Raw genomic sequence first — 56,702 nt, forward strand, 5'->3', positions numbered from 1 at the left:
ATGTGGGCCTGAACGGCGCCATCGTGGGCATGACCAGCTTCGGCGAGTCGGCCCCGGCAGACCAGCTGTTCAAAGAGTTCGGTTTCACCGTGGACAACGTGGTGGCCAGGGCGCAGGCGCTGCTGAAGTAAGTCACGGCAGGGGCGCGGCACGCTGCGCCCTGAACCTGATGACGCCAGGCCCGGCAAATTTGCCGGGCTTTTTATTGCCTAAAAATCGCCCAGCCTCACAAAACGCGAAGATAAAAAATCAACGGCGTTGCTTAAGAACCAGGATTAACTATATGTTAATTTTTAGTTTCTTAAATGTAGCAAGGGGTTGATCATGTGGACAAGAATTGGTGCGTCTGTGGTTGTGATCGCGGTACTGGGGGCTGCGCCTGCTTATGCCGACTTCCCGGCAGGTTATCCGGCTGATTATCAGAAAATAGTCGATGGCGCGAAGAAAGAAGGCAAGGTAGTCATCTATTCCACCACCGATATTAAAGCTGCCGGCCCGCTGATTCAGGGATTCGAAGCGCTGTATCCGGGCGTTAAAGTCGAATACAACGACATGAACAGCACCGAATTATACAACCGTTATATCAGTGAACAGGCGGCGGGCGGCACCAGCGGCGACGTGGTTTGGAGCTCGTCGATGGACACCGCGCTGAAACTGGCGACCGACTACGCGCAGGAGTACGCCTCGCCGGAACAGGGCCAACTGCCTAAATGGGCGGTCTGGAAAGAGAAGGCCTACGGCACTACCTACGAGCCGGTGGTCTTCATCTATAACAAACGGCTGATCCCGCAGGGTGACGTACCGGACTCACACGCCGCGCTGGCAAAACTGATCGCCGGCCAGACCGACAAGTTCAAAAAGAAAGTCACCACCTATGATATTGAAAAGTCAGGGCTGGGTTTCATGTTGTCGGTACAGGATTCCAAGGCCGATCCGCACTATTTCGCTACCCTGGCTGACGTCGCCAAAGGTGGCCTGGCGGTACAATCTTCTACCGGAACCATGATGGAAAGGGTGTCATCCGGTGAAAACCTGATCGGTTTCAACATTCTGGGTTCTTATGCCGAGGCCCGCGCCAAAACCGACCCTTCGCTCGGTATTTCTTATCCGAAGGATTACACGCTGGTGCTGTCGCGCGTCTCCTTTATCAGCAAAGAGGCTGCCAACGCTAACGCAGCGAAACTGTGGCTTAACTACGTGCTGTCGGAAAAAGGCCAGAGCATACTTGCCAATCAGGCGGACATTCCGTCCATCCGTAATGACATTGAAGGCAAGAACGACATTGAAGGCATGACCAAAATGCTCGGCAATGCGCTGAAACCTATCCCGGTGGATGAGAGCCTGTTGGAGTATCTGCAGCCGGTCAAACGCCTGGATTACATTAAGCAGTGGCGCACCGCCGCCGCAAAATAATAACCGGATCCGGACGCGCGCCTGCTGCTGCGGCGTGCGCCCTTTGGTCGTCGTCGTTTACAACCATTGGGATATTTTTATGGAAGCATGGCGCAGAAAGTGGCAAAGCCTGCCGCGCGGTCTGGTGGTGTTGGTAACCGCATTGGTTATTTATGTACCGCTGTCGTTTATCGTGATTCAAAGTTTCCTCTCCGCCCCCTTTTTCTCCCCGTCCAAGGTGTTCAGCCTTGAGGCGTTTCAGTTCATTTTTACCGACCCCGACTTTTACAAGGCGCTGAAAAGCGGCTTTATTCTGGCTTTCGGGTTGGTGGTGATCGCCATTCCGTTGGGGGGTATTCTGGCCTTTTTGATGGTCAGAACCGATTTGCCCGGCCGCCGCTTCATTGAGCCGCTGATCCTGGTGCCGATCTTTGTCTCCCCGATGGTGCTGGGGTTTGGCTACGTGGTGGCCGCCGGACCGGTGGGGTTTTTCTCTCTGTGGGCGGAGGCGCTGCTGGGCTTCGTGCCGTGGAATATCTACTCGATGTCCAGCATCGTGGTCATCGCCGGGCTGACGCACGTTCCTCACGCCTATTTGTACATTTCTTCGGCGCTGCGCAGCGTGGGTTCCGACGTGGAAGAGGCGGCGCGCACGGCGGGGGCCTCGCCTTTGCAGGTGATGACCGCAGTCAGTTTGCCGATGGTGCGACCATCCATTCTCTATGCCGGGGTGCTGCTGTTCTTCCTTGGGCTGGAGGTGTTCGGCCTGATGCTGGTGCTGGGCGATCCGGAAGGCAACCTGGTGCTGGCAACCTACCTGTATCAACTGACCAATAAGCTGGGTACGCCGTCTTACCATCTGATGGCGGCGGTGGCGGTGGTGCTGATCTGCATCACCATTCCGTTGGTGATGCTGCAGCGCCGTCTGATGCGCACCGCCAACCGTTTCGTTACCGTCAAAGGCAAGGCTTCGCAGGCCCGTGCGCTGCCGCTGGGTAAATGGCGCTGGGTCGCCGGTGCCGTGGTGGTGTTCTGGCTGACGGTCACCATCGGCGTACCGCTGGTAGGCGTGGTATTGCGCGCCTTTATCTCCAACTGGGGCGTGGGCGTTTCCATCTGGGACGAGCTGTCGCTCAATACCTTCCGCACCATCTGGCAGCAGCCCAACCTGCTGCGGGCGATTGTCAACTCGATGGCGATTGGGGTGTTCGGCGGCGCGCTGGCGGTAGTTTGCTATCTGTTTATCGGTATCGCCATGCACCGCAAGCCCGACGGCGCGACCCGTTTCCTCGATTACAGCGTGCTGGTGCCGCGAGCGGTGCCGGGCCTGCTGGCCGGTCTGGCTTTCCTGTGGGTGTTCCTGTTCCTGCCGATGTGGCTGGATAAGTCGCTGAAAGAGGGCTGGTTGTCGGCGTTGCCGGTGGCCGAGTGGCTGCGGGAGAACCTGATCGTCTGGCTGCGCTCCTTGCGCAGCACCATCTTCAGCGTTTGGCTGGCCTATACCGTGGTGTGGATGGCTTATGGGCTGCGGCTGATTTCCTCTACGCTGCTGCAGGTCGGTCCTGAACTGGAGGAGGCCGCGCGCAGCGCCGGTGCGACCCGTGGCCAGATCACCCGACACGTCACCATTCCGCTGTCGCGCTACGGCCTGATTGGCTCGTGGCTGTTGATGTTCCTGATTTTTGAACGCGAGTATTCCACCGGGGTGTATCTGCTTTCTCCGGGCACGGAAACCATAGGATCGATGCTGGTTTCGCTGTGGGCGGCGGGTGCCATTGATATCGTTGCGGCGCTCTCCTTTATCAACATCCTGCTGGTGGTGTTAGGTCTGGGTATCGCCCTGCGCTTTGGAGTGAAATTACATGATTGAACTTTCGGTAGAGAACCTGCATTTGACCTACGGCGATAACCCGGTGCTGAAAGGCGTTTCGATGCAGTTGAAGCGGGGCGAAGTGGTTTCGCTGCTGGGCCCGTCGGGCAGTGGGAAAACCACGTTGCTGCGTGCGGTTGCCGGGCTGGAAAAGCCAACGCAGGGTCGTATTATCATCGGCAGCAACAGGGTATACGATGGTGCTGCTCGCAGTGAGATCCCGGCTGAAGAGCGCAACCTCGGGCTGGTGTTCCAGTCTTACGCTTTATGGCCGCATAAAACCGTGTTCGAGAACGTTGCCTACCCGTTGAAATTACGTAAAGTCGCCTCGGCGGAAATCACCCAGCGGGTGCAGGGCGTGCTCGATCAGCTTGGGCTGGGGGCGTTGGGCAAACGCCATCCGCACCAGCTTTCCGGTGGCCAGCAACAGCGCGTGGCGATTGGCCGGGCGCTGGTGTACAACCCGCCGGTGATCCTGCTCGATGAACCCTTGTCTAACCTGGATGCCAAGCTGCGCGAAGAAGCGCGGGTGTTTTTGCGCGAGTTGATTATCAAGCTTGGCCTGTCGGCGCTGATGGTGACCCACGATCAGAATGAGGCGATGGCGATTTCCGACCGTATTTTGCTGCTCAACAACGGGAAAATCGAACAGCAGGGCACGCCGCAGGAAATGTACGGTTCACCTTCAACGTTGTTTACCGCCGAGTTTATGGGCAGCAATAATCGCCTGTACGGCAAGGTCACGGAGGTGAGTGACGGCAAAGCGCGTATCGAAGGTAAAGACTGGGCGCTGTGGGGCATGGCGGGTGCGGGGGTAAAAGCCGGCGAAGAGGGGACGGCGGTGATCCGTGTCGAGCGCGTGCGCCTGGGGGACGATCCTCAGGGGAATCAACTTGAGCTGCCGCTGCTGACCAGTATGTATCTTGGCGATCGCTGGGAATATCTGTTCCGCACGGTGGCCGAGGATTTTGTGGTGCGTGCCTATGGCAGCGAGGTGCGCGGGCAGGCGTTGTGCCGTCTATCCTTGCCGGCAGAGCATCTGTGGATTTTCCCCAAAGAATAATATCGGCAAGGCCGTACCCTGTTACGGGGGCGGCCGCATGGCTATAAATTCAGCATCCCGCCCTGTGTCTTTGGCGCGGCCTTAAGTCAAAAGTGTGCGCTAGATCATCTTATTCTCGCAAAACCTTCTCGCGTTGCCCACCGGCTTGCTGCACCTGTTCCTTTTGGCAAAACTTTGGTTTATGCTCGGCTGAAGCGTTTCAGTTGTGGCGGTATCTCGCAGAAATGCCCGAGTGACGCCGGTGAATTATCGCCGGCAGGCAGGAATAATGTTACGCGACGATTCACAGCAGGCGGTGCGATACACTACTCTATGCAGGTTAGTCAGATAACCAGCCCGTGCCCTCTCAATGCCGGTGAACGCGCCCGGCGGAAGAAGGCCCTTTTTCAGGAGCAGCATGACCATCCGCATAGCGATAAACGGTTTTGGCCGCATCGGCCGCAGCGTTTTACGCGCACTGTATGAATCGGGACGTAGAGCGGAAATTTCCGTGGTGGCGATCAACGAACTGGCGAACGCCGAAGGTATGGCCCACCTGCTGAAATACGACTCCAGCCATGGCCGCTTTGCCTGGGATGTCCGCCAGGAATGCGACATGCTGACCGTTGGGGATGACACTATCCGTTTGCTGCATCAGCCGGCGGTAGAACGGCTTCCCTGGGGCGAGCTGGGCGTCGACGTAGTGCTGGATTGCAGCGGCGTGTTCGGCAGCCGGGCGGATGGCGAGGCCCATCTGGCGGCGGGGGCGAAGAAGGTCCTGTTCGCTCATCCGGGCGGCAACGATCTGGACGCCACCATCGTGTTTGGCGTCAATCATCAGACGCTGCTGGCGGAACACCGTATCGTGTCCAACGCGTCATGCACCACCAACTGCATTATTCCGGTGATCAAGCTGCTGGACGATGCCTTCAGCATCGAATCCGGCACCGTGACCACCATTCACTCGTCGATGAACGATCAGCCGGTGATAGATGCCTATCACCAGGATTTGCGGCGTACCCGCGCGGCGAGCCAGTCGATTATTCCGGTCGACACCAAGCTGGCCGCCGGCATTACCCGCATTTTTCCGCAGTTTTGCGATCGTTTCGAAGCGATTTCCGTGCGCGTGCCGACCATCAACGTGACGGCTATCGATCTCAGCGTCAGCGTCAGTTCGGCGGTGAAAGTGACAGAGGTCAACCAGCTGTTGCAAAAGGCCGCACAGGGATCTTTTCGTGGTATAGTCGATTACACGGAACTACCATTAGTCTCGATTGATTTTAACCATGACCCGCATAGCGCTATCGTCGACGGTACGCAGACCCGGGTCAGCGGGCAGCACCTGATCAAGACCTTGGTTTGGTGCGATAATGAATGGGGCTTTGCCAATCGGATGTTGGATACAACACGGGCAATGGCCGCAAGCGGTTTCTAGTACGGCGGCATCGGCAGCCTGCCGGTGCGTCGCTTAGGCAACTTTAAAGAGAGTTAACCAAGAGGGTTCACCATGTCTGTAATTAACATGTCCGATCTGGATCTGGCAGGTAAACGCGTTCTGATCCGCTCCGATCTGAACGTACCAGTGAAAGACGGTAAAGTGACTTCCGATGCACGTATCCGTGCTTCCCTGCCGACGATTGAAGCTGCGCTGAAACAAGGTGCTCGCGTGATGGTAACGTCCCACCTGGGCCGTCCTGTCGAAGGCGAATACAACGAAGAATTCTCCCTGCTGCCCGTTGTAAACTATCTGAAAGAACACCTGAAAAACCCGGTACGTCTGGCTAAAGACTACCTGGAAGGCGTTGACGTTGCAGAAGGTGAGCTGGTAGTGCTGGAAAACGTCCGTTTCAACAAGGGCGAGAAGAAAGACGATGAAAGCCTGTCCAGGAAGTACGCGGCGCTGTGCGACGTATACGTGATGGACGCTTTCGGCACCGCGCACCGCGCGCAGGCTTCGACTCACGGCGTGGGCAAGTTTGCCCCGGTAGCCTGTGCAGGCCCGCTGTTGTCAGCAGAACTGGAAGCTCTGGGCAAGGCGCTGAAAAGCCCGGCTCGTCCGATGGTTGCCGTGGTTGGCGGCTCTAAAGTTTCGACTAAATTCGATGTGCTGAACTCGCTGGTGAAAATCGCCGATACGGTGATCGTGGGCGGCGGCATCGCCAACACCTTCGTGGCTATCGATAATAACGTCGGTAAATCTCTGTACGAACCTGACTTCGTCGAGGCAGCGAAAAAACTGCGTGACGAGTTTAAAATTCCGGTTCCTACCGATTCTCGCGTAGGTACGGAGTTCTCTGAAACTGCACCTGCTACCTTGAAAAAAGTCAGTGAAGTCAACGATGATGAAGAGATCATGGACTTCGGTGACGAAACCGCGCTGGCTATGGCCAAGTTGCTCAAAGAAGCCAAAACCATTCTGTGGAATGGCCCGGTTGGCGTATTCGAGTTCCCTAACTTCCGTAAGGGCACCGAAATTGTCGCGCGCGCTATCGCAGACAGCGAGGCATTCTCTATCGCTGGTGGCGGTGATACGCTGGCGGCTATCGATCTGTTCGGTATTGAAGATAAAATCTCTTATATCTCTACCGGCGGTGGTGCCTTCCTGGAGTTTGTGGAAGGTAAAGCGTTACCGGCAGTAGTGATGCTGGAAGAGCGCGCCAAGCAGTAATTCAGACAACGGGAGGCGAAAGTCGCCCGTTTGTTTTATACCGCGCGGCCAAGGCGGCGCGGCATGAAAAAATCGATTTACATCCATCTACGGCCGACGAAACAGGACAAAGTAACATGTCTAAAATTTTTGATTTCGTAAAACCGGGTGTCATCACTGGTGATGACGTTCAGAAAGTATTCGCAGTAGCTAAAGAGAACAACTTTGCGCTGCCAGCAGTGAACTGCGTGGGTACCGACTCCATCAACGCCGTGCTGGAAACAGCCGCGAAGGTACGTGCTCCGGTTATCGTTCAGTTCTCCAACGGCGGTGCCGCGTTTATCGCCGGCAAAGGCGTGAAGACTGACGTTCCGCAGGGCGCAGCGATTCTGGGCGCGATTTCTGGTGCACATCATGTTCACCAGTTGGCTGAGCATTACGGCGTGCCGGTCATTCTGCACACCGACCACTGTGCGAAGAAACTGCTGCCATGGCTGGACGGCCTGTTGGACGCGGGCGAGAAGCACTTCGCCGCTACCGGCAAACCACTGTTCTCTTCCCACATGATCGACCTGTCTGAAGAGTCTCTGGAAGAAAATATCGAGATTTGCAGCAAATACCTGACTCGCATGGCGAAGCTGGGTATGACTCTGGAAATCGAACTGGGCTGCACCGGCGGTGAAGAAGATGGCGTGGACAACAGCCATATGGACGCATCCGCTCTGTACACCCAACCGGAAGACGTGGCTTACGCGTACGAAAAACTGAACGCCATCAGCCCACGCTTCACCATCGCGGCGTCCTTCGGTAACGTGCACGGCGTATACAAGCCAGGCAACGTTAAACTGACTCCGACCATCCTGCGTGATTCTCAGGACTACGTGTCCAAGAAATTCGATCTGCCGCACAACAGCCTGAACTTCGTGTTCCACGGCGGTTCCGGTTCTACCGACGCAGAGATCAAAGAGTCCGTAGGTTACGGCGTGATCAAAATGAACATCGATACCGACACCCAATGGGCAACCTGGGACGGTATCCTGCAGTACTACAAGGCGAACGAAGGTTACCTGCAGGGCCAGTTGGGCAACCCGAAAGGCGCTGACCAGCCGAACAAGAAATACTACGATCCACGCGTATGGCTGCGCGCAGCCCAGACATCCATGATTACTCGTCTGGAACAGGCTTTCAAAGATCTGAACGCAGTAGACGTTCTGTAATCTCGGTTAGCTGTTTTGCCATAAAGGCTCCCCTCGGGGAGCCTTTTTCGTTTTAGCTCAACAGACCGGCACCGACGTTAATCGACAGCCCCAGGATCACCATATTGAACACGAAAGAGATGATCGATTGCAGCAGGGTGATTTTGCGCACCTCCGCCGCGCCGACCGCCACATCGGCGGTTTGCGACGCCACGGCGATGGTGAAGGAGAAGTAGGCGAAGTCCAGATAGGTCGGTTCGGCAAGATTGCCGGGGAACACCAGCGGCAGCGGGTCCTGCTGCGCGCCCTTGCGGTAAAACTGATGGGCGTAGTGCATGGTGAAGGCGGTTGGCAGCAGCAGCCAGGACACCACCAGCGTGGTACCGGTCAGCGTCAGATGCAGCGTTTTCAGCGAGTTACTGACCTGCCTGGTGGTGCCCAGCTCAAACATAATCGACAGAATGCTCACCAGACAGCCGATGCTGACCAGCGCCAACACCATGCTGGCGCTTTCATCCTGCGAACGGGCAATCTGGCGGATGTGCTGCGGCGTGCTCACCAGCATCAAACGCCAGAGAAACAGCAGATAGAGCCAGGCCAGCACGTTCCAGCCAATCATCAGGCGTTGCAGTTCAGAGAGCTGAGCCGGCAGCAACAGGTAGCACAGGATGCCGGCCCCCACCGAAAGCAGCAGTCTCGGCCGGACTTGCCAGTAGTGTTTAATCGACGACGGAATGTACATGAGGGGCTGGATTCCTTGGTAGCATGATGGGGTAGCGCTTTGTTTAGCATAGAGGCAATAGCCTTAAACAGGTTGCTGTTTCGGCTTTTTTAGTGCCTGCGGTTGGATGCCGGGCGAATGTTGGTTAACCTAAGGCAGTGGTTTCCAACTGACGATTGATGTCAGTGTATTTTTGCGAGTTTATCCCTTTAGGGGCAGAGTTAGGACAACACGAATGAAAGATTTGAATGTAGTAGACGGTATCAACGGCGCCGGTAACTGGCTGGTGAAGAACCAGGATCTGCTGATCCAGTACGCGGTGAACATCGTTGCCGCTATCGTTATCCTGATTATCGGTTCGATCATTGCCCGCCTGATAGGCAACGCATTAAACCGCGTGATGAAGCTGCGCGGCATTGACGCCACGGTAGCGGATTTCCTGGCGGCGATCGTGCGTTACGGCGTGCTGGCGTTTACCTTTATTGCGGTGCTGGGGCGCATTGGCGTGCAGACCACTTCGGTGATCGCCGTACTGGGTGCCGCCGGTTTGGCCGTTGGTTTGGCGCTGCAAGGCTCGCTGTCCAACTTTGCCGCCGGCGTGCTGCTGGTGATCTTCCGTCCGCTGCGCGTGGGCGAGTATGTCGATTTGGGCGGTGTGGCCGGTACTGTCGATCAGGTGCAAATTTTCTCTACCACTCTGCGTACCGCAGACAACAAAACCATCGTGGTGCCGAACGGCAAAATCATTGCCGGCAACATCATCAACTACTCCCGCGAGCCGAATCGCCGCGTGGATATCGTGGTGGGCGTGGCCTATAACGCCGACATCGACGTGGTGAAAAAGGTGCTGGGCGATGTGATCGCGGCTGATAAGCGCATCATGCACGCCAAGGGTGTGACCGTGCGTCTGAACGAAATGGCGCCGTCTTCGCTGAACTTCGTGACCCGTTCCTGGACCACTAACGCGGAGTACTGGAATGTGTACTTCGATCTGATGGAAAACTTCAAGCGCGCGCTGGATGCCAACAACATCGGTATTCCATTCCCGCAGATGGACGTTCATCTCTATCGTACCGAACAAGCCGCCGCCAAAGCGGAATAAGCAAATCGGGGCCTTTTGGCCCCGTTTTTTTATTGCCCGTAATAGGCGTTCTTGCCGTGTTTGCGCAGGTAATGCTTATCCAGCAGCTCCTGCTGCATGCTGCCGATGCCCGGCGTCAGCTGGCGTGAAAAAATCCCCATATAGGCAATTTCTTCCAACACCACCGCATTGTGCACCGCGTTGTGCGGGTCCTTGCCCCAGGCGAACGGGCCATGTGCATTCACCAGCACCGCCGGAATGGCGTTGGGGCTGATGCCGCGCCGGCGAAAGGTGTCGATAATCACCTTGCCGGTTTCCAGCTCATAGTCATGTTCAATCTCCTGCTCGGTCATCAATCGGGTGCAGGGGATGGCACCGTAGAAGTAGTCGGCGTGGGTGGTGCCCCAGGCGGGAATGTCCAGCCCGGCCTGCGCCCAGATGGTGGCATGGCGCGAATGGGTGTGTACGATACCGCCGATATCGGCGAATTCACGGTACAGCGCCAGGTGGGTGGCGGTATCTGAAGACGGCTTCTTGGTTCCCTCGAAGGTCCGGCCGCTGGCGAGATCCACCACCACCATATCTTCGGCCGCCATGTGCTCGTATTCCACGCCGGATGGCTTGATCACCACCAGCCCACGTTCGCGGTCCACCGCGCTGACGTTGCCCCAGGTGAAGGTCACCAGATTATGGCGGGGCAGGTCGAGGTTGGCCTCCAGTACCTGTTGTTTAAGCTGCGGCAGCGTTAGCATGTCATTCCCCCTTGTTGCATTTTCTGTTCGATCCAGCGGCGCGCCTGAACAATCTCGGCCACCGGCTCTTCGGCTTTTTCGGTCCACATTTCGATCAGGAAAGCGCCGCGGTAGTTAAGCTGTTTCAGCGTGCGGAACACGGCGACAAAATCCACGCAGCCTTCGCCAAAGGGCACGTCGCGGAACTGCCCCGGCGAACTTTCGGTTACCGGATAAGTGTCTTTCAGGTGGATGGCGGCAATGCGGTCGATGCCCAGCGCCAGCTCCTGCGCCACATCGTTGCCCCAGGCGCTGAGGTTGCCGACGTCCGGATAGACCGTGAACCACGGCGAGGCCAGGCAAGCGTCCCAGGCCTTCCATTTGCTGATGGAATTCATAAAGGCGGTATCCATGATTTCCACCGCCAGCATCACCTGGGCGGCGGCGGCACGCTCCACCGCCCACTGCATGCCCTCGGTAAAGCGCGCCAGAGTGCTGTCGTCCTGCCGTTCGTAATAGACGTCATACCCGGCGAGCTGAATGGTACGGATACCTACGTCCTTCGCCAACTGAATGGCCTGTTCCATCACTTCGAAGGCGCGTTGGCGCAGTGCATCATCATGGCTGCCGAACGGGAAGCGGCGATGGCCGGACAGGCACATGGACGGGATACTGATGCCGGTTTCCAGCATGGCGCTGACCAGCGACAGCCGCTGTTCCTTGCTCCAGCTCAGGCGTGCCAGCCGCTCGTCGCTTTCGTCCACCGACATCTCGACAAAATCGAAACCGCAGGCCTTGGCCAGCGCCAGCCGTTCGGGCCAGGTCAGGTGTTTCGGCAAGGCTTTTTCATAAATTCCCAACGGGTGCTGGCGCATATCAACTTCTCCAGATGTCATCAATGGCGGAACGGAACCGACCGGCGGCAGCCAGCGGATCGGCGGCCTCGGCCAGTGCCCGGCCGACGATAAAGGCGGTGACGGCGATGTCTTTAAACAGCGGCAGATCGGCCGGGGTGATGCCGCCGGTGACCGACAGCTCGATGCCCAGATCCGACAGCGCTTTCATCAGATCCAGATCTTGCTGTCCCCAACTTTGCCCGCTGGCCTGTGCGTCGCGGCCACGGTGGTAGATCGCCTGGCGGATGCCGAGCCCGCGCCACTGTCTGGCGTCGTCCAGCGTCCAGCGGCCGAACAGCTCAATCTGAATATCCCCCTGATGCTGCTGCGCCACTTCTCGCGCACCAGCCATGGTGGCCAGCGGTGCGGCGCAGATCACCGTCATCCAGTCGGCACCGTGGCCGAAGGCCTGCTGCGCCAGAGTGCTGCCGGCGTCGGCTACTTTCAGGTCAGCTACCAGCGTATGCTGGGGGCAGCGTTCACGCAGTGCGCTCACGGCCTGGATACCGGCGCTGATGCATAAAATGGTTCCGGCCTCGATGATGTCGACGTGCGATTGCAGGTGTTCTGCCGTCTGCAGGGCTACCTCCAGCCGGGTATGGTCGAGCGCCAGTTGCAGGCGCGGTTTATTGCTCATAGAACCTCCTGGTGGCCGGATTGCAGCCCTTGCAACGCCGCAATCAGCGCCTGATAACGTTGATGTTTTTTACCGTAGTTTTCACCGGCGGCGGTGTCCGGCAGCACCCGTTCAATGTGTGGCGCCAGCGCCAACTGGGCGGCGGTGAAGTCACGGAATGCGCCGCTGCCGACCATGGCCGCCATCGCGGCGCCCAGACAGCCGGTTTCTTCCACCTGCGGCAGTTCCACCGGCAGGCCGCTGACGTCGGCGAACATCTGCATCCAGGGCGCCGATTTGGCCGGGCCGCCGGTGACGCGCAACGCTTTTGCCGCCGGGAAGCGTTGTCGCATGCGGTTTAGATGGGTCATATGGCAGAACACCACGCCTTCGTAGATCGCCTGCACCAGATGTTCACGCTGGTGGAATGCCTGCAGGCCGTGGAAGCTGGCGCTCAACCCCAGACCGGCGTTGGAGCCATACAGGAAAGGGGCAAACAGTAGGCTACTGCCGGCCTTGGGCAACGCAGCGACCCAGTCATTGAGTTGCGCGTAGTCGCTTATCCCCCATTGGCGGCAGAACCACTCCAGGTTGGCGGCTGAGGTCGGGCTGGCTTCGTGCACGATGTATTTCCCCGCCTCGGCGTGGCGGCCATAGACAAAAGGATGGTCGAAACCTTCGGTGATACTGTCGGTGATGCCGCTGGTGACCGACCAGGTGCCCATCACCGCATTTAGCCGCGTCTCATCCTGCAACCCGGCACACAGCGCGGTGGAGACCACGTCAAACAGGCCACCGACCACCGGCGTACCCGACAATAACCCGGTTGCCTCTGCTGCTGCTGCGTTCACCCGACCGGCGATCTCGGCGGAGCCAACGATCGGCGGCAGGACGGGCATGATGTCGCCGATGCCTAACAGCTGCGCCAACGCCGGGTCATAGCGCTCGTCGTTCATCTGGTAGAGGTTGGATTCGGAGATATTGGTTTCTTCACAGGCCAGTTCGCCAGTCAGGCAGTAGCGCAGATAATCGTGCGCCATCAGCACGCTGCCAATCCGGCGGTAGCGTTCCGGCTGGTGCTGCCTGACCCAGCGCAGTAACGAGACCGGGTGTCCGGTCCACAGGGTTTGTCGGGTCTGCGGGTATAACGTCTGTGGCACCCCCTGTTTTTGCCACTCTTGCACCTGCGCCAATGCGCGCTGGTCGGAAGACAGCATGGCGTTGCCCAGCGGCTGCCCTTGCGGGTCCAGCAGAAACGCGCCTTTACCCTGCGCCGAGATGCCGATGGCCTGAATACCAGCGGCTGCAATGTCGTAGCGGGCCAGCAATTCGCGGATCACCTCGGCGGCGGTATGCCACAGCGCGGGCATATCACGCTCCGCCCAGCCGGGTTGCGGCGCGATAATGTCCAGCGTACGGCGGGCTATACCCAGTTCAGTGCCATGCCGGTCATACAGACCGGCTTTGATAAAGGTGCCGCCGCAGTCCAGCCCCAGCCAATAGTCCATTATTCGGCCCCCGCTTTTTGGTCGCATTTGTTCGGCAGCATCAGCGCCAGTACCGAGGCGATGGCTAGCGACACTGCCAGGCTGTAAACGCCGACGTCTTTGCTGAACAGGGTGATCAACACGCCGACCATATAGGGGCCGCAGAAACCGCCGAGGTTGCCGAGCGCGTTGATCACGCCGCGCGCGCCGCCGGCCACCTCGGCGTTAAATAGCTTGGGTGGGATGGTCCAGAACACCCCGGCGGCGGCCTGGATAAAGACGCCGCAGCCCACCAGCGCCGCGTACGACCACCAGATGTGATCCTTCAACAGCACCGACAGCGCCATGCAGATGGCGAAACCGGCCAGCGGCAGCGCGACGAACACTTTGCGCTTGCCGGTGCGATCGGAGAGGGTGGAAATGATCAGCATGCCGAAGATGGCGCCGATATAGGGCAGGATAGCAAGCATCCCGACCTGCTCCATATTGCCGTTGGTCAACCCCTTGAGGATGGTCGGCAGCCACAGGGTATAACCGTAAATCCCGGTCTGGTAGAAGAAGTTCACCAGAATCAACTGCCACATGATTCTGTCGCCCAGCACCCGGCGTAGCGAGGCGTTGCGCACCGTTTTGCCTTTGATCAGCAACTGTTCGTCGTGCAGCGTTTTGATCAGATAATCTTTTTCCGCCTGCGAAATCCATTTGGCCTCTTGTGGGCGGTTGCTGATGGTGAGATACCACAGCACCATCACGACCAGCGACAATGCACCTTCTACCAGGAACAGCATGCGCCAGTCCCAGGCGGTGATGATCCAGCCGGAAAGCGGCGCGGTGAGGATGCCGGCGATCGGCACGAACATGATGACGATGGCGTTGGCGCGGCCGCGTTCCTTGTCCGGGAACCAGTTGCTGATCATGGTCAGCACCACCGGCAGCATGCCGCCTTCGGAAACGCCGAGGGCGAAGCGCAGGAACAGCAATTGATACTGGTTAGTGACCAGCCCGGTCAGCACGGAAATCACCGCCCAGGCCAACAGCGACCAGCCGATGAATTTCTTGCCGTTGCCATACACCGCCAGCTTGCCGCCCGGCACTTGCAGAAACAGATAACCGATAAAGAAGATGCCGCCGGCCAACCCGGCCATCGAGGCGGTGATGCCCAGTTCATCGTCCATGCCGCCGGGCATGGCGAAGGCGATGTTTACCCGATCCATATAGGAAATAATGCAGGTAATAAGAATAGGCGGCACTATTCTCAACCAGCGTAATTTGGGGATCGCCTGGCTTTGGGTGACAGAAACAGAGGCTGTATTCATATATACACCTGTAGAGTCAGATTCTATTGTTTTAGTGGTGTTAAGGCGTAGGGGAGCCCACACGGGCCCGCAGACCCGTGTTGTTCATGGTTATAAACTCAGCGTTGCTTATTGGGCGTTAAATAACGCCAGCGGTATTTTTACCACCACTTTGCGAATAGCACCGGGCCGTTGATTAATACAGGCCGGGCGGTGAACGTCCTGTGGAAAAAACACCGCGAAATTGCCGGGGCGCATGGTTAACCAGGATTCATTTGCTACCTCCTGATAAAAAATGATGTCGCGCTGCGCCAGTAATTCCTGGTGGATTGGGTTATCGCCACGATCTGCCGCTACGCCGATAAGTTCGGTGCCGCTGACCAGAAACTGCACGTCTACATTCTTACGGTGTACTTCGGGCCGTAGTTCGTCCGGCGATTGAGTGTGCAGATCCAACACCTGCACCACGTAACCCGTGGCGGGATCTTCATAACGCCCGGCGGGAAGGGCACTGAAATCGGTATTCTGCAAATAGGCGACGGCGTTGGCGACCGGCGCAGGGTACTGTTCGGGTGCCGTATGGGCGATATGGCCGAATATCATGGTGATCCTCCTGTTACAGCGCCTGAATGCGCGCCCAGACGCTCTCATCGACCGGAATGCCGTCGCGCAGGTTTTCCGCCTCGATGCGAGGGAATTTATGGCCCGGCAGGCGAATGGCAACTTCCGGGTTATCGCGTTCGGCGCTGGTGATGTAATCCATGATCCGTCGCAGTTTTTCGTCGCGGGTATTGCCGTCGGTCAGGCGCTCGAGCTCAATGGCGATAAACACCTGGGATATCCCGAACTCCTCGCGGTTGTCTTCGGTCACTTCCGCCACCGAAGATCCGCCGGACAACAGCGTGGCGATCATATCCAGCACGATCGACAGCGCAGATCCTTTCCAATAGCCCATCGGTAAAATTCGGCGGTTCTCTTCAATGATGGCCGGATCGCGCGTCAACTGGCCGTCGTTGTCGAAACCGCCGTCTACCGGCAGCGTTTTTCCGGCCAGCCGGTTCAACTCCAGTGCGCCGTAGGAGAACATCGACATCGACATATCCACCATGGTGATTGGGTTGCCCGGCACTGCGACGATCAACGGATTGGTGCCGATACGGCACTCTTTGGATCCCCAGGGCGGCATCACGGCGATCGAGTTGGTCCAGCAGATGCCGATATAGCCTTTCTCCGCCGCCTGCCAGCCGTAACCGCCGCCGCGCATCCAGTGGTTGGCGTTGCGCAGCGCCACCAGGCCGATACCGTGGCTGTCGGCCAGTTGCATGGCACGATCCATCATCCTGCGAGCGGTGAGATTGCCGATGCCCTGGCGTGCATCCCATTGCTCGATTGCGCCCAGAGACAGCAGTTTGCTGGGTTCAGCGTTCGGCACGATATCGCCGGCATCGAGCTGCTGAATAAAGCGCGGAAACCGATTAACGCCGTGGGAGTAAACGCCGCTGGCCGAGGTGTCGGCGAACATGCCTGCGCAGTCGTCGGCGGTGGCTTCTGCCACGCCCCGCGACAGCAGCACGCGTTTGAATTGCTGTTTCAGATCGGTGTAACTCACTCTCATGCCGGCTCTCCGTTACGGTGCTCTTGTTTGTTTTATGTTCTTTTAATTTCAATATGCGAAATTGCATTTCAAATAAATGCTATACCTGCGACTGAGGGAAGTCAAAGTAAGCACAGAGAAAGTTATTCATATAAAACAAGTAGTTAAATTAATATGGTGATTTTGTGATCGGCTGCACGTTTTGGGCTGTTGACGTGCTTCAGGCGTGACAAAGCAGAGCGGAACAGGCCCGCTCTGCGTTCACTTTCCCTGTGGTTATCCCTGGGTATTCAATACTCTGCGGTATAACGAGGTAGTGGCGGTAATGTACAACTCGTTGCCGTCCGGCCCGCCGAAGGTACAATTGGATACGCGTTCCGGCACGTCGATTTTACCCCGCGGTTTCCCCTGGCTGTCGAAGATCAGCACACCATCGGCGCAACTGCAAAACAGATTGCCGGCCCTGTCGACGCAGAAACCATCCGGAAAGCCCGGGGCTACGGCGGCGAAACGCCGGCCGCAGCTCAACTCGCGCCCATCGACCTGATACATCCGCAATTCGCTGCGGCCAAGGAGCGGGAAATCGACGATCGACATATCCGCCACGTACAGCTGCGATTCATCCGGTGAAAAGGCCAGGCCGTTCGGCCGTTGTAGGTCGCAGGCGGCAATGTTCAACGAGCCGTCGCGCGGATCGAAGCAGTAGAGGTAGCAGCCGATCACCTGGCTTTCCGACTTGTAACCTTCTTCGTCGCCGGTAATGCCGTAGGGAGGATCGGTAAACCAAATCGTGCCGTCGGAGCGCACCGCCACGTCATTGGGCGAGTTGAAACGTTTGCCGTCGACGCGTTCGATCAGCATTTGCACTTCACCGCTGCTTTCAGTGCGGCTGATGCAGCGACGTCCGTGCTCGCAGCTGATCACTCGTCCTTCGGCGTCGCGGGCGTTGCCGTTGGCGTAGTGCGAAGGGGAGCGCCAGAGGCTAAGCTCCCCCTGCCGCGACCAGCGGAACATGCGATTGCCTTTCACATCGCTGAACACCACCGCATCCTGTTGCGGCAGCCACACCGGCCCTTCGGCCCAGATAGCCGGTGAACACAGGCACTCAAGCTGATGGTCCGCCATTAGTCCATTCATACCGACCTCCGCTTACTTCACGCCCCAAATGGCTTTGTAGTGGCCCTGATAATCATTTTGCGGGTCATACAGGTTGTTGCTGCCACCGTCTGCGGCGATGTTGTCGCGCGTCACCAGGTGCGCCGGGGTGACATAGCCGGAAGGCGGTTGCTTGGCGAAGGCGCGGTTGAACTCATCCAGCAGTTGCCAGCCGTGTAGTTTCAGCGGTTCGGGCACGGTGGCTGACTGGCTGTCGCCGGAACGGATACGCTGGTAGGCGGAAATGGAGCCGTCGCCGGCGGAGATGTTATAAGGCGCGTTCTTGCCGCCTTTGCCGGCGGTTTTCAGCGCCGGGGCCATGAAATCAAAGTACAAGTCGTTGATCGCCAGCGCGTACTGGAATTTATCGCCGTATTTCTGCAGCAGGCTGAAGGTCATGGCCGGCATACGATTGGACGTATCCGACAGCGGGGTGTCGATAAATTCCACCACTTTGCAGCCACTGCACTTGCCGATTTCTTCTTTCATCACATTGGCTTTATCCAGTGCGATTTGATACAGCGAATCGGTAAAGATCAACACGCTGGCCTTGCCGCCGGATTGTACCACCGCGTACTGGGCGGCGATGCGCGCCACTTCGTTGGAGTCTGAGGTGACGTTATAGAACACATTGTATTTGGCGATCGGTCCCGGTTCCGGCACCGCGTGCCAGGCGGCCAGCACTATGCCTTGCTGAATGGCCTTTTTCAGCGGGATCTTGGCTACGTTCGGGTTCCAGCCGCCGATCACGATGCCGTCCGGTTTCTGTGCGATAGCCTGGTTGAGCGAAGCAAGCTGGTCTTTAACCGAACCGCCGCCGTCCAACGTTTCCAGCTTCCAGCCGGCGGCTTTCGCCGCTTCGCTCAGCCCTTCTTGCACGCCCTGCACACCGCCGTTTTTCATGTCCGAAGCGATAAAGATGATTTTCTTGTTGGCCTGCAACTGCGGGCCGCTGGTCGGGCCGTCCCACTGGGTGACGCTGGCGGTGGCCCTGGCGACCGCCGCCGTGGCCTGATCGAGATAGGCGTCGGCCCAGGCGGGTGAGGTGGCGCCGGCCAGCAGCAGGGTAGTCGGTAAGATCCAAAGACGTTTCATTGGGTGAGCTCCTGGTTAAGGATTGATCGCTTTTTGGTTGTTTTTATCCGCCGTAACGGTCGGGCTGCGTTGTACTGCTTTTTGATTGAGTAACCGGCGGCGCTGGGCGTAGCCCGCCAGGGTGATCGACAGTAGTAGCGTCGCGCCGTTGAACAGCGGTTCGACCCAGAATTCGCCGCCGAACTGCTGAATGCCGGCGATGCCGATAGCCAGAATGGCGATACCGACCACGGTACCCCAGACGTTAACCCGGCCGGGGCGAATGGTGGTGCTGCCGAGGAAGGCGCCGACCAGCGCCGGAAGCAGGTAGTCCATGCCGACGCTGGCCTGGCCGACGCCCTGCTCGGCGGCGATCAGCACGCCGCTGAAGCCGGTCAACACGCTGGAGGCGATAAAGGCACCGATAGTAAAGCGAGTGACCGAGATGCCGTTCAACCGCGCCGCCGCCGGATTGCCGCCCACCGCGTACATGCAGCGACCCAGCGGAGTGTGTTCGGTGATCAACCACAACACCACGGCGACGATCAACACGTAGAACGCGACGATCGGGATCCCGCCGATCTCGGTGTGGTGCAGGGCGGTAAAGGCGTCCGGCAGATCGCCGACGATCTGGCGCCCGCCTGAGTGCCATAGAGCTATCGCATACAGCACGGTGCCGGAACCCAGGGTGGCAACGAAGCTGTCTATATCCGCCAGTGCCACCAGAATGCCGTTCAGCAGGCCGTACAGCGCGGAGACGGCCAACACAGTCAGCACCGCCATCTGCCACGAGAAGCCGTATTCCACCTGCAGGGTGATGGCCAGGATATGCCACAGTACGATGCCGAAGCCGACGTTGAGGTCAATTTTGCCGACGATCATCGGAATGGTTGCCGCCAGTGCCAGAAGGGCGATCTTGGATTTGCTGGAGAGGATCGCTTGCACCGTCAACATCGAGGCGAATGACGGCGCGATCAGTGAAAACAGGACAACCAATGCAATGCACAGCAGCAGCAGGCCATAGCGGGTGAGAACCTGCATCAGCCACGGACCGATGCCGTCCTGCGAAAGGCTGACTCTTTGCTCAAGTGCCGTTGATTTAACAGATGTTTTAGACATTGCCCACCTCAGATTCTAACGTTGTTGCGAGGGTTTCCCCGGCGCTGGCGGAGGCCAGTTCCAATAAATTGGCGAATGACACCTGTTGGTTTTTCAGCTCGCCGACTACTTTTCCCCGGTTAAACACCAGAGCGCGGTTGCAGATATGGGCGATCTCCTCAAAATCGTTGGAGACAACCAATACCGCCACGCCTTCTGCCAGGGATTTATTTAATAGATGATAGATTTCCGCCCGTGCGCCGACGTCCACGCCGGCGGTGGGATCTTCCAGGATCAACAGCGGTGCGCCCAGGTGCATCCAACGCGCCATCACCACCTTCTGCTGGTTGCCGCCGGACAGGGCGCTGATGTCGATATTGACGTCCTTGGGCCGGACATCGAACAGTTGAACCTTCCACCAACTGGCGCCGATCTCCGCACGGCGGCTATAGCGTGAAAGCAACTTGTGGCCGCTGGCCGTCGGATTGATAAACAGGTTCTCGCGCACGCTCATCGACATCACCAGGCTTTCGCCGGTGCGATCGCCTGCCACCATCGAGACACCGCAGGCCATTGCCTGTTGCGGATTGCCGGCCGTATAGGGTTGGTCACGAAAACGGATCTCGCCGTCGTCCGCCTGGCGCAGACCGAACAACAGCCGGCCTATCTCCTCTTGCCCGGCACCGCGCAGGCCGGCCAGCGCCAGCATTTCACCGGGTTGCAGGCTGAAACTGACCGGGCCGATATCGCCAACCGCCACGTTATTTAGTTGCAACACCGGCCGCCGGTGTTCCGGCAACGGCTCGCGCTGATCGTCGGCCATGGCTTCGCCAACGATCATTTGCACCAGATCGCGCAGTTTGTAGTCTGCGGTATTACCACCGTCCACATAGCGCCCGTCGCGCATTACACACACCCGATCGGCAATCTCGATCACTTCATCCAGCCGGTGGGTGACATAAATCATGCCGACTTTTTTGGCGCGCAGCCGGTTGATTACGGCGAACAGATGGCGCACGTCGTTGGCGGGCAGCGAGGCGGTCGGTTCATCCAGCACCAGCAATTCGGCATTGACCGCTACCGCTCGGGCGATCGCCAGCAATGATTTTTCGGTGCGCGACAGTTCGAACACTCTGGCGTCGGGATCCAGCGCAATACCTACATCCTGCAACGCCTGAACGGCACGGTGGCGGATGGCGCGCCAGTTGATCAAGCCAAAGCGGCGTGGGAAGCCCATTACCAACGCCATATTTTCCGCTACCGTCATCCATTCGATCAGCCCGAGATCCTGATGAATAAAGGCAATAGGTTGGCGGTTGTCACTTTTTATCGCCGCAGCGGAGGCTATGCTGGCACCCTGAAACCTAATGTCGCCGCCGTCGCGTGGGTAAACTCCCGCCAGCACCTTGATCAGCGTCGATTTGCCTGCGCCGTTCTCGCCGAGCAGGGCCAGCACTTCGCCCGGCATCACTTGCAGGCTGACGTCATTGACCGCCACGTTACCGCCAAAACGCTTGACGATATGACTGAGGGTGAGAATGGGTTGTTCCGCATTGTCTGGTGTCATGTGATGCGCCCCTGGTGTTCGGCATGCGCGATCGGCGCAATGCAAATTTGGTGAACTTGTGGTTGTTATATCGCCTTTAAATTTCACTATGCGAAATTCAATTTCAAAAATAATATGCCGATCGCTGATCTAAAGCAAAGCCGGCGACGTTTTAATTGTTGTTTTAAAACAATGTGTTATTTTTGTCTTTGCGGAATTGTGACGAACAACTCACTTCACGGGTTAGCGGGTTGTTGCGCATTTTTAAGCTGCTGCTGACAATGAAACGGCGTTCCGTCTTCACCTGATGCGGGCCTTGGGGTAACATTCCCGGCAAAGGGCCCGTTTGCCACGCCGTGGCGTTGGCCGGCGGCTCGACATTGGAGAAATTGCGCTATGAGCCTGAAAGCTGTCGACGATAAAGATGACAAGAAAGACAAACCCTTGGGCAGCCAAAGCCTGTTCCGCGGTTTGCAACTGATCGAGATCCTGAGTAACTTCCCTAATGGCTGCCCGCTGGCGCACCTGTCCGAGTTGGCAGGCATGAATAAAAGCACCGTCCATCGCCTGCTGCAGGGATTGCATACCAGCGGCTATGTGACCCAGGCGCCGTCGCCTGGCAGCTATCGCCTGACCACCAAATTTATTTCCATCGGCCAGAAGGCGCTTTCTTCGCTGAATATCATCCACGTTGCCGCTCCGCACCTGGAACAGCTGAATCTGGAAGTGGGGGAGACGGTGAATTTCTCCAGCCGGGAAGATGACCACGTCATTCTGATCTACAAGCTGGAGCCGACCACCGGGATGATGCGCACCCGCGCCTACATCGGCCAGCATATGCCGCTGTACTGCTCGGCGATGGGCAAGATTTTTATGGCCTATGGCAACAGCGATTATCCTGACCACTACTGGCAAACCCATCAGCATGAGATCCAGACGTTGACGCGTAATACCATTACCGAGTTGCCGAAGATGTATGAGGAACTGGCCGATATCCGTCAGCGCGGCATGGCGATGGATCGTGAAGAGAATGAGCTGGGCGTTTCCTGCGTGGCGGCACCGGTATTTGATATTCAGCAACGGGTTCCCTATGCGGTGTCGGTGTCGCTGCCGACCGCCAAACTGCAGCAGATTGGCGTCAAGACTTTGATTAAGCCGGTGTTGGCGACCGCACAGCGCATTTCTCAGGAACTGGGGTTTGTGATCCCGGCCTGAGTATTAGTATCCCTGATGGTTGATTAGAAATATCAATTTCATCTAATAATCCCTTCCTCGTATGATGCGCGTGTTGACTGACACGCGCCCCCCGAACGGCGCTTTTTTCTCTGTGAGGAACACTATGCTAGCTGTCTTTATACAGGGCTTCGCCCTGGGCGCCGCGATGATCCTGCCGCTCGGCCCGCAAAACGTTTTTGTGATGAATCAGGGGATCCGCCGTCAGTATCATCTGATGATCGCGTCGTTGTGCGCATTGAGCGATATCGTACTGATCTGTGGCGGCGTTTTCGGCGGCAGCGCCTTGCTGAGCCGTTCGCCGCTGCTGCTGGCGATTGTCACCTGGGGTGGCGTGGCGTTCCTGTTGTGGTACGGCTGGGGCGCATTTCGCACCGCTTTCACCCGGCAGTTGGCCCTGGCGACGGCGGAGGAGCTGAAACAGAGCCGCTGGCGCCTGGTAGTCACCATGCTGGCGGTGACCTGGCTGAACCCGCATGTCTACCTGGATACCTTTGTGGTTCTGGGCAGCCTGGGCGGCCAACTGACGCCAGATGTGCGCTCCTGGTTTGCGATGGGTGCGGTGAGCGCCTCTATCGTCTGGTTCTTCGGGTTGGCGTTGTTGGCTTCCTGGCTGGCGCCGTGGCTGAAAACCCAACTGGCGCAACGCATTATCAATACGCTGGTGGGGCTGGTGATGTGGGGCATCGCAGGGCAACTGGCCTGGCAGGGGGCAAATTTATAAGAATTTGTCACTAATCCGAATTTAAAAGCCCGCGCGATATGCTACGTTTTATGCCAAGGAACCGGCTGTCAGGCCGGTAATCAGTTACAGCCTGTCATCAAGGAGACACTGTGAAGCTTAAAGCATTGGCTATGGCCGCAATGGTTGGATTAGGGACGTTACCTCTGGCGCTGCAGGCGGCGGAGTTGCCGGAAGGGCCGCATGTGGTCACTTCGGGCACCTCGAGCGTGGACGCTACCCCAGATATCGCCACGCTGGCGATCGAAGTCAGCGTTTCTTCCAAAGACGCCGGGCAGGCGAAGAAGCAGGTCGATGAGCGCGTGGCGCAATATTTCGATTTCCTGCAGAAAAACAATATCGAGAAGAAAGACATCAGCGCCGCCAACCTGCGCACCCAGCCGGAATATGATTACCTGAAAACCGGCGAGTCGGTATTGAAAGGCTACCGTGCGGTACGTCAGGTGCAGGTGACTTTGCGCCAACTGGATAAACTGAACGAGCTGCTGGACGGCGCATTGAAATCCGGCCTGAACGAGATCCGTGCCGTTGAACTCGGTGTGGCGAAGCCGGATGTTTACCGTGAGCAGGCGCGCCAGAAAGCCATTGAGAACGCCACCCAGCAGGCCGCTTCATTGGCGAAAGGCTTTAACGCCAAGCTGGGGCCGGTCTTCAGCATCCGTTACCATGTGGCCAACTACCAACCGATGCCGGTAGCGCGCATGTATAAATCGGCGGGTGCGGCGGCGGAAACCGATGCGGCGCAAACCTACGAACAGCAAAGCATTCACTTTGACGATCAGGTGGATGTGGTGTTCGAGTTGCAGCGCAACGCCGCTCAGTAATATCCCCGTCATACTTGAAGCTGCATCTGTGTTGGCTGCACGCAGTCACCCCAGTCACTTACTTGAGTAAGCTCCTGGGGACTCCTGCCCTGGCCGCGTTACTCGGCAATGCCTCGCCCCGTTGGGGCCAGCGCAAGCGCTGTTCAACAAAGCCTCGGCTTTGTTGTGATGCAACTCCAATTATTTAGGGTATAACACGGGTTTTTCAGGCTACTGACAAAGCCGATTATTGGGGAGAGCGTGCCGAAGGGGGAGTAACGGCCTCGGCCCGTAGGGGGGCGCATGGACATGACCCATAATGGCCCTTCGATGCGCCAGGTCGGGTTATCTCGGACCTAAAGACAACTTTGTCAACAACCTCAAAGGTTCGCTACGGCGAACCTTTTCCATTTAATCCTGACGCAAAACCTGGCGGCCATGCTCCAGCAGGGCGTCGGTCACTTTGCGCATCATGCGGCTCTCCGGCGCGAAGCGGTGCCAGAACAGCATGCGGCGCTGGAACAGGCCCGGCGTCAGATCGATCAGCTCGCCCGACTCCAGCTCTTTCTCGATTTGCAGGTGCGGGATCATACAGCAGGTGGTGCCCTGGCGTGCCAGTTGCACGAAGGCTTCCGACGAGTTCACGATGTGGCAGGGCACGCTGCCCGGCGAAAGGTCAAAGTTCTGTTGCAGGAAAGCCTGGTGCATATCGTCGAGATGATCGAACGCCACCGCAGGCGCTTTCAGCAGCGCAGAGCGTGTGACGCCATTCGGGAAATAGCGCTCGGCGAAGCCTTTCGAGGCGACGAACAGATAATCCAGCGCGCCCAGTTGGTCCACCAGACAGCTTGGCAGCGGTTGCGGCTGGATACTCACCGCACCCACCACTTCACCACGGCGCAGCCTTTCCTGGGTGCGTGTTTCGTCTTCCACCTGCAGGTTCAGGCGGATAGGGGAATCGGTCAGTACCGGTTTCAGTGCCGGCAGCAGCCAGGTCGCCAGACTGTCGGCGTTGACCGCCAGCGACAGCAGCAGCGGCGTATCGGCGCCGGCGTCGTTACCCAACCACTCCTCTTCCAACAGTTCCACCTGGTGCAACAGCGCCAGCAATTTCTGGCCCTGCTCGGTCGGGCGCGGCGGCACGGTGCGCACCAGCAGCGGTTGGCCGAACAGGTTTTCCAACTGTTTAATGCGCTGGGATACCGCCGATTGGGTGATGCAAAGTTTCTGTGCGGCGCGCTCGAAGCCGCGCTCACGGATCACCGCGTCCAGCGCTTGCAGCGTTCGATAGTCTGGGCGTTTCATCGGAAAGATATCCCTTAAATTAGATTGATACTGGCACTATGCCACATTTCTGGTGTTTTACAGGTGGAAAAATCACGGTGCTATCTTGCTGCGGCGCGCCTAAAAATGCGGCTTAGGGTGAAGAAGTGTGATCCTGCCGGAGTGAAAAATAGCGATTTACCCTATAATACGCACACGTTTTCGTACAGAGACAATGGACATATCATGACGCAGGATGAACTGAAAAAAGCGGTTGGCTGGGCCGCGCTGGATTACGTTACCCCAGGCACCATCGTTGGGGTAGGCACCGGCTCTACCGCCGCCCACTTTATTGACGCGCTCGGCTCTATCAAGCACCAGATCGAAGGCGCAGTGTCCAGCTCCGACGCCTCTACCGCCAAGCTGAAAAGTCTGGGCATTCACGTGTTCGACAGCAACGAAGTGGATTCGCTGGATATTTACGTCGACGGCGCGGATGAGATCAACCGCCAGATGCAGATGATCAAAGGCGGCGGCGCAGCGCTGACGCGTGAAAAAATCATTGCCGCCATCGCACGCAAGTTTATCTGCATCGTCGACTCTACCAAGCAGGTAGAAGTGCTGGGCAAGTTCCCGTTGCCGGTGGAGGTAATCCCTATGGCGCGTTCTTACGTGGCGCGTGAGCTGGTGAAGCTGGGCGGCCTGCCGGAATACCGCCAGAACGTGCTGACGGACAACGGCAACGTGATCCTGGATGTGCATAACCTGAGCATCGTCGACGCCATTGCGCTGGAAAACAAAATCAATGGCATCGCCGGGGTGGTGACCGTAGGTCTGTTCGCCAACCGTGGCGCGGATGTGGCGCTGGTCGGTACGCCTGACGGCGTGAAGGTGGTTGAATAAATCCGCGGTCTGCGGAGGCGCGTGTAGTGCGTCTTCATCTTGGATGCGGTCTTGGATCCCACCGGACCGCATAATTCACTGGCTAAAATATCTTTTATTAAAAGCGCCAAATTTGGTGACATATGTCACATTGTGAGCCTTAGCTCCACAAAGCTTCTGTCTATTTCTTTCCCTTTGGCATTTTCTGCCAGAAACCACCAGCAACGCTGAGCCTTGTACTGACGGGCAGGCAATCGTTTGTATTGCCGCCCGCGTTATTTTTGTTATGTTGGATAGGTGCTGTTTTATAACAGCCGCTTCTGAAGTCTGAATATAGGGTCGGGTAAATGGCAAAAGTATCATTGGAGAAAGACAGGATTAAATTCCTGTTGGTGGAAGGGGTTCATCAGAGCACGGTAGATAATCTGCTTGCCGCCGGGTATACCAACATTGAATATCATAAAGGTGCGTTAGACACCGAAGCGCTTAAGGCATCCATCCGCGATGCTCACTTCGTCGGCATTCGATCGCGTACGCATCTGTCCGAAGAAGTTTTCGCTGCCGCAGAAAAACTGGTGGCGGTGGGTTGTTTCTGTATCGGCACTAACCAGGTTGATCTGAAAGCGGCGACCAAACGCGGCATTCCGGTGTTTAACGCGCCTTTCTCCAATACCCGATCCGTGGCCGAAATGGTTCTGGGCGAGCTGTTGCTGATGCTGCGCGGCATTCCGTCCGCCAACGCCAAGGCGCACCGTGGCGAGTGGCAGAAACTGGCCGTCGGCTCGTTCGAAGCGCGCGGCAAGAAGCTGGGGATTATCGGCTACGGCCATATCGGCACCCAGTTGGGTATCCTGGCCGAAGGCCTGGGCATGAAAGTGTTTTTCTACGATATCGAGAACAAGCTGCCGTTGGGTAATGCCCAGCAGGTTCGGCATCTGTCCGATTTGCTCAATATGAGCGACGTGGTGACGCTGCACGTACCGGAAACCCTGTCGACCAAGAACATGATGGGCGCAGAACAGCTGGCGCTGATGAAGCCGGGTTCGATTCTGATCAACGCCTCTCGCGGCACCGTGGTGGATATCCCTGCGCTGTGCAACGTGCTGGCCAGCAAACATTTGGCCGGTGCGGCGATCGACGTCTTCCCGGAAGAGCCTGCGACCAACAGCGAGCCGTTCAACTCACCGCTGTGCGAGTTCGACAACGTGATCCTGACTCCGCACATCGGCGGCTCCACTCAGGAAGCGCAGGAGAACATCGGTGACGAAGTGGCGGGCAAGCTGGCGAAATACTCCGACAACGGTTCGACCCTGTCGGCGGTTAACTTCCCGGAAGTGTCGCTGCCGGCGCATGGCCCTAATGCCAGCCGCCTGTTGCATATTCACGAGAATCGCCCTGGCATACTGACGCAGATTAACCAGATCTTCGCTGAAGAAGGGGTGAACATCGCCGCGCAGTACCTGCAAACCGGTCCGGAAATCGGCTACGTGGTTATCGATATCGAAGCGGAAACCGAACGTGCCGATGCCGCACTGCAGCGCATGAAGGCAATTGCCGGCACCATTCGTGCCCGTTTGCTGTTCTGAGTGTTCGTGCGTTAACGAAAAGGCCGGATTTATCCGGCCTTTTGCTATTCCGGTATTTGCCATGCCCAATTTTGCGACGGGGTGACAATCTCCGGTAATGGGATATCCCAATGCTCAGTTGGGATCTTGTCCACCTGCTGACAGTCATGCGCCAACCCTATAGGGTAGGGGCCGGCCCGTTGCCAGTTCTGCAGAGTGCGATCGTAGAAGCCGCCGCCCATCCCCAAACGCTGGCCTGCGCTGTCAAAAGCGACCAATGGCGTCAGCACCACATCGAGTTCACCGACGGGTAATACGTTGCGCACGTCGAGCTGTGGCTCAAGAATATTGAAGCGGTTGCTCACCAATAGCGTATCCGGGGCATAGCGCAGGAACAGCAGATTGCCGGCGCTGAACGGGTGCAGAACCGGCAGGTAAACCCGCAAGCCTTGCCGCCATAGCCGTTCGATCAGCGGAGCGGTATCCAATTCGCCGTCAAACGACAGGAAGACCGCAACGCTTTGCGCCGCCAGAATACGCGGGTGTGCAGCGAGACGCTCAGCCACCTGCAAGGCAAAATCATGTTGTTGTTCTGGTGTTAAGGCGCGACGGCACTGACGAATTTGGTTGCGGATATTTTGCCGCTGTTGGGCATATTGGGATTGAAAAGACATAGTCAGCACACATACCGCTGAGGAAGGGGAATCTCCGAGATGCCGTCGCAGGCTGTAACCCTTGAACCCATGGTTCAAGGTGAACGTGCTGTCGCAATCTTAAGGCTTCTCGGCGGGCCGAGCATGCACACCGATCGCGGATCATCACATTCTGTTGGTACTAAATATCGGCTCAGGGGACTGGCCCGCTGGCGAACATCTCAGAGAAATTTTTTACTCATTGCCGAAACCTTGGATTTCAGCAATTTAAGTTATTCGAATTGTGCATCCTGACGTTCAGAGATGCGACCCTGTTCAAGCAAAGCCTGTTCAATGGTCTGTTGCAGCATACGAATGCGTTGTTCCATATTGGACGCATAATCACGGGTTTTCAACCGTTCTTGAGCAAGTTCGTGACATACGTTCAATGCCGCGATAAAAACCAGTTGCTCAGTATTTGAGACTCTAGTGCGAACTTTAAGATCTTGCAACCGTTGGTTAAGATCGTCCGCCGCCATGTTCAACGCATCTTGTTGTTCTGGCGGGCAATTGACTCTTAACGAGCGGCCAAAAATTTGAATATCTACCGGTTGTGCAGACATGCCACCTTCCTGCCTAAATTTCGCGCCAGCCCCAGTTACCCTTACCGGGCCACCAAAGCGGGCGCCACTATATATACCTCGGTACCAAGATACAACCCCTTTTTCAGTACCTGGTTGTAATCTACCGCGACAGACATTACCAGTCAAAAAAGGGTTTCAAAATGCGTATTTAGCGTCATTTTGCTCCCTGCCGGCACTGTGTGATTTCTGGCGCATCACGATTATAACTAGCCACTGAGGTGTCGCGCTTATCTGGTACAGCGATGGACCTTGGTGGTAGCATAACACGAACTTATCCTGCCAACGATGACGAATGCGCATGTCTATACAGAATACATTTCCAAGTTACCAATCTTTGACCGTTGCTCTCAACCAGCAAGCGGTGGCGTTGACCGCAGCAGAAATGCACGGCCTGATCAGTGGCCTGTTGTGCGGTGGCAGCCGCGACGCCGGCTGGCAAACGCTGGTCTACGATCTGACGAACGAAGGCGTGGCCTTTCCGCAGGCATTGAACCTGCCGCTCCAGCAACTTTATGAAATTACGCGTGAAACGCTGGAAGACGACGACTTCATGTTTCAACTGATGATGCCGGAAGGCGAAACGGTAACCGTCTTCGAACGCGCCGACGCGCTGGCCGGGTGGGTGAACCATTTCCTGCTCGGGCTGGGGATGATGCAGCCGAAACTGGCGCAGGTGAAAGACGAAGTGGGTGAGGCGATCGACGATCTGCGCAATATCGCCCAACTGGGTTACGACGAAGATGAAGACCAGGAAGAGCTGGAACACTCTCTGGAGGAAGTGGTGGAGTATGTGCGGGTGGCGGCTATTTTGTGCCACACCGAATTTACCCGCCGCAAGCCGACGGCGCCGGAGAATGCCAAACCGACCTTGCACTAAACCCCGATACCACGCCCGTAGAGGCCGTGAGCACAGGCAGATTGATTTCAGGAGAAGGTGATGACTCAGCAGGAATTCAACAACCGCCGTCAGGCGCTGTTGGCGAAAATGGCTCCGGCCAGCGCGGCAATTATTTTCTCTGCGCCGGAAGCGACGCGCAGTGCAGATACTGAATATCCCTACCGTCAGAACAGCGATTTCTGGTATTTGACCGGTTTCAACGAGCCGGAAGCGGTGTTGATTCTGGTGAAGAGCAACGAAACGCATAACCACAGCGTGTTGTTCAACCGGGTGCGCGATCTGACGGCGGAAATCTGGTTTGGTCGCCGCCTGGGCCAGGATGCCGCACCGGCGAAGCTGGGGGTGGATCGCGCGCTGCCGTTCGATGAAATCAACGACCAATTGCACCTGCTGCTCAATGGCCTGGATGTGGTTTATCACGCGCAGGGCGAATACGCCTATGCCGATCAGCTCCTGTTCTCGGCGCTGGACAAACTGCGCAAAGGCTTCCGTCAGAACCTGCAAGCGCCGGCGACGCTCATCGACTGGCGCCCTTGGGTGCACGAGATGCGCCTGTTCAAATCCGCTGAAGAGCTGGCAGTGATGCGTCGCGCCGGTGAGATCAGCGCGCTGGCTCATACCCGCGCGATGGAAAAATGTCGCCCCGGGATGTTCGAGTATCAGCTTGAGGCGGAAATCCTGCATGAGTTTACCCGCCTTGGCGCCCGCTATCCGTCTTACAATACCATCGTCGGTGGCGGCGAAAACGCCTGCATCCTGCACTACACAGAAAACGAAAGCGAGTTGCGCGATGGCGATCTGGTGCTGATCGACGCCGGTTGCGAGTATAGAGGCTATGCCGGCGACATCACCCGCACCTTCCCGGTGAACGGTAAATTCAGCAAACCGCAACGTGCCCTGTACGACATCGTGCTGGCGTCGTTGATGCGGGCTCTGGAACTGTTAAAACCGGGTGCCAGCATCCGTGAGGCGAACGACGAGGTCGTGCGTATCATGATTACCGGGCTGGTGGAACTGGGCATCCTGAAAGGCGAAGTGGATCAACTGATTGCAGAACAGGCGCACCGTCAGTTCTACATGCACGGGCTGGGCCACTGGCTGGGGCTGGACGTGCACGACGTCGGCAATTACGTCACGCCGGCTCGCGATCGCGAACTGGAACCGGGCATGGTGTTGACCGTCGAACCGGGCCTGTACATTGCACCGGACGCCGACGTGCCGGAACAATATCGCGGTATCGGCATTCGCATTGAAGACGACATTGTGATCACCGCCGGCGGCAATGAAAACCTGACCGCCGGGGTGGTGAAAGACGCTGATGCCATTGAAGCGCTGATGGCGGCGGCAAGGTAAACGAATGAGCGTAATTATCGTTGGCGGCGGAATGGCTGGGGCGACGTTGGCGTTGGCCATCTCGTCGCTTACCCAGGGAAGGATGGCGGTTGATCTGATCGAAGCTACACGGCCGGACGATCGCAGCCATCCGGGGTTTGACGCCCGCGCCATTGCCTTGGCGCAGGGCACCTGCCAGCAACTGACGCGTATCGGCGTCTGGCCGGTGCTACGCGATTGTGCGACGGCCATTACTCATGTGCACGTCAGCGATCGCGGCCACGCCGGCTTTGTTAACCTGTATGCGCAAGATTATCAGGTCGACGCGCTCGGGCAGGTTATTGAGCTGCATGACGCCGGCCAACGGCTGTTTGCGTTGCTGACCAAAGCACCGGGCGTCACGCTGCACTGCCCGGCCCGGGTGGTCGACGTGCTGCGTACTGCGGATCGCGCCGAAGTGCTGTTGGATAACGGACGGCGCATCAACGGGCAACTATTGGTGGCGGCGGACGGTTCGCGTTCGGCGTTGGCACAGGCCTGCAATGTGCAGTGGCAACAAAGTGAATATCCGCAGTTTGCCACCATCGCCAACGTCACCACCTCAGAAGATCCGCAGGGGCGCGCCTTCGAACGTTTCACCCGCTATGGGCCATTGGCGCTGTTGCCGATGTCTCAGGGCCGCAGTTCGCTGGTGTGGTGCCATGCGCGTGAGGATCGCGCCGAGGTCGATGGCTGGGACGACGCTCGCTTTATCCGTGAGCTGCAACAGGCGTTTGGCTGGCGGTTGGGCCGGATCGTCAAGGCCGGCAAACGGCACAGCTATCCGCTCAGTCTGCTGACCGCCAGCCAGCATGTCAGCCATCGGCTGGCGCTGGTGGGCAATGCCGCGCAGACGCTGCATCCGATAGCCGGTCAGGGGTTCAATCTGGGGCTGCGCGATGTGATGTCACTGGCGGAAACGCTGGCAGAGGCGGAGCAGGTGGGCGAAGATCTCGGCGGCTATGCGCTGCTGAGCCGCTATCAGCAGCGGCGGCAGAAAGATCAGCAGGCGACGGTCGGCGTGACCGACGGTCTGATCCGGTTGTTCGCCAACCGTTATGGTCCTTTAGTGGTCGGCCGTAATTTGGGCCTGATGGCGATGGAACAGCTGCCGGCGGTGCGCGATGCCTTTGCCAAACGCACGTTGGGCTGGGTGGATCGCTAGGCTGGGACATAAGCAGGGGCGCAGCTTGCTGCGCCCGGAACGCCGCGCAATCGCTGCGCAGCGAGTCATTTAAGGAAATTAAGCAGCATGCAATCATTTGACGTGGTTATCGCCGGCGGCGGTATGGTGGGGTTGGCACTGGCCTGTGGCCTGCAAGGCAGCGGTCTGCGCGTGGCGGTGCTTGAGCACCGGCAACCGGAGATGGCGCCGCTGCAGGAACAACCGGCACTGCGCGTATCCGCCATCAATGCCGCCAGCGAGCGCCTGCTGCAGCATATTGGCGTGTGGGACGAAATCCTCGCCCTGCGTGCCAGCGCCTATAACGCGATGGAAGTGTGGGATCGCGACAGCTTCGGCAAAATCGCCTTTCGCGGCGATGAATGCGGCTTCAGTCACCTCGGCCACATCATTGAAAACTCGGTGATCCAACAGGCGCTGTGGAAGCGTGCGGAAAGCCTGAGCGATGTCACGCTGATTACCCCGGCGGCGCTAAAACAGGTGGCCTGGGGCGAGAACGATGCCTTTATCACGCTGGAGGACGGCCGCATGCTGACCGCCCGGCTGGTGGTGGGCGCCGACGGCGCGCATTCCTGGCTGCGTCAGCACGCCGATATCCCGCTGACCTTTTGGGATTATCGCCATCATGCGCTGGTGGCCACCATCCGCACCGAAGAACCGCATCTGGCGACGGCGCGGCAGGTATTTTATGGCGATGGCATTCTGGCGTTTCTGCCGTTCAGCGATCCGCATCTGTGCTCGATCGTTTGGTCGGTCGCGCCGGAAGAAGCGGAGCGCCTGAAGCAGCTGGAGCCGGAGCAGTTTAACCGCGAGCTGGCGATGACGTTCGATCTGCGCCTCGGGGCCTGTCGGCTCGAAAGCGAACGCCAGACCTTCCCCTTGACCGGGCGTTACGCGCGCAGCTTTGCCGCGCACCGTTTGGCATTAGTGGGGGATGCGGCGCATACCGTGCATCCGCTGGCCGGTCAGGGGGTGAACCTGGGCTTTATGGACGCCGCCGAGTTGATCGCCGAGCTGCGCCGCCTGCAACGCCAGGGCAAGGACATTGGCCAACACTTGTATCTGCGCCGTTATGAGCGCCGTCGCAAACAGGGCGCGGCCGTGATGCTGGCGAGTATGCAAGGGTTCCGTGAGCTGTTTGACGGCAATCACCCTGCGAAGAAATTGCTGCGCGACGTCGGTCTGCGTCTGGCCGACAGCCTGCCGGGCGTGAAGCCGAAACTGGTGCGCCAGGCGATGGGCCTGAACGATTTGCCGGAATGGCTGGCTTAAGGCTGGAAACCCAGGATAAAGCCTTCGCCTGTACCTTTCGCAGGGGCGCTGCATACTGCGCCCACCATGAAACAAAACCGCACTTTGTCATCATCAAGGCTCCTTTCGGAGCCTTGTCATCATAGAATGAACCAAGGGGCGTTACTCTGCGGCGATCTGTCGCCGTTGCAGGGCTTGCGTCATGCCGTAAAGCGCATAGCACAACAGCTCCAGTATAATCAGCGCGGAAAAAATCGACAGCGACAGCATAACGCCATAGTTGGGTATTTCGACGGCGTAAAATACGGCTAAAGGGGTCATCATCGCCACCAGAATGCTGGCATTGATGATCCTCAGCCGATTGTCGTTCATCAGGTTGGCGCGAATATAACCCCGTAAAATCCATAGCATCGATACACCGACGATGGCGATGAAAAACTCCGCATTCATGTAAATCGTTCTGCTCCCGGCCGGCAACAGGTCGAATCGATCAAGAATAAGGCACAACGCGACGAACAAGATGGGGGCCGCCAGACACAGCAACGCCAGGAAGCCGAACTGCTGTTTTTTCTGCGGCCGATGCCCCAATATTTTTAAGAGGATGCTCTCTATATCCAACACCGCACCGATGGAAATGCAGATCAGGCCAAAGGTTAACGGCCAGTATTGCAGCACTTCGCTCCCGCCGATAACCCGGCTCAGACAGATGACGACAATGATGTTGCTCATGAGCGATGAGGCGGTCATCAGAAAGGCCGAAAAGTAAGGCGCGATGATTTGCCGATAGTGCCTGCTGCCTCCTTCGTGTAGCCGAATACCCTGACGCAGAACCAACAGCAACAGCAAAATGGCCTCCGTATAGGCACCGGCCACCAGCGCGAGGATCGCCGCCATATCCACAGGGACCTGAAATCGGGTCAGTGCATAACAACCGAGCACCGAAACCAGCACGCGAACGAATGAGGCGCGGCTCATCAGGGCGGTTTTCCCCTCCAGGATGCAACATCCCTGCAGATAACGTCGGACGCCTACCGCCAGCAGAGAAAGAGAAAACACATGGGTAATAAAGGCGATATGCGGGCTGATATGTTGCCTAAAACCCCAAACGCCCAGATTGAATATCAAAAAGACTGCGGCGGCGAGCAGTGCGGAAAACATCAGCGTCTCCGCACTCTTTTTCATTTTTATGACCACCGCGCACAGAGGGAAAACAAACGCATTGGCAAACATGAAAGTACTCAGGGCAATGGCGTAATCGCCGGATGCCTTGAGACTGTAGGCCGAAAGAATAAGCGAGATAATGGGGAGTTCCAGATTCAGCAGACTGATGCTGATCGCACTGGGAAACCATAATCGCAACATGCCGGCGGTATTCATTTATTCTCCCCGATATCTGCCGCCACGGCATCGTGATAAGGCAGGTAGTCATTAACCAGCCATTGGAAGTCCGCCGTTAAAGACGCCAGCGAATCATTCCACAGCAGGATCCCGCCAATACGGTCGCGTACGCTCTGCGGTTGGGTCAGCAGCGTGCCTTGCGGAACCTCCCATGCCGTTTTATATGCGCTGCCGACGCTGATGTTTTTTTCTATATCGGCACGCGCGCCTTCCCGATGCGGATACCACACCCAGGCGGCGTAACCGACAGGCCGCTCGCTCGTCTGCTCCAGCAAACCCATTTGCGCCAGAAAATGCTGCTCTTCGATATTGCGGCCAGAGCACAGGGCATGCATTTGCGGGATCCAGCCGCCGGGCGCGCGGGCGGCGATTTCCAGAAACACGATACGGTCGTCTTTGGTCAGGAAGGCTTCCAGATGAGTCGCGCCGTCAGGCACGTAACCCAGCGCATCGAATACGCGGGAGTTATAAGCTTCAAAGCGTGAATACAGCGGATTTTCCTTATCCAGCGGTAAGCTGCCCACGGGTTTGCCGTCAATAAACTCGGCGTTGGGGTGGCTGTATTGGCAGATATAAATATCGGCGATCTTTCCTTGATAAACCAGGCTGTCGATATGGAACAGCGTTCCTTCAATAAATTGGTCCAACTCATAGTTTTCAACGTCTTTATTGGCTTCACACCATTGCCGCAGCGCCGGGCGGTCATGAATTTTGGCGATTCGTTCGCTGCCGGCCGAATCAATTTGTTTGGCGAATATCGGGTAAGACAAGGCATGTTCAACCTGCTGAAGATAACGTTCAGGAGAGGTCTGATAGGACTGCGGAGAAAAAGGCGCTACCCGAGGGATCTCTATATCGCCGGCAGCCATGACAGCCTTCATGCGCAGCTTGTTGATAAAGGGTTCCGTTTGCGCGAACGTTGCGCCCTGAATACCGAATATTTCCCGCAGGTGTGCTGCGTGCCCCAGAAAATACTCGTCGTTGGTGATAATTCTCACCTCCGCCATATTGGTGATATTGCGACGGATAAAGAGATCGCGACAGGCTTGCTCCAGCTCTTTTGTCGTGAAGGGATCGCAGATTTGAATATCGTCGAAACAAGGTTTTTGATCCGCGGGCAAATTGCCCCAGCCCTGTTTTCCCGTTAGCAGACAGACTGCGTATTTTTCCCTGTCGATCAGCTTATTCCAGTCAGCCCGGAAGGTGACAATGTTCTGTAATATGATAAATGTTTTCATGCGACAGCCTCTTTCCCTGTTGTTTTAGTTGGTAATGGGCGACCAGTCGGCCGTTCTGACCGTTTTGCCGTAAAAATCCGTGACGGTAGCGGTATCCGTTTGCCAGTGTTCGCTCGGCACCACCACTTTGCCGGAAGCGCTGGGGATATCGATAACGTGCTGAGGGAAGGCGAGGCCGGACAGTTCATTGCGCAACTGCGTCATGATCGCCATCTCATCTTCGAGGCGCATGACAAAACGCCGGGTAGAGGTGACTTCCTGACCGTGATAAATGTAATAAGGGCGAACGCCCAACTCGAATAAACGCAAAAATAGGGTTTTCAGCGTCTCCTTGTCGTCATTGATTGTTTTCAGGAAGACGGTTTGCGTCAGCAACACATAGCCCATCTTTTTGAAAGCCCGGATCATCTCGATGACTTCAGGTTGCAGCTCATCCGGATGGTCGATGTGCAGACTCAAATACACCGTCGGTTTAGCCTGCGCCAGCTCTTCCATCAATTCCATACGCACCTTACCCGGGTTTTGCAGCGGATAGCGGGTATGGATCCTGACCACTTTTACATGGTCGATCGCTTTCAGTCGATTAAACAGATATTGCAGACCTTTGGGGTTGGTCAGCGGATCGCCACCGCTGGCGATGACTTCGTAGATGCTTTTATCGTTGGCGATATAGTCAACGATATCATCGATCTGAGACATTTTTAACCGACCTTCCACATCCAGGCCGACCCCCACGCGATCCTGCCGTTCACAATACCGACAGTTGGCGGCGCAGGTATAAGAGAGCAAGACCAGTAATTGGCCATCATATTTTTTTACCGTACCAAAAACGGGCGTGGATGTTTTCTCGTTCAGCAGGTCAACGTCAAGATTGGCCGGCAATGTTTCATATTCAGGATTGAATTCATACATATCCTTTATTGCCTGGCTGGTTTTGCTGAGTTCTTTTAAATAAGGTGTCAATTTTTCTGAAAAACGCGTTTCTTCTTCAACCTGTTTAACGACAATATTTTGCTCGGCAGACATTGTTATTCTCCATGCTCTTATTGATCACGAGGGTTGTAAAATACCGTTTCCATTCACGCGGTTGCGTACGTTAACCCCGGCCATGATGCCCAAAAGCAGCTCGGCCGATTTGGTTCTCATTTCCAGGAATGATTCTTCAGTGTAAAAAGCCGAGTGTGCGGTAAGAATAACGTTATCCAGAGTTCTGAAACCTGCGGGGATATCGGGTTCATTCTCCAGGACATCCAGCCCGGCCGCAGCAACCTTGCCGGATTTAAGCGCTTCTAACAAAGCCTGTGAATCCACAATGCCCCCGCGTGCCGTATTGACCAGCAAGACGCCTTCTTTCATTTGCTGAAACTGCGGTGCGGAAAGGAGATGGTGGGAAGTGCGGTTTAGGGAAGCGTTGACAGAAACGATATCCGACGAAGCGAGCAACTCCTCAAGGGATTCACAGCGTGTTACGCCATGCGTTTTATCAACCCCGCTGGCGACATAGGGGTCGTAAAACCGGATTTTCAAACCAAAGGCCGCCGCTCTTTTTGCCACGGCACCGCCGATGCGGCCAAAACCGATGATCCCCAGGGTCTTGTCACGCAAGCGGTACAACTTTTTGACGCTGGCCCAGTCCCAACCCCCTTGTCTGACATGCAGATTGATGTCGTTGAGTTTACGGGCTACGCCGAGCATCAGCGCCAAAGTGTGATCGGCCACTTCTTCTGTGCCGTAGTCGGGAATATTGTACACGGCGATGTCGAGCTGCCTGGCGGCGTCGATATCCACATTATCGTAACCGACGGCGGCTTTAACGATAGCGCGGCAGCGGCCTAAATTACGTAAAAAAGCCTGATTGAACTGGATGGACGGGATGCATGCCCAGATGATCATGAACTCTATCTCAGGCAGGATTTCGGCGGGTATTTCATTGATATTGCTGATATGTGCCAAGTGAACATCATACCCGGCCAGTATTTCTCGCTCAATATCTGGTTGGGGGAAATGTTTTTCCGTTGTCGAATCAATGATTAAAACCTTGGTACGTCTGGGTTCCATCTAACGCCCACTCCATAATTGTTAAGATAACATTAACATTACAAACTGAGTGTTAATTGAAGCACGGTTCCTTTTTTCTAACAAGTTGATGGGTTTTAGCTTAAAAAATCGATTAATATTCAATATGTAGTTTATAAATCCAATGGTTATGGTTTTGTTAATCAAAAAAACAGAATATGGGTAAGGGATAGAAATATTAATCTTCTGAAAGAAACAAAGAAAACGTGAAAAATATTTACCTTTACCGGGATGGGTAAACGAGTCCTTTTACTGAAAGAATCCACTCTGCCCGATGCGACAGAGAGGCTTGGGTCGGAGCGCATTCATCGTCATCAGGAAAACTCACTGCGCTCAAGTGAACGACAAGTTTCGGCCTGCTCAAACATGGGATCACCCATAGCTTTTCCTTATATAACCCTTCATTTGAAATAATCTAATTTCAGCCGATTTTTCGCATTACTTTTTCTAATTTAATGTTCGGTTATCAAAAGTCGAAATTCCGCGACAAGCCGTTGGTTTGTTATATAACTTCGGATTTTTGGTGCTCCAATTGTTGGTTTTGTGCCTTAAAGCGCATTTTTCCAGTTAAAAACTCTGCACACTAGCCCGGCTTTTTAATGACGACGGACACCGCCAAACCTATTTTAACTTATGGTTAATGGGGACGTTCGGTGATAACGTCAGAGCAAAGGTATCGTTTGCGTCACGACGGTCAGCCGCAGTTTCCGTACGTTTCGGCGCAGCGTTTCCGTTGGGCAGTCAGTGCGCCACGCAACCCGGCCCGCGAGCCATAATCTGACGTATTGCGTGGCAGCACCCTAACTTCAGCTACTGAGTGGAATGAGGGAAAAGATGGCAAAGCAAACCCCACTGTACGACCAGCACGTGGCGTGCGGTGCGCGCATGGTAGATTTTCATGGCTGGATGATGCCGCTGCATTACGGCTCCCAGATCGATGAGCACCACGCCGTGCGTCAGGATGCCGGTATGTTCGACGTCTCCCATATGACCATCGTGGATCTGCACGGTGCCCGCACCCGCGAGTTCCTGCGCTATCTGCTGGCGAATGACGTCGCCAAGCTCACTCAACCTGGCAAAGCGCTGTATACCGGCATGCTGAATGCGTCCGGTGGCGTGATCGACGATCTTATCGTTTACTTCCTTACTGAAGACTATTTCCGCCTGGTGGTGAACTCCGCCACGCGCGACAAAGACCTGGCCTGGATCGAAGAACACGCTGCACCTTATGGCATTGAACTGAGGGTGCGCGACGATCTGGCGCTGATTGCGGTGCAGGGCCCACAGGCCAAAGAACGTGCCGCCACCCTGTTTACCCCGGAACAAAAAAGCGCGGTCGAAGGCATGAAACCCTTCTTCGGCGTGCAGGCCGGGGATCTGTTCATTGCCACCACCGGTTATACCGGCGAAGCGGGTTATGAAATCGCCCTGCCGAAAGAGCAGGCGGCGGATTTCTGGCAACAACTGCTGGCGGCGGGCGTTAAACCGGCCGGTTTGGGCGCGCGCGACACTCTGCGCCTGGAAGCGGGCATGAATCTGTATGGCCAAGAGATGGACGAAGGCGTTTCGCCGCTGGCTGCCAACATGGGCTGGACCATCGCCTGGCAGCCGGAAGATCGCCAGTTCATCGGCCGTGACGCGCTGGAGCAGCTGCGGGAACAAGGCACCGAACAACTGGTCGGCTTGATCATGACGGAAAAAGGCGTATTACGTAATGAGCTGCCGGTGCGTTTCACCGACGCGGCAGGTCAGTCGCGCGAAGGGGTGATCACCAGCGGCTCATTCTCGCCGACCCTGGGCTTCAGTATTGCCCTGGCGCGCGTGCCCGCCGGTATCGGCGAGCAGGCTATCGTGCAAATCCGCAACCGCGAAATGCCGGTCAAGGTCACCAAACCCGGCTTTGTCCGTGCCGGTAAGCCACTGACTAATTAAATTTTTGTTTATTGATTCTTTATTTCTTCGAAGGAGTAGCTGGCGATGAGCAATGTGCCAACAGAATTGAAATATGCGGCATCCCACGAATGGGTGCGTGACGAAGGCAATGGTGAATACGTGGTAGGCATCACCGAACACGCGCAGGAACTGCTGGGTGACATGGTGTTTGTCGATCTGCCAGAAGTTGGTGCGGCAGTGACCGCCGGCGACGACTGCGCCGTGGCGGAATCGGTGAAGGCCGCTTCCGATATCTATGCGCCAATCAGCGGCGAAATCGTTGCGGTCAACGACGCGCTGGAAGCTTCACCTGAGCTGGTGAACAGCGAGCCTTATGGCGATGGCTGGCTGTTCCGCATCAAGGCTTCCGACGCTGCCGAACTCGGTAAGCTGTTGGATGCCGGTGCATACCAGGCTTCTATCGACGAGTAATCAACATACTCTTCGTCTTTCAAGTGCAGCCTGGTTATCTGCACTGGCTTACCCCGGTGACTTACTTAAGTCAGCGCCTGGGGATAAGCAAGCCGGCCGCCTGGCTGCAACTTGAAATCCATTGAGTATGTAACGCCTTTACCCAGGCATTGAGGGTAGGGCGTTTCAGTTATAGAACAGGCTATATCCCGTATCCCGTCAGCATTCAGGAATTTGTAGCAATGACTCAGACACTCAGCCAACTTGAACACAGCGAAGCGTTCATCGAACGCCACATCGGCTCTTCTGCGCAACAACAGCAGCAGTTGCTGGAAGCGGTGGGCGCACGCTCGCTCAGCGCGCTGATCCAACAGATTGTGCCGGCAGACATTCAGTTGCCGGGGCCGCCGCCGGTGGGCGATGCGGCGACTGAACATCAGGCGCTGGCCGAACTGAAGGCGATTGCCTCGCAGAATCAGCGCTACAAATCCTATATCGGTATGGGCTACAGCGCGGTGCTGACGCCGCCGGTGATCCTGCGCAACATGCTGGAAAATCCGGGCTGGTACACCGCTTATACCCCTTATCAGCCGGAAGTGTCGCAGGGCCGCCTTGAGGCGCTACTGAACTTCCAGACCCTGACTCTGGATCTGACCGGTCTGGATCTGGCGTCCGCCTCGCTGCTGGACGAAGCCACCGCCGCCGCCGAAGCGATGGCGCTGGCCAAGCGTGCCAGCAAGCTGAAAGACGCCAACCGCTTCTTCGTGGCTGACGACGTGCATCCGCAAACGTTGGACGTGGTGCGTACTCGCGCCGAAACCTTCGGTTTTGAAGTGATCGTGGATCAAGCCGAGAAGGTGCTGGAGCTGCAGGGCGTGTTCGGTGTGCTGTTGCAACAGGTGGGCACCACCGGCGAACTGCACGACTACGGTGCGTTGCTGGCTGAGCTGAAAACCCGCAAAATCGTCACCAGCGTGGCGGCCGACATCATGGCGCTGGTGCTGTTGACCGCACCGGGCAAACAGGGCGCAGACGTGGTCTTCGGTTCCGCGCAGCGCTTTGGCGTGCCAATGGGTTACGGCGGCCCGCACGCCGCCTTCTTCGCTTGCCGCGACGAATTCAAACGCTCAATGCCGGGCCGCATTATCGGCGTATCCCGCGATGCTGCCGGCAATACCGCGCTGCGTATGGCGATGCAAACCCGTGAGCAACATATCCGCCGCGAAAAAGCCAACTCGAATATTTGTACCTCGCAGGTGCTGCTGGCCAACATCGCCAGCCTGTACGCGGTGTACCACGGCCCGCAGGGCCTGCAGCGCATTGCCGGGCGTATCCATCGCCTGACCGACATTCTGGCCGCCGGATTGCTGCAGGCTGGTCTGGCGCTGCGTCATAAAACCTGGTTCGATACCCTGACGGTGGAAGTCAAAGACAAGGCCGCAGTGCTGGAACGCGCGCTGAGCTTTGGCATCAACCTGCGTACCGACATCCACGGCGCGGTGGGTATCACGCTGGACGAAGCCACCTCGCGTGAAGACGTGCAGACGTTGTTCGCCCTGTTGGTGGGTGACGATCACGGGCTGGACATCGACGCGCTGGACGCGGCGGTGAGCAAAAACGGCCTGTCGATCCCGGCGGCGATGCTGCGCAAGGATCCGATCTTGTCCCATCCGGTATTCAATCGCTACCACAGCGAAACCGAGATGATGCGTTATATGCACCGTCTGGAGCGCAAAGATTTGGCGCTCAACCAGGCGATGATCCCGCTCGGCTCCTGCACCATGAAGCTGAATGCGGCGGCGGAAATGATCCCGATCACCTGGCCTGAATTCTCCGAACTGCACCCATTCTGCCCGCCAGAGCAGGCGGCAGGCTATCAGCAGATGATCGGCCAGTTGTCGCAGTGGCTGGTGCAATTGACCGGCTACGATGCGGTTTGCATGCAGCCGAACTCCGGCGCGCAGGGCGAGTACGCCGGCCTGCTGGCGATCCGCCGTTACCACGAAAGCCGTAACGAAGCGGGCCGTCATATCTGCCTGATCCCAAGTTCCGCGCACGGCACCAACCCGGCTTCCGCCCAGATGGCGGGCATGAGCGTCGTGGTAGTGGCCTGTGACAAAAACGGCAACATCGATCTGCACGATCTGCGCGTCAAGGCAGAACAGGCGGGCGAAGCGCTGTCCTGCATCATGGTGACTTACCCGTCTACCCACGGCGTGTATGAAGAAACCATCCGCGAAGTGTGCCAGATCGTTCATCAGTTCGGCGGCCAGGTGTACCTCGACGGCGCCAACATGAATGCTCAGGTCGGCATTACTACTCCAGGTTACATCGGTGCGGACGTCTCGCACCTTAACCTGCACAAAACCTTCTGCATCCCGCACGGCGGCGGCGGCCCGGGAATGGGCCCGATCGGCGTGAAAGCGCATCTGGCACCCTTTGTGCCGGGCCACAGCGTGGTGCAGATCGACGGCGTAACCACTCAGCAAGGCGCAGTGTCCGCCGCGCCGTTCGGCAGCGCCTCAATTTTGCCAATCAGTTGGATGTACATCCGCATGATGGGCGCGGAAGGGTTAAAACTGGCGAGCCAGGTGGCGATCCTCAACGCCAACTACATCGCGACCCGTCTGAAAGATGCCTATCCGGTGCTGTATACCGGCCGCGACCATCGCGTGGCGCATGAATGTATTCTCGATATTCGTCCGCTGAAAGAAGAGACCGGCATCAGCGAAATGGACATCGCCAAACGCCTGATTGACTACGGTTTCCATGCGCCGACCATGTCGTTCCCGGTTGCGGGCACGCTGATGGTCGAACCTACCGAATCGGAAAGCAAGGTGGAGCTGGATCGCTTTATCGACGCGATGCTGGCCATTCGCAGCGAGATAGACCGGGTGGCGAAAGGCGAATGGCCGCTGGAAGACAATCCGCTGGTGAACGCACCGCACATTCAGGCGGAGCTGGTCAGCGATTGGCAGCATGCCTACAGCCGCGAGCTGGCGGTGTTCCCTGTCGCCGGTGTGCGTGAGAACAAATACTGGCCGAGCGTGAAGCGCCTGGATGACGTGTACGGCGACCGTAACCTGTTCTGCTCCTGCGTGCCAATGAGCGAATACGAATAACACATTCGGTAAAGTTTGTTAGCAAGGGACACCGCATGATGCGGTGTCCCTTTTTTATTGCCGGGCCGCAGTGATTGCGCTTCACTGCTTAATGGGCAAACTCAATGGCATAAGGAATCGTTATGAAAGCGGCAATCGTAAAAACGTTAGGGCAGCCACCGGTTTTCGGGTCAGTCGAAGAGCCGCAGGCTCAGGCGGGGGAGGTGTTGATTGAGGTGACGTTGGCGGGCATCAAGCAGCTTGACCGCGCGATGGTAGCGGGAACCCACTACTCCAGCCCCAGGACCTTGCCGATTGTGCCCGGCACTGATGGCGTGGGCTATGCACCGGACGGCCAACGGGTGTATTTCGCCTCGTTCCGCCAGCCGCATGGCGCACTGGCGGAAAGAACCGTCGCGTCATGGACAGTGCCGGTGCCGGAAGGCGTGGATGACGCCACCGCCGCGGCGCTGATAAACCCGGCTTTCGCCGCCTGGCTGCCGCTTCATTGGCGCGCCGAGGTACAGCCGGGTGAAACTGTGCTGATTATTGGCGCTACGGGCACGTCAGGCAAACTGGCGGTGGCCGCCGCGCGTCAGGCGGGAGCGGGGCGCATCGTGGCGGCCGGTCGTCGGCAAAGCGTGTTGGATGCGCTGGGCGTTGATGGCACGGTAGATCTCGGGCTGGAAGGCGCTGAACTGGTACAGGCTTTTGCCGACGCCGCCGGCCCGGCAGGCTATAACGTGATTATCGATTATATCTGGGGAGCGGCCACCGAAGCGCTGCTCGCCACCTTGAACAACCACGATCTCTCTTCCTATGCCGGAGGGCGCGGTATCCGGCTGGTTAACGTCGGCTCAATGGCCGGGCCGGATATCCGGCTGCCGGCGGCGGTGCTGCGCAGTAATCAGCTGCAGATTATGGGCAGCGGTACCGGTAACTTCCCGCCGGTGGCAGAAATGCAGAGATATGCCAACGAGATCCTGGCCCTGGCGGCGGCAGGCAAGATCGCCGTCGAAACGCAGGAGCATGGTTTAACCGAGATTGCCGCCGTCTGGGATTTGAACAAGAAAAGCGACGTTCGTTCGGTGATCCGCATTTCGCGTTAGGCGTTAGCCCTGGCGGCCAGTTTGGTCGCCAGGAAAAAACGGGCCAGCGCCGCCACCCCGGTGGCCAGCCCGAGGCACAGTACCGCACCCGCCTAAAAATGGGCCAGATCCGAGTTTGATGACAAAGTTGTCTTTGAACCCGAGATACTCGGGCCTAGCGCACCGAGGGGCGCTCCGGCGGGCAAGCCGCTACGACCCCTTCGGCACGCTCTCCCTAATAATGGGCTTTGTCAGCAGTCTGATCCTTTATTCCTTTCCCTGCGGGGCCGGGTAATTTTCCGGCAGATCGATCACGAATCCGATACCGCGATCGTCAAGCCCTTCGGTGATCCGCAGCTGCGCACCGATTTTATCGGCCAGGTTTTTGGCGATCGCCAGCCCCAGACCGCTGCCGATCTGTTGCGTGCCGGGTACGCGGTAAAAGCGTTCAAACAGGCGTTTGCAGTGTTCTTTATTCACGCCCGGCCCATTGTCGCGCAGGCTAACGTAGCAACCCATCGGCGACAGCGAACGGATGTTGGCTTCGATGCGACCGCCAGCCGGCGCGTATTTGATGGCGTTATCCAGCAGGTTGGTGAATATGGCAATCAGCGAGTGGCGGTCAGTCTCAATCACCACACTTTCACTGCCATCCAGCGAAAGTTCGACGTTTTTCTCCAGCGCATAGGGCACGTGCTGCGCAATGCATTTGCTGATTTCTGCGTAGATATCCACCGCTTCAATCTTCAGCGGAAAGTTTTCCGATTCCAGCTTGGCCAGGTCAATCAGCTGGCGTGACAGCGACGCAGCGCGATCCAGCCCCTGCTGCATGTCTTCAATAATTTCCTGCCGCTCGGTCTTGTCCGCTACCTGGGTCAGCAAATGCAATTGCGCCAGCACGGCGGCGATCGGGGTGCGCAGTTCGTGCGCGGCATCGGCCATAAAGCGTTTTTCACGCTGATTGGCGGCATCGATACGCGTCATCAACTTATTGATTTCCAACACTACCGGCCGAATTTCCTGGTATTGCTCACGGACGTTGATCGGCGATAAATTGCCGGGCTTGCGATCGGAAATCATTCTGGCGATTTGCCGCAGCGGCCGCAGGCTGAAATAAGCGGTGATCAGCAGCGTAACAATAATGGCAGCCAGGACCACCAACAGGGGAATTGCGGTGCTTTCCGCCGGATTGCCGAAAATGGTGGTGCGGTTGTCAAAGGATTCGCCGACGATCACCCGAAACCGCCGTTTATCGCTCCAACTGCCGGCGATATGCCATTTCACGTTGGCATAGCTGATGGCGCCGGACAGGACCGATGGGGGCAGGAACAAGGGTTTTTCCTGTGGCGGCGAGGCGTAGAGCATCCGATTATTGTGGTCGTAAACCACAAATAATGGGCGATAGTCTATTTCGTCCTGCATACCGTTTTTGATCGAATCAATATACATCATCTCGATATCCTTGATGATCCCGAGATAATTGCTGTCGGTAATGTCGGTCTTATCGAGAATGTTGGCAATACCCTGTGCGACAATACGTTGTTGGTTGTCCAAATACTTTTCCGTATCGGGGTAATAAAGGTATTTAACCCAACCGAGCAATATTCCCCACAGCAATAAAATAGCCATAACCTGAAAAACAATGATGCGCATAAAAAACGATTTGAAGCTAATCATCCCTGCGTCTCTTTTTTTAATAAATAGCCGATGCCGCGCACGGTAATAATTCTTTCCTTGCCGATCTTGCGTCGCAGGTTATGCATATGCACCTCCAGAGAATTACTCTCCACACAGTCGCCATTGCCGAACAGCCGCTGTTCCAGTGCGGCTTTGCGCACCACCGTGCCGGCGCAGCGCATCAGTTCATGCAGCAATCGGTACTCTTTTTTCGACAGCAGCAACAGTTCGTCCTCCAATGTTACCTGATGGTTCATCGGGTCCAGATACAGATTGCCGAGGCTCCAGGTCTGGGAGGCAAACCCGGCCATGCGTCGGTTCACCGCCTTCACGCGTGAAATCAGTTCCGGCAGCGCAAAAGGTTTGGCCAGAAAGTCGTCTGCGCCGGAGTCCAGACTATTGACCAGGCTTTCTATGCGATCGCGGGCGGTCAGAATAATGATGGGAATATTTTGTCCGGCGGCGCGCCATTCGACCAGTCTCGTCAAGCCGTCGCCGTCGGGCAGCGTCAGATCCAGCAGCATTAAGTCGAAGCTGCGTTGCGATAATTTATCTTGTGCATCATGGAGCAGCCGCACCCAGCACAGGTTGAACCCTGCCAGTTCCAATGCGCGGCACAGGGCTTTACCCAATTGCAGATCGTCTTCCACAAGCAATATGTTCACTTGATACCCGGTTTATGTCACTGCGCTGGCGGCTATATAACTACAACCCTCGGAGGAAGACAACGCCGTGTGGCTGTTCGCTCCCCCCTTCTTAAGCAAACCTTAATCTGGCGTTAATTTCACGTTAAGGGAGGCTCCCGGCGTTTCGGGTAGGATTTCCGGCACAGCTATCACCTCAGGGTAAAAAAATGCATGCCGGAAACGCTTCAAATTCAGCCATCACCGGGGGAGTTACTCGCCCGCGTACGATTTTATTCGTTGCTCTGGCCTTGATGCTTTTTAATGCCGGAGTCTGGGGTGAAAACAAACCAGCGCCACACCCGACGGGTATACAGCGTAGCTCGCATACGGCGATGCCGGATATTTTTAACAGCTTCAAACCCCGTATTAAAAAACAATTACGGCGCCTGGCGGCGCTATAAGATCCCCATTAAATAATAAGGTAGAGAAGGTGAAAAATACTCTGGGTTATTCCGCAGCGACATTATTGATGCTATTTCCCTTGCAAGGCTTTACGCAGGACGGCGGGGAAGCTTCATTGAAACTCAGCGGCGGCATGGCGGTGGCGCCGATTTATCAGGGGGCTTCCAGCTATAGCGCCGAGCCGTTGTACGATATTGAGGCTGGCTACGCTAAATCGGCCTGGGGTGATTTCAGTCTGGGCCTGAGTGAAGGGGCGCGCTGGCAGTTACCCTTGTCAGGGCCGTTTGGCATCGCCTTATTGGCCGGTTATGACGCCGGGCGAGATGAAGAGGTGAAAACGCTGAGCGGCCGCAATAAGCGGCTAAAAGGCATGGGTGATCTCAAGGGCGCTTTTGAGGCGGGCATAGAGCTGAGTTATAAATTTGATGCTTTCCATGCCTATGTAAAGGGCATGCAGGCGACCAAGACGCGCCGTTATGGGGGGGAAGACCTGGGGAATACCGCCTACGTCGATCTGGGCGTGGCGGCGGTTTATCCGCTGAGCGATACGCTGACCCTGTCGACCGACCTGAGCACCACCTGGGCCAACAGCGGCTATCAGCGCGGTTATTTCGGTGTAACGCAGCGTCAGGCGCAGCAAACCGCTTTCGCCGCCTATCGGCCGGGGAGTGGCTTCAACCAGGTGGCACTCAATAGCGCACTGAATTACCAATGGACGCCAGAAATCGCCTTCCAGGCCGGTGTGGGTATCTATACTCTGTTGGGCGATGCGGCCAAAAGCCCGATCGTCGAGAAAAAAGTGGCTGGGGTTGCCTTCCTGAGCGCCAGTTACAGTTTCTGATTACCCAACCCAAAAAAAGGAACAGCATGTCGAGAGTTGCATTGGTCACCGGCGCCAGCCGGGGTATTGGGCGTGCCACGGCGCTGCTGCTGGCTCGTCAGGGGTACGCTGTGGGCGTTAACTATCTGAAAGATGAGACGGCGGCGCAGCAGGTTGTCACTGAGATTGAGTCACTGGGGGGCCGGGCGCTGGCATTGCAGGCGGATATCGCTGACGAAAACCAAGTGGTGGCGATGTTTGCCAAACTGGACGCAACCCTTGGCTCGCTCGACGCACTGGTCAACAATGCCGGCATTCTGTTTCAGCAGACCGGTATTGAGCAACTGACCGCCGAGCGCATCAACAAGGTGTTAACCACCAACGTGACCGGTTATTTTCTCTGCTGCCGCGAGGCGGTGAAGCGCATGGCCAAGCGCCATGGCGGGCAGGGTGGTGCGATCGTCAATGTGTCTTCCGCCGCTGCCCGTTTGGGGGCACCGTGGGAGTACATCGACTACGCCGCATCGAAGGGGGCGGTCGACACGCTGACTACCGGGCTTTCGCTCGAGGTGGCGGCGCAGGGTATTCGGGTCAACTGTGTGCGGCCAGGGTGTATTTACACCGAAATGCATGCCAGCGGCGGTGAGCCGGGGCGCGTCGACCGGGTAAAAAGCGGGTTGCCGATGCAGCGTGGCGGCTATCCGGAAGAGGTGGCGGAAGCTATCGCCTTTCTGCTGTCCGATGCCGCGTCTTACGTGACCGGCAGTTTTATCGAGGCTGCCGGCGGGCGGTGACAGTTTTGTTAGCTGAAATTACAAGGATTTCATTTTGACAGCGAGCATTATAGGGTGTAATTTCTGATCAAATAACAACCGTTTTGTAGTTACAAAAATGTATGTTTCTTTTGAATGGAATCAAAATAAAAGCCAAAGTAATCTGGTAAAACATCACATTAGCTTTGATCTGGCACAGCATGTGTTTTCAGACCCAAACCAATTGGCGGTGATTGAACGCATTGAGGGCGGAGAACAACGCTGGCAAACCATCGGCATGGTTGATGGGTGCCTGATACTGCTCGTGGTGCATACAACGCATGAGACCGATGCAGACGGTGATAGTATTGAAATCATCCGCATCATTTCTGCTCGTAGGGCGGATGCTAAAGAAAGGAGGGAATATGAAGCGCAAAAATTCGGTTAGGGACGTGCGGCATAGTCTGCTTCCTCCATTGACGGAGGAGCAAAAAGCGCAGATAGCTTCTCTGAGAGCTTTAGGCGATGCTGAAATTGACTACGGCGATGCGCCAACGCTCAGTGAGGAAACATGGGCGCAGGCAGTTCAGGGGCGTTTCTATAAGCCGATGAAAGTGTCAAAAACGATAAGAATTGATGCCGATATTCTGGCGTGGCTCCAAAGACCCGGTAAGGGCTATCAGAAACGTTTGAACGCAGTGCTGCGTGAAGCGATGCTGAAAGAGCATGAACATGAAGAGTAAAATAGAGCTGACGTGTGGTTAATTATCCGGTGATTCCAGATCACCGGATTTGTTCTCTGAACTTGCTCAGCCCTCATGCAGTAGCGCGCTGCGGAACGACAGAATATGCGCCTCTGCGGCATTGGCCGCCGCGTCGCTGTCCTGGGCAGCCAGTGCGGCGATAATCGCCCGATGCTCCTCGATCACCTCCCGCATATGCCCTTCCCGCGACAAGGTGCTGGCCCAGAAACGCTGCGCTCTGGCGTGCAGTACGCTCAATATGTCCGCCAACATGTTATTGCCGGCGATCAGCGCCAGCTCCTGATGGAACGCGTGATCTAGCGTCATCATCCGTACCCGGTCGCGGCTCTGGCAGGCGGCTTCGATTTGCTGGTTTAGCGCGGTCAGCGCAGCGATCTGTGGCTCGGTAATCCTTTTGCTCGCCAGCCGCATACACAGCATTTCATTGGCGAGCCGCACTTCGATCAGCTCCAGCGCGTCATCCATCGACAGCGGCGATACCATCACTCCTTTGCGCGGGATCACCTGCAGCAACCCTTCATTGGCCAAACGGTGGATCGCCTGATTGATCGGCGTTCTGCCCATATCCAGTTCGCTCATGACCTGTGCGGTATTGAGATATTCGCCAGGTTTATAGCTCAACGTCACCAGCGCCTGCTTGAAGCGCCGATAGGCCAGTTCATTCAGTGACAGCCCGGCTTCCTCTGCCGTCGGGAGTGACTGGCTCTCTGCGTCAACGGTCATCACGTTCTGCTCCTGCAAAAGAAAGTTTTTAGACATAGTACACAAAAACATGGCACGGAAATCGCTTATTTGGTTACTAAAGATATAGTGAAATTTCACAGTATTTTAACCAAAGAGGCACAACGCCATGAGATTGACCTTCACTTTACCCGAATCCTGCGGCGCGGGGACGCTGGATGCCGAGATTGATCATCTGGTGATCGCCGGCTGGACCGGCCGCGATCGCGAGGCGATTTTGCACCATATTCGGGAGTTGGCCGAACTGGGTGTGCCCCAACCCAGTGCAATCCCGCTGTTTTACCGGGTGGCGGTTAACCAGCTAAGCCAGAGCGAACGCATAGAAGTGATCGGCAACGCCACTTCCGGGGAAGCGGAACCGCTGATCTTTGCCCATCGCGGCGAGCTGTTCGTTTCGCTGGCGTCCGACCATACCGATCGTCAACTGGAAGTGCACAGTGTAGCGCTATCCAAACAGATCTGCGTTAAGCCGGTTGCGCGCGCTGCCTGGCCGCTGCGGGAGGTGGTTACACATTGGGATTCGCTGATCCTGCGTTCGTGGATCAAGGAGGACGGGGAGTTTCGGCTTTATCAGCAAGGAAGCCTTGCCAGCCTGCGCACCCCGGGCGACCTGCTGGAGCGCTATCTGGGCGGCCGGCAGTTGCCGGAAGGTGGGCTGACGCTGCCGCAGCCGCACGATGGTCTGGCCATGACCTGCGGTACGGTGGCGGCGATTGGCGGCATCCGGCCGGCGACCGAGTTCCGCATGGAACTGGCGGACGAGGTACTGGGGCGCTCCATCACGCATGGCTATCACAGCATCGAACTGCCGGTGGTGGCGTGATGAAAAAACTGACGTTAGGACAGGCCGCCGCCGGGCTGGCCTGCGGTGAATTGAGCAGCGTGCAGCTGACCGCCGCCGCGCTGGCGCATATTGCCGATGAGCAGGGCGAGGGAGTGCGCGCTTTTACCCGCGTTTATGCGCCGTGGGCGCAACGGCAGGCACTGGCTGCCGATCGGCGGCGCGCGGAGGGGAATCCTTTGTCAGCGCTGGACGGTGTGCCGGTATCGGTCAAAGACTTGTTCGACGTGGCCGGTGAAGCCACCGCCGCCGGCTCACGGGTATTGGCCGCCGCGCCGGTCGCCGCAAAACATGCCGCCGTGGTGGAACGCTTGTTGCAGGCGGGGGCGGTGGTTATCGGCAAAACCAACATGACCGAGTTCGCCTATTCCGGGCTTGGGATCAACCCTCACTACGGCACGCCCGCCAACCCTTGGGATCGGGCCGTGCGTCGAATTCCCGGCGGTTCGTCCTCCGGGGCTGCGGTCGCGGTGGCCGAGGGGATGTGTTTTGGCTCGATTGGCAGTGACACCGGCGGATCGGTGCGGATCCCGGCGGCCTTCTGCGGCCTGACCGGTTTCAAGCCTACCGCCCGGCGCATTAGCGATGGTGGCCTGCTGCCGCTGTCACCGTCGCTGGATTCGATTGGCGTGATTGCTCACGACGTTGCCGGTTGCATTGTGTTGGATACGGCGATAGCCGAACGGCCGCTGCAGCCGCAGTTAAAAAACTTGAGTCAGGCGCGCTTTGCGGTGCCGCAAACCCTGGTGCTGGACGACCTGGACGAGGAGGTCGCTGCGGCGTTTCACCTCAGCCTGCAGCGGCTGGTGGAGGCCGGCGCGCAGATTGAACACATTCCCTGCGCGGAATTCGCCGAACTGGCGGCTATCAACGCCGCCGGCGGTTTTACCGCGCTGGAGTCCTGGCGCTGGCACCATGCGCTGATCGCCGAACATGCCGAGGAATATGACCCACGGGTGCTGTCGCGCATTCGCCGCGGCCAGCCGTTGGGGGAGGGGGATTTGCAGCAGCTACGGCAGCTACGCGCCGAGTGGCAACGGCGGGTTACCGCCGCCGTGCAAATGTTTGACGCGCTGCTGATGCCGACCGTCCCGCTGGTCGCGCCGACGATTGCAGGGCTTGAAGCGGATGAAGATGCCTATTTCAGTATCAATGGCGCCGCGCTGCGCAATCCTTCGGTGATCAATTTCCTCGACGGCTGTGCGCTGTCGCTGCCTTGTCAACGGCCTGGCGGAGCGCCGGTTGGCCTGATGCTGGCCGGGTTGCCGATGCATGACGAGGCGTTGCTGGGCTGGGCGCTGGCGATTGAACGCTGTCTCGCTGGTGCGTGATTTTCCGGTGGGGCGTGGCCCCGCCATACTTTGAGTTAACAGGAGAGTACCCATGACCGGTTCCCCGAACGGAATGCTGTTTGTCGCAACAGATGTCGCCGCGCAGGACGAGGCGGATTTCAATCAGTGGTACGACCGTGAGCATGTGGAAGAGCGGGTACGCGTTCCCGGTTTTTTGTCGGGCACGCGCTACCAGGCGTTGCAGGGCGGGCGTAAATACCTTGGGTTGTACAAAACCGAATCCCTGGCCAGTTTTACTTCTGCGGCCTACCGCGCCGCTTTTACCCAACAAACCCCCTGGTCGGTGGCAAGCCTCGATAAAATGCGTGATCCGATGCGTCGGGTGTGCACGGTGGAGGCGGTAACCGGGCAGGGCTGCGGCAGCCATTTGGCTATCATCCCCCTCGAGCCGGCAGAGCCTGAGGGGCTGAAACTTGCCATTAGACATCTGGGGAGCATGCTGGCGGAGCAACCCGGTTTTGTCCGCAGCAGCCTGCTCGCGCCCGACGTTGAACTCAGCTCGCCGTTGCCAAAAGAATCGCGGGAAAACCGTCGCCTGCTGCCGATGTTGCTGATTGAAAGCAGCAGCGCCGCCGCCGGTCAGCGGCTAAATGAACTGGCCTGTCGCCAGTTGAAAACACCCGCTGAGGCGACCCAGCACTATGTCCTTGGCTGGCAACTGACCAAGCAGGAGCTGACATCATGAGCACATCAACCACTGAAACGCCGATCGCGGATTCGACTGCCGCCGCTTCTGCTGCCCATCCGCCAAAAACCGGCAGATTGGCGGCCGCCAGTTCGATTGGCACCGCATTGGAATGGTATGACTTCACCGTTTATAACATCATGGCGGCGCTGATTTTCAACCACGTATTCTTCCCGTCGTTCGATCCGCTGGTGGGCACCATTCTGGCGTTTTCCACCTATGCGGTCGGCTATATCTCGCGGCCGATCGGCGGCATCGTTTTTGGCCATCTCGGCGATGTATTGGGCCGGCGGTTTGTGCTGGTCACCACGCTGGTGATTATGGGCGTCACCACCGCATTGATGGGGCTGTTACCTGGCTACGCCACCTGGGGCATCTGGAGCCCGCTGCTGTTGGTGACGTTGCGCTTTATTCAGGGCATCGCGCTGGGGGGCGAATGGGCGGGCGCGGTACTGTTGTCGATGGAGCACGGAAAACCGCATCAGCGGGGACGCAACGCTTCGTTTGCTCAGGTTGGTCCTTCCTGCGGCACGCTGATCGGCACCGGTTTGATCACGTTGGTGACGGTGGCGATGTCGGCGGATGATTTCCAGCAGTGGGGCTGGCGCATTCCTTTCCTGCTCAGCCTGGTGCTGGTGGTATTTGGCTTGTGGTTGCGCCGTGGCGTGGGGGAAACGCCGGCATTCCTGAAACTGGAGGCGTCGAGGGATGTGACTCAGGCTCCGATCCGCGAAGTATTTACTCAGCACAGGCGCCCCTTGCTGATCGCCGGCGGCTCGCGCATCGGTTCCGACGTGCTGTATGCGCTGGTGGTGGTATTTACCCTGACCTACGTCACTACGGTGCTGAATCTGCCGCGCCCGCTGGCGCTGACCGCCACCATGCTGGGGGCGATTGGCAATGCCATTACCGTACCTATGTTCGGCGCGCTGTCCGATCGCTTTGGCCGTCGGCCGGTGTATATCGGCGGGGCGCTGGCTGCGATGGTTTGGGCGTTCGTGTTCTTTGTGTTGCTGGACAGCAGCCAGCCGGTGCTGATTTGCCTGGCGGTGGTGATCGGCTTGCTGATCCATGCGGCGATGTACGGTCCGCAGGCGGCATTCATCACCGAACAGTTCCCGACCCGGGTACGTTATGCCGGATCGTCGCTGGCCTACACGCTGGCGGGCATTCTCGGTGGCGGCTTTGCGCCGCTGATTATCGCTACGCTGTTCAAGTCCTACGGCAGCACGCTGGCGATCTCGGCCTATGTGGTGGCGGCGTTACTGATCACGCTGTGGGCGGTGATTGCCGCGAAGGAGACGGCGCATAAACCCTTGTGAAAGGAAGGCCGGGTGAGAGGTTCACCCGGCTTGCTGCGACGGCGGGATTATTTCAACCAGCCTTTGCGCTGTGCGTCCTGCAGGTGTTGCAGCAGGTGCTTCCACAGCTCCGGGTGGACTTCGGCGATCATCGCGTTGCGCGACAGCACCTGTTCGAGGCTGATGCCGTTCTCGACCCAGCTTTGGCCTTCGTTATGCAGATTCATCAGCATCGGCATGGTGCGGTCCAGCACCAGCGCAAAGCGCGCGTCGGCGCTTTCGCCATCTTCATACTCCTGCCATAAAGCGGTGAAATACTCGCGTTGTGCCGCAGGCAGCATGCCAAACAGTCTCCGTGCCGCCGCCACTTCCTGATCGTGGATTGCCGCCCGCGCCGCCAGATCGTAAACCAGCACGTCACCGGCATCGATTTCCACGATGTCATGCAGCAGCGCCATCTGGATCACCCGCTGGATATTCACGCCTTCACCGGCATACTCAGCCAGGCTGAGAGCGGCAATGGCAAAGTGCCAACTGTGCTCGGCGGAGTTTTCCTGGCGCTGGGTGCCGAGAACCTTGGTGCGGCGTTGCACGCTTTTCAACTTGTCGATTTCCATCAGGAACTGGACGACCTGGGTCATGGAGCCGAAATCTAACGCGGGTACAGCGGATGACATGGTGTAAACCTCAAGGTAGATGGGTGAAGCCCGTCGATTGTAGACCAGCGGGCAGGGGATTTCGATGTTTGTGGCGTTACACGCGTTCACAGTTTTATTTTAGCGTACACGTGTACACTGGAATTATTCTCAGTTAAGCTGATTTGCGGTAATTTCGAACAATATTGGGCGTTTGAGGGTTTGTGATTTATGGGAAATACGGGCGTAGTGATGAAAGCCGAGAACGACGAAAATACCGCTACGGCGTATCCGTGGGCGGAAGAAATAGCCAATAGCATCAGCCACGGTATCGGGCTGGTTTTCGGTATTGTCGGGCTGGTGTTGCTGCTGGTGCAGGCGGTGGATACCGGTGCGGATATGACGGCCATCGCCAGTTACACGCTTTATGGCGGCAGCATGATCCTGCTGTATCTTGCCTCCACCCTGTACCATGCCATTCCGCATCAGAAAGCCAAGCACTGGCTGAAAAAATTTGACCACTGCGCCATTTACCTCTTGATTGCCGGTACCTATACGCCGTTTCTGCTGGTTGGCCTGAACTCGCCGCTGGCCAAAGGGTTGATGGCGGTTATCTGGGGGCTGGCGCTGCTGGGGGTCTTGTTCAAACTGGCGTTCGCCCATCGCTTTGAGGCGTTGTCGTTGGTGACCTATCTGACGATGGGCTGGCTGTCATTGATCGTGATTTATCAGTTGGCGACTCGCCTGGCGATCGGCGGCGTAACCTTGCTGGCGGTAGGTGGCGTGGTTTATACCCTGGGGGTGATTTTTTACGCTTCCAAACGGTTCCGCTTCGGCCATGCTATCTGGCATGGTTTCGTGCTCGGCGGCAGCCTGTGCCACTTTATGGCGATT

General features: G+C 57.3%; 54 protein-coding genes and 1 other RNA gene (1 of these 55 running past the window's edge). 31 read left to right on the forward strand and 24 right to left on the reverse strand.

The genetic code is table 11. The annotated features are described in order from the left end of the window. The 7 genes from D4100_RS21170 to fbaA all read left to right on the forward strand — a co-directional run. Nucleotides 1-131: transketolase-like TK C-terminal-containing protein (locus D4100_RS21170; RefSeq protein ID WP_420876415.1), on the forward strand; the 131-nt coding region annotated here is incomplete at its 5' end. A gap of 193 nt (nucleotides 132-324) precedes the next feature. Next, the gene (locus D4100_RS21175) at nucleotides 325-1,413 is read left to right on the forward strand and encodes an ABC transporter substrate-binding protein (RefSeq protein WP_006317327.1); all 1,089 of its coding nucleotides are present in this window, start codon (nucleotides 325-327) and stop codon (nucleotides 1,411-1,413) included. Nucleotides 1,414-1,492: 79 nt separating this feature from the next. After that, nucleotides 1,493-3,262, forward strand: coding sequence for an ABC transporter permease (locus D4100_RS21180; protein WP_006317325.1), 1,770 nt, complete (start codon nucleotides 1,493-1,495; stop codon nucleotides 3,260-3,262). Continuing rightward, entirely contained in the window at nucleotides 3,255-4,325 is a 1,071-nt protein-coding gene (locus tag D4100_RS21185; protein ID WP_006317323.1) for an ABC transporter ATP-binding protein, read from the forward strand. The genes D4100_RS21180 and D4100_RS21185 overlap by 8 nt, the downstream gene beginning before the upstream one ends. Before the next feature lie 397 nt (nucleotides 4,326-4,722). After that, nucleotides 4,723-5,739, forward strand: coding sequence for an erythrose-4-phosphate dehydrogenase (epd, locus tag D4100_RS21190; protein ID WP_006317321.1), 1,017 nt, complete (start codon nucleotides 4,723-4,725; stop codon nucleotides 5,737-5,739). A 72-nt stretch (nucleotides 5,740-5,811) separates the two neighbouring features. Then, nucleotides 5,812-6,972 (forward strand): phosphoglycerate kinase, encoded by a 1,161-nt coding sequence (pgk, locus tag D4100_RS21195; protein WP_119805194.1) that lies wholly within the window; start codon nucleotides 5,812-5,814, stop codon nucleotides 6,970-6,972. Nucleotides 6,973-7,088: 116 nt separating this feature from the next. Further along, complete coding sequence (fbaA, locus tag D4100_RS21200; protein ID WP_006317318.1) at nucleotides 7,089-8,168, forward strand: class II fructose-bisphosphate aldolase; 1,080 nt, start codon at nucleotides 7,089-7,091, stop codon at nucleotides 8,166-8,168. 52 nt (nucleotides 8,169-8,220) lie between these two features. Here fbaA and D4100_RS21205 read toward each other — a convergent pair whose 3' ends face one another. Beyond that, entirely contained in the window at nucleotides 8,221-8,889 is a 669-nt protein-coding gene (locus D4100_RS21205) for a DUF1345 domain-containing protein (protein WP_119805195.1), read from the reverse strand. A gap of 214 nt (nucleotides 8,890-9,103) precedes the next feature. On the opposite strand from D4100_RS21205, the gene mscS reads away from it, so the two are divergent. Next, complete coding sequence (mscS, locus tag D4100_RS21210; RefSeq protein WP_006319519.1) at nucleotides 9,104-9,970, forward strand: small-conductance mechanosensitive channel MscS; 867 nt, start codon at nucleotides 9,104-9,106, stop codon at nucleotides 9,968-9,970. Nucleotides 9,971-9,999: 29 nt separating this feature from the next. Here mscS and araD read toward each other — a convergent pair whose 3' ends face one another. From araD to D4100_RS21265, 11 genes are all read right to left on the reverse strand, one after another. Beyond that, nucleotides 10,000-10,701 carry an L-ribulose-5-phosphate 4-epimerase gene (gene araD / locus D4100_RS21215; RefSeq protein WP_006319518.1) on the reverse strand — a complete coding sequence of 234 codons (702 nt, stop codon included), beginning with the start codon at nucleotides 10,699-10,701 and terminating at the stop codon, nucleotides 10,000-10,002. Then, a complete protein-coding gene (locus tag D4100_RS21220) occupies nucleotides 10,695-11,555 on the reverse strand; it encodes an L-ribulose-5-phosphate 3-epimerase (RefSeq protein WP_006319517.1) in 861 nt (286 codons plus the stop codon). Before D4100_RS21220 ends, araD begins: the two co-directional genes overlap by 7 nt. Nucleotide 11,556: 1 nt before the next feature. Continuing rightward, complete coding sequence (gene ulaD, locus D4100_RS21225; RefSeq protein WP_006319516.1) at nucleotides 11,557-12,213, reverse strand: 3-keto-L-gulonate-6-phosphate decarboxylase UlaD; 657 nt, start codon at nucleotides 12,211-12,213, stop codon at nucleotides 11,557-11,559. Next, complete coding sequence (locus D4100_RS21230) at nucleotides 12,210-13,700, reverse strand: FGGY-family carbohydrate kinase (RefSeq protein WP_119805196.1); 1,491 nt, start codon at nucleotides 13,698-13,700, stop codon at nucleotides 12,210-12,212. Before D4100_RS21230 ends, ulaD begins: the two co-directional genes overlap by 4 nt. Further along, nucleotides 13,700-14,995 carry an MFS transporter gene (locus D4100_RS21235; RefSeq protein ID WP_119805197.1) on the reverse strand — a complete coding sequence of 432 codons (1,296 nt, stop codon included), beginning with the start codon at nucleotides 14,993-14,995 and terminating at the stop codon, nucleotides 13,700-13,702. Before D4100_RS21235 ends, D4100_RS21230 begins: the two co-directional genes overlap by 1 nt. 108 nt (nucleotides 14,996-15,103) lie before the next feature. Beyond that, nucleotides 15,104-15,577: a NanQ anomerase/TabA/YiaL family protein gene (locus D4100_RS21240; RefSeq protein ID WP_006319497.1), complete on the reverse strand. Its 474-nt coding sequence runs from the start codon at nucleotides 15,575-15,577 to the stop codon at nucleotides 15,104-15,106. 13 nt (nucleotides 15,578-15,590) lie between these two features. After that, complete coding sequence (yiaK, locus tag D4100_RS21245) at nucleotides 15,591-16,589, reverse strand: 3-dehydro-L-gulonate 2-dehydrogenase (protein ID WP_006319496.1); 999 nt, start codon at nucleotides 16,587-16,589, stop codon at nucleotides 15,591-15,593. A 255-nt stretch (nucleotides 16,590-16,844) separates the two neighbouring features. Beyond that, a complete protein-coding gene (locus D4100_RS21250; protein ID WP_119805198.1) occupies nucleotides 16,845-17,705 on the reverse strand; it encodes an SMP-30/gluconolactonase/LRE family protein in 861 nt (286 codons plus the stop codon). 12 nt (nucleotides 17,706-17,717) lie between these two features. Continuing rightward, complete coding sequence (locus D4100_RS21255; protein ID WP_006319494.1) at nucleotides 17,718-18,818, reverse strand: ABC transporter substrate-binding protein; 1,101 nt, start codon at nucleotides 18,816-18,818, stop codon at nucleotides 17,718-17,720. Nucleotides 18,819-18,833: 15 nt separating this feature from the next. Then, nucleotides 18,834-19,916 carry an ABC transporter permease gene (locus tag D4100_RS21260; protein WP_119805199.1) on the reverse strand — a complete coding sequence of 361 codons (1,083 nt, stop codon included), beginning with the start codon at nucleotides 19,914-19,916 and terminating at the stop codon, nucleotides 18,834-18,836. Continuing rightward, the gene (locus tag D4100_RS21265; RefSeq protein WP_006319492.1) at nucleotides 19,909-21,462 is read right to left on the reverse strand and encodes a sugar ABC transporter ATP-binding protein; all 1,554 of its coding nucleotides are present in this window, start codon (nucleotides 21,460-21,462) and stop codon (nucleotides 19,909-19,911) included. The genes D4100_RS21260 and D4100_RS21265 overlap by 8 nt, the downstream gene beginning before the upstream one ends. Before the next feature lie 375 nt (nucleotides 21,463-21,837). Between D4100_RS21265 and D4100_RS21270 the strand changes: the two genes are divergently transcribed. From D4100_RS21270 to D4100_RS21280, 3 genes are all read left to right on the forward strand, one after another. Beyond that, nucleotides 21,838-22,656 (forward strand): IclR family transcriptional regulator, encoded by an 819-nt coding sequence (locus D4100_RS21270; protein ID WP_006319491.1) that lies wholly within the window; start codon nucleotides 21,838-21,840, stop codon nucleotides 22,654-22,656. 124 nt (nucleotides 22,657-22,780) lie between these two features. After that, a complete protein-coding gene (gene argO, locus D4100_RS21275; protein ID WP_006319490.1) occupies nucleotides 22,781-23,398 on the forward strand; it encodes an arginine exporter ArgO in 618 nt (205 codons plus the stop codon). Nucleotides 23,399-23,508: 110 nt separating this feature from the next. Then, complete coding sequence (locus D4100_RS21280) at nucleotides 23,509-24,240, forward strand: oxidative stress defense protein (protein ID WP_006319489.1); 732 nt, start codon at nucleotides 23,509-23,511, stop codon at nucleotides 24,238-24,240. 390 nt (nucleotides 24,241-24,630) lie between these two features. Here D4100_RS21280 and D4100_RS21290 read toward each other — a convergent pair whose 3' ends face one another. After that, nucleotides 24,631-25,524 carry a LysR family transcriptional regulator ArgP gene (locus D4100_RS21290; protein ID WP_006319488.1) on the reverse strand — a complete coding sequence of 298 codons (894 nt, stop codon included), beginning with the start codon at nucleotides 25,522-25,524 and terminating at the stop codon, nucleotides 24,631-24,633. Nucleotides 25,525-25,728: 204 nt separating this feature from the next. Here D4100_RS21290 and rpiA point away from each other — a divergent pair, with 204 nt between their 5' ends. Continuing rightward, entirely contained in the window at nucleotides 25,729-26,385 is a 657-nt protein-coding gene (gene rpiA / locus D4100_RS21295; RefSeq protein WP_006319487.1) for a ribose-5-phosphate isomerase RpiA, read from the forward strand. A gap of 326 nt (nucleotides 26,386-26,711) precedes the next feature. Then, on the forward strand, nucleotides 26,712-27,950 hold the full coding sequence (serA, locus tag D4100_RS21300) for a phosphoglycerate dehydrogenase (protein ID WP_119805200.1): 1,239 nt from the start codon (nucleotides 26,712-26,714) through the stop codon (nucleotides 27,948-27,950). A 44-nt stretch (nucleotides 27,951-27,994) separates the two neighbouring features. Here serA and D4100_RS21305 read toward each other — a convergent pair whose 3' ends face one another. The 3 genes from D4100_RS21305 to zapA form a co-directional block, all read right to left on the reverse strand. Further along, nucleotides 27,995-28,603 (reverse strand): 5-formyltetrahydrofolate cyclo-ligase, encoded by a 609-nt coding sequence (locus D4100_RS21305; RefSeq protein ID WP_119805201.1) that lies wholly within the window; start codon nucleotides 28,601-28,603, stop codon nucleotides 27,995-27,997. Nucleotides 28,604-28,630: 27 nt separating this feature from the next. Next, nucleotides 28,631-28,813: non-coding RNA, 6S RNA (gene ssrS / locus D4100_RS21310), on the reverse strand. 41 nt (nucleotides 28,814-28,854) lie between these two features. Further along, nucleotides 28,855-29,184: a cell division protein ZapA gene (gene zapA, locus D4100_RS21315; protein ID WP_004931621.1), complete on the reverse strand. Its 330-nt coding sequence runs from the start codon at nucleotides 29,182-29,184 to the stop codon at nucleotides 28,855-28,857. Between the two features lie 319 nt (nucleotides 29,185-29,503). Here zapA and D4100_RS21320 point away from each other — a divergent pair, with 319 nt between their 5' ends. From D4100_RS21320 to ubiI, 4 genes are all read left to right on the forward strand, one after another. After that, nucleotides 29,504-30,082, forward strand: coding sequence for a YecA/YgfB family protein (locus D4100_RS21320; RefSeq protein ID WP_006319479.1), 579 nt, complete (start codon nucleotides 29,504-29,506; stop codon nucleotides 30,080-30,082). Nucleotides 30,083-30,142: 60 nt separating this feature from the next. Further along, a complete protein-coding gene (gene pepP / locus D4100_RS21325; RefSeq protein WP_119805202.1) occupies nucleotides 30,143-31,456 on the forward strand; it encodes a Xaa-Pro aminopeptidase in 1,314 nt (437 codons plus the stop codon). Nucleotides 31,457-31,460: 4 nt separating this feature from the next. Further along, nucleotides 31,461-32,639: a 2-octaprenyl-6-methoxyphenyl hydroxylase gene (gene ubiH / locus D4100_RS21330; RefSeq protein WP_119805203.1), complete on the forward strand. Its 1,179-nt coding sequence runs from the start codon at nucleotides 31,461-31,463 to the stop codon at nucleotides 32,637-32,639. Nucleotides 32,640-32,726: 87 nt separating this feature from the next. Beyond that, entirely contained in the window at nucleotides 32,727-33,929 is a 1,203-nt protein-coding gene (ubiI, locus tag D4100_RS21335; protein ID WP_006319475.1) for an FAD-dependent 2-octaprenylphenol hydroxylase, read from the forward strand. A gap of 141 nt (nucleotides 33,930-34,070) precedes the next feature. Here the strand turns inward: ubiI and D4100_RS21340 are convergent, their stop codons facing one another. Genes D4100_RS21340 through D4100_RS21355 form a run of 4 tightly spaced genes read right to left on the reverse strand, consistent with a single transcriptional unit; the run spans nucleotide 34,071 to nucleotide 38,602 of the window. Then, the gene (locus D4100_RS21340) at nucleotides 34,071-35,285 is read right to left on the reverse strand and encodes a hypothetical protein (RefSeq protein ID WP_006319473.1); all 1,215 of its coding nucleotides are present in this window, start codon (nucleotides 35,283-35,285) and stop codon (nucleotides 34,071-34,073) included. Further along, the gene (locus D4100_RS21345; protein ID WP_119805204.1) at nucleotides 35,282-36,544 is read right to left on the reverse strand and encodes an ATP-grasp domain-containing protein; all 1,263 of its coding nucleotides are present in this window, start codon (nucleotides 36,542-36,544) and stop codon (nucleotides 35,282-35,284) included. Before D4100_RS21345 ends, D4100_RS21340 begins: the two co-directional genes overlap by 4 nt. A 24-nt stretch (nucleotides 36,545-36,568) precedes the next feature. Further along, nucleotides 36,569-37,570 carry a radical SAM protein gene (locus tag D4100_RS21350; RefSeq protein WP_119805205.1) on the reverse strand — a complete coding sequence of 334 codons (1,002 nt, stop codon included), beginning with the start codon at nucleotides 37,568-37,570 and terminating at the stop codon, nucleotides 36,569-36,571. 24 nt (nucleotides 37,571-37,594) lie between these two features. Beyond that, nucleotides 37,595-38,602 (reverse strand): C-terminal binding protein, encoded by a 1,008-nt coding sequence (locus tag D4100_RS21355; RefSeq protein WP_119805206.1) that lies wholly within the window; start codon nucleotides 38,600-38,602, stop codon nucleotides 37,595-37,597. A gap of 852 nt (nucleotides 38,603-39,454) precedes the next feature. Between D4100_RS21355 and gcvT the strand changes: the two genes are divergently transcribed. From gcvT to D4100_RS21375, 4 genes are all read left to right on the forward strand, one after another. Continuing rightward, a complete protein-coding gene (gcvT, locus tag D4100_RS21360; RefSeq protein WP_006319463.1) occupies nucleotides 39,455-40,552 on the forward strand; it encodes a glycine cleavage system aminomethyltransferase GcvT in 1,098 nt (365 codons plus the stop codon). A gap of 45 nt (nucleotides 40,553-40,597) precedes the next feature. Then, nucleotides 40,598-40,984 (forward strand): glycine cleavage system protein GcvH, encoded by a 387-nt coding sequence (gcvH, locus tag D4100_RS21365; protein WP_006319456.1) that lies wholly within the window; start codon nucleotides 40,598-40,600, stop codon nucleotides 40,982-40,984. A 221-nt stretch (nucleotides 40,985-41,205) separates the two neighbouring features. Further along, nucleotides 41,206-44,085: an aminomethyl-transferring glycine dehydrogenase gene (gene gcvP / locus D4100_RS21370; RefSeq protein WP_119805207.1), complete on the forward strand. Its 2,880-nt coding sequence runs from the start codon at nucleotides 41,206-41,208 to the stop codon at nucleotides 44,083-44,085. A 122-nt stretch (nucleotides 44,086-44,207) separates the two neighbouring features. Continuing rightward, the gene (locus tag D4100_RS21375; protein WP_119805208.1) at nucleotides 44,208-45,173 is read left to right on the forward strand and encodes a quinone oxidoreductase family protein; all 966 of its coding nucleotides are present in this window, start codon (nucleotides 44,208-44,210) and stop codon (nucleotides 45,171-45,173) included. Nucleotides 45,174-45,419: 246 nt separating this feature from the next. On the opposite strand, the gene D4100_RS21380 is transcribed toward D4100_RS21375, so the two are convergent. Both D4100_RS21380 and D4100_RS21385 read right to left on the reverse strand, forming a co-directional pair. Next, a complete protein-coding gene (locus D4100_RS21380; RefSeq protein WP_006319453.1) occupies nucleotides 45,420-46,829 on the reverse strand; it encodes an ATP-binding protein in 1,410 nt (469 codons plus the stop codon). Continuing rightward, nucleotides 46,826-47,494 carry a response regulator gene (locus D4100_RS21385; RefSeq protein ID WP_043912559.1) on the reverse strand — a complete coding sequence of 223 codons (669 nt, stop codon included), beginning with the start codon at nucleotides 47,492-47,494 and terminating at the stop codon, nucleotides 46,826-46,828. The genes D4100_RS21380 and D4100_RS21385 overlap by 4 nt, the downstream gene beginning before the upstream one ends. 188 nt (nucleotides 47,495-47,682) lie before the next feature. On the opposite strand from D4100_RS21385, the gene D4100_RS21390 reads away from it, so the two are divergent. The 5 genes from D4100_RS21390 to D4100_RS21410 all read left to right on the forward strand — a co-directional run bounded on the left by D4100_RS21390 (nucleotide 47,683) and on the right by D4100_RS21410 (nucleotide 50,232). Next, on the forward strand, nucleotides 47,683-47,916 hold the full coding sequence (locus tag D4100_RS21390) for a hypothetical protein (protein ID WP_119805209.1): 234 nt from the start codon (nucleotides 47,683-47,685) through the stop codon (nucleotides 47,914-47,916). 29 nt (nucleotides 47,917-47,945) lie between these two features. Continuing rightward, nucleotides 47,946-48,758, forward strand: coding sequence for a MipA/OmpV family protein (locus D4100_RS21395; RefSeq protein ID WP_119805210.1), 813 nt, complete (start codon nucleotides 47,946-47,948; stop codon nucleotides 48,756-48,758). Between the two features lie 26 nt (nucleotides 48,759-48,784). Beyond that, nucleotides 48,785-49,531 carry an SDR family oxidoreductase gene (locus tag D4100_RS21400; protein WP_006319441.1) on the forward strand — a complete coding sequence of 249 codons (747 nt, stop codon included), beginning with the start codon at nucleotides 48,785-48,787 and terminating at the stop codon, nucleotides 49,529-49,531. A 97-nt stretch (nucleotides 49,532-49,628) separates the two neighbouring features. Beyond that, nucleotides 49,629-49,937 carry a BrnT family toxin gene (locus D4100_RS21405; RefSeq protein WP_006319440.1) on the forward strand — a complete coding sequence of 103 codons (309 nt, stop codon included), beginning with the start codon at nucleotides 49,629-49,631 and terminating at the stop codon, nucleotides 49,935-49,937. Then, the gene (locus D4100_RS21410; RefSeq protein WP_006319439.1) at nucleotides 49,915-50,232 is read left to right on the forward strand and encodes a BrnA antitoxin family protein; all 318 of its coding nucleotides are present in this window, start codon (nucleotides 49,915-49,917) and stop codon (nucleotides 50,230-50,232) included. Before D4100_RS21405 ends, D4100_RS21410 begins: the two co-directional genes overlap by 23 nt. A 66-nt stretch (nucleotides 50,233-50,298) precedes the next feature. Here D4100_RS21410 and D4100_RS21415 read toward each other — a convergent pair whose 3' ends face one another. Then, the gene (locus tag D4100_RS21415) at nucleotides 50,299-50,976 is read right to left on the reverse strand and encodes a GntR family transcriptional regulator (protein WP_006319438.1); all 678 of its coding nucleotides are present in this window, start codon (nucleotides 50,974-50,976) and stop codon (nucleotides 50,299-50,301) included. Nucleotides 50,977-51,103: 127 nt separating this feature from the next. Between D4100_RS21415 and D4100_RS21420 the strand changes: the two genes are divergently transcribed. The 4 genes from D4100_RS21420 to D4100_RS21435 are packed head-to-tail and all read left to right on the forward strand — an operon-like array spanning nucleotide 51,104 to nucleotide 55,194. After that, the gene (locus D4100_RS21420) at nucleotides 51,104-51,817 is read left to right on the forward strand and encodes a DUF2848 domain-containing protein (RefSeq protein WP_006319437.1); all 714 of its coding nucleotides are present in this window, start codon (nucleotides 51,104-51,106) and stop codon (nucleotides 51,815-51,817) included. Next, nucleotides 51,817-53,166 (forward strand): amidase, encoded by a 1,350-nt coding sequence (locus tag D4100_RS21425; protein WP_119805211.1) that lies wholly within the window; start codon nucleotides 51,817-51,819, stop codon nucleotides 53,164-53,166. The genes D4100_RS21420 and D4100_RS21425 overlap by 1 nt, the downstream gene beginning before the upstream one ends. A 52-nt stretch (nucleotides 53,167-53,218) precedes the next feature. Then, entirely contained in the window at nucleotides 53,219-53,872 is a 654-nt protein-coding gene (locus D4100_RS21430) for a DUF4286 family protein (protein ID WP_119805212.1), read from the forward strand. Beyond that, entirely contained in the window at nucleotides 53,869-55,194 is a 1,326-nt protein-coding gene (locus D4100_RS21435; RefSeq protein ID WP_119805213.1) for an MFS transporter, read from the forward strand. Before D4100_RS21430 ends, D4100_RS21435 begins: the two co-directional genes overlap by 4 nt. Before the next feature lie 47 nt (nucleotides 55,195-55,241). Here the strand turns inward: D4100_RS21435 and D4100_RS21440 are convergent, their stop codons facing one another. After that, nucleotides 55,242-55,850, reverse strand: coding sequence for an HD domain-containing protein (locus tag D4100_RS21440; protein ID WP_119805214.1), 609 nt, complete (start codon nucleotides 55,848-55,850; stop codon nucleotides 55,242-55,244). A 189-nt stretch (nucleotides 55,851-56,039) separates the two neighbouring features. Between D4100_RS21440 and trhA the strand changes: the two genes are divergently transcribed. After that, nucleotides 56,040-56,702, forward strand: the 5' portion of a protein-coding gene (gene trhA / locus D4100_RS21445; RefSeq protein ID WP_043912556.1) for a PAQR family membrane homeostasis protein TrhA. The gene runs 15 nt beyond the window's last position; 663 of the gene's 678 nt are visible here — the first part of the coding sequence; the start codon lies at nucleotides 56,040-56,042; its stop codon lies beyond the right edge, outside the window.

Source organism: Serratia inhibens (assembly GCF_003591175.1).
In the GTDB taxonomy this organism is placed as follows: Bacteria; Pseudomonadota; Gammaproteobacteria; order Enterobacterales; family Enterobacteriaceae; genus Serratia; species Serratia inhibens.

Excerpts from the sequence above, each read along its gene's own strand:
- D4100_RS21175 (WP_006317327.1), top strand. The coding sequence starts at position 325 with ATGTGGACAAGAATTGGTGCGTCTGTGGTTGTGATCGCGGTACTGGGG.
- D4100_RS21180 (WP_006317325.1), top strand. The coding sequence starts at position 1,493 with ATGGAAGCATGGCGCAGAAAGTGGCAAAGCCTGCCGCGCGGTCTGGTG.
- D4100_RS21185 (WP_006317323.1), top strand. The coding sequence starts at position 3,255 with ATGATTGAACTTTCGGTAGAGAACCTGCATTTGACCTACGGCGATAAC.
- epd (WP_006317321.1), top strand. The coding sequence starts at position 4,723 with ATGACCATCCGCATAGCGATAAACGGTTTTGGCCGCATCGGCCGCAGC.
- pgk (WP_119805194.1), top strand. The coding sequence starts at position 5,812 with ATGTCTGTAATTAACATGTCCGATCTGGATCTGGCAGGTAAACGCGTT.
- fbaA (WP_006317318.1), top strand. The coding sequence starts at position 7,089 with ATGTCTAAAATTTTTGATTTCGTAAAACCGGGTGTCATCACTGGTGAT.
- D4100_RS21205 (WP_119805195.1), bottom strand. The coding sequence starts at position 8,889 with ATGTACATTCCGTCGTCGATTAAACACTACTGGCAAGTCCGGCCGAGA.
- mscS (WP_006319519.1), top strand. The coding sequence starts at position 9,104 with ATGAAAGATTTGAATGTAGTAGACGGTATCAACGGCGCCGGTAACTGG.
- araD (WP_006319518.1), bottom strand. The coding sequence starts at position 10,701 with ATGCTAACGCTGCCGCAGCTTAAACAACAGGTACTGGAGGCCAACCTC.
- D4100_RS21220 (WP_006319517.1), bottom strand. The coding sequence starts at position 11,555 with ATGCGCCAGCACCCGTTGGGAATTTATGAAAAAGCCTTGCCGAAACAC.
- ulaD (WP_006319516.1), bottom strand. The coding sequence starts at position 12,213 with ATGAGCAATAAACCGCGCCTGCAACTGGCGCTCGACCATACCCGGCTG.
- D4100_RS21230 (WP_119805196.1), bottom strand. The coding sequence starts at position 13,700 with ATGGACTATTGGCTGGGGCTGGACTGCGGCGGCACCTTTATCAAAGCC.
- D4100_RS21235 (WP_119805197.1), bottom strand. The coding sequence starts at position 14,995 with ATGAATACAGCCTCTGTTTCTGTCACCCAAAGCCAGGCGATCCCCAAA.
- D4100_RS21240 (WP_006319497.1), bottom strand. The coding sequence starts at position 15,577 with ATGATATTCGGCCATATCGCCCATACGGCACCCGAACAGTACCCTGCG.
- yiaK (WP_006319496.1), bottom strand. The coding sequence starts at position 16,589 with ATGAGAGTGAGTTACACCGATCTGAAACAGCAATTCAAACGCGTGCTG.
- D4100_RS21250 (WP_119805198.1), bottom strand. The coding sequence starts at position 17,705 with ATGAATGGACTAATGGCGGACCATCAGCTTGAGTGCCTGTGTTCACCG.
- D4100_RS21255 (WP_006319494.1), bottom strand. The coding sequence starts at position 18,818 with ATGAAACGTCTTTGGATCTTACCGACTACCCTGCTGCTGGCCGGCGCC.
- D4100_RS21260 (WP_119805199.1), bottom strand. The coding sequence starts at position 19,916 with ATGTCTAAAACATCTGTTAAATCAACGGCACTTGAGCAAAGAGTCAGC.
- D4100_RS21265 (WP_006319492.1), bottom strand. The coding sequence starts at position 21,462 with ATGACACCAGACAATGCGGAACAACCCATTCTCACCCTCAGTCATATC.
- D4100_RS21270 (WP_006319491.1), top strand. The coding sequence starts at position 21,838 with ATGAGCCTGAAAGCTGTCGACGATAAAGATGACAAGAAAGACAAACCC.
- argO (WP_006319490.1), top strand. The coding sequence starts at position 22,781 with ATGCTAGCTGTCTTTATACAGGGCTTCGCCCTGGGCGCCGCGATGATC.
- D4100_RS21290 (WP_006319488.1), bottom strand. The coding sequence starts at position 25,524 with ATGAAACGCCCAGACTATCGAACGCTGCAAGCGCTGGACGCGGTGATC.
- rpiA (WP_006319487.1), top strand. The coding sequence starts at position 25,729 with ATGACGCAGGATGAACTGAAAAAAGCGGTTGGCTGGGCCGCGCTGGAT.
- serA (WP_119805200.1), top strand. The coding sequence starts at position 26,712 with ATGGCAAAAGTATCATTGGAGAAAGACAGGATTAAATTCCTGTTGGTG.
- D4100_RS21305 (WP_119805201.1), bottom strand. The coding sequence starts at position 28,603 with ATGTCTTTTCAATCCCAATATGCCCAACAGCGGCAAAATATCCGCAAC.
- zapA (WP_004931621.1), bottom strand. The coding sequence starts at position 29,184 with ATGTCTGCACAACCGGTAGATATTCAAATTTTTGGCCGCTCGTTAAGA.
- D4100_RS21320 (WP_006319479.1), top strand. The coding sequence starts at position 29,504 with ATGTCTATACAGAATACATTTCCAAGTTACCAATCTTTGACCGTTGCT.
- pepP (WP_119805202.1), top strand. The coding sequence starts at position 30,143 with ATGACTCAGCAGGAATTCAACAACCGCCGTCAGGCGCTGTTGGCGAAA.
- ubiH (WP_119805203.1), top strand. The coding sequence starts at position 31,461 with ATGAGCGTAATTATCGTTGGCGGCGGAATGGCTGGGGCGACGTTGGCG.
- ubiI (WP_006319475.1), top strand. The coding sequence starts at position 32,727 with ATGCAATCATTTGACGTGGTTATCGCCGGCGGCGGTATGGTGGGGTTG.
- D4100_RS21340 (WP_006319473.1), bottom strand. The coding sequence starts at position 35,285 with ATGAATACCGCCGGCATGTTGCGATTATGGTTTCCCAGTGCGATCAGC.
- D4100_RS21345 (WP_119805204.1), bottom strand. The coding sequence starts at position 36,544 with ATGAAAACATTTATCATATTACAGAACATTGTCACCTTCCGGGCTGAC.
- D4100_RS21350 (WP_119805205.1), bottom strand. The coding sequence starts at position 37,570 with ATGTCTGCCGAGCAAAATATTGTCGTTAAACAGGTTGAAGAAGAAACG.
- D4100_RS21355 (WP_119805206.1), bottom strand. The coding sequence starts at position 38,602 with ATGGAACCCAGACGTACCAAGGTTTTAATCATTGATTCGACAACGGAA.
- gcvT (WP_006319463.1), top strand. The coding sequence starts at position 39,455 with ATGGCAAAGCAAACCCCACTGTACGACCAGCACGTGGCGTGCGGTGCG.
- gcvH (WP_006319456.1), top strand. The coding sequence starts at position 40,598 with ATGAGCAATGTGCCAACAGAATTGAAATATGCGGCATCCCACGAATGG.
- gcvP (WP_119805207.1), top strand. The coding sequence starts at position 41,206 with ATGACTCAGACACTCAGCCAACTTGAACACAGCGAAGCGTTCATCGAA.
- D4100_RS21375 (WP_119805208.1), top strand. The coding sequence starts at position 44,208 with ATGAAAGCGGCAATCGTAAAAACGTTAGGGCAGCCACCGGTTTTCGGG.
- D4100_RS21380 (WP_006319453.1), bottom strand. The coding sequence starts at position 46,829 with ATGATTAGCTTCAAATCGTTTTTTATGCGCATCATTGTTTTTCAGGTT.
- D4100_RS21390 (WP_119805209.1), top strand. The coding sequence starts at position 47,683 with ATGCATGCCGGAAACGCTTCAAATTCAGCCATCACCGGGGGAGTTACT.
- D4100_RS21400 (WP_006319441.1), top strand. The coding sequence starts at position 48,785 with ATGTCGAGAGTTGCATTGGTCACCGGCGCCAGCCGGGGTATTGGGCGT.
- D4100_RS21405 (WP_006319440.1), top strand. The coding sequence starts at position 49,629 with ATGTATGTTTCTTTTGAATGGAATCAAAATAAAAGCCAAAGTAATCTG.
- D4100_RS21410 (WP_006319439.1), top strand. The coding sequence starts at position 49,915 with ATGAAGCGCAAAAATTCGGTTAGGGACGTGCGGCATAGTCTGCTTCCT.
- D4100_RS21415 (WP_006319438.1), bottom strand. The coding sequence starts at position 50,976 with ATGACCGTTGACGCAGAGAGCCAGTCACTCCCGACGGCAGAGGAAGCC.
- D4100_RS21420 (WP_006319437.1), top strand. The coding sequence starts at position 51,104 with ATGAGATTGACCTTCACTTTACCCGAATCCTGCGGCGCGGGGACGCTG.
- D4100_RS21425 (WP_119805211.1), top strand. The coding sequence starts at position 51,817 with ATGAAAAAACTGACGTTAGGACAGGCCGCCGCCGGGCTGGCCTGCGGT.
- D4100_RS21430 (WP_119805212.1), top strand. The coding sequence starts at position 53,219 with ATGACCGGTTCCCCGAACGGAATGCTGTTTGTCGCAACAGATGTCGCC.
- D4100_RS21435 (WP_119805213.1), top strand. The coding sequence starts at position 53,869 with ATGAGCACATCAACCACTGAAACGCCGATCGCGGATTCGACTGCCGCC.
- D4100_RS21440 (WP_119805214.1), bottom strand. The coding sequence starts at position 55,850 with ATGTCATCCGCTGTACCCGCGTTAGATTTCGGCTCCATGACCCAGGTC.